Annotated in this window: 52 protein-coding genes (1 of these 52 only partly in view); 20 read left to right on the top strand and 32 right to left on the bottom strand. The window is 69.3% G+C overall.

Annotated features, from left to right (window positions below; translation table 11 throughout):
• The 3 genes in view from AOZ53_RS12545 to AOZ53_RS12535 are tightly spaced (at most 2 nt apart) and all read left to right on the top strand, a layout consistent with a single transcriptional unit that may run on beyond the window.
• Window positions 1-93: the 3' end of a TonB-dependent siderophore receptor gene (locus tag AOZ53_RS12545; protein ID WP_054488013.1), read on the top strand. Its footprint begins 2,313 nt before the window's first position; 93 of the gene's 2,406 nt are visible here — the last part of the coding sequence; its start codon lies off the left edge, out of view; the stop codon is at window positions 91-93.
• A 2-nt stretch (window positions 94-95) separates the two neighbouring features.
• Window positions 96-1,232: a YncE family protein gene (locus tag AOZ53_RS12540; RefSeq protein WP_054430538.1), complete on the top strand. Its 1,137-nt coding sequence runs from the start codon at window positions 96-98 to the stop codon at window positions 1,230-1,232.
• Window positions 1,229-1,900, top strand: coding sequence for a PepSY-associated TM helix domain-containing protein (locus tag AOZ53_RS12535; RefSeq protein ID WP_054488011.1), 672 nt, complete (start codon window positions 1,229-1,231; stop codon window positions 1,898-1,900). Before AOZ53_RS12540 ends, AOZ53_RS12535 begins: the two co-directional genes overlap by 4 nt.
• Window positions 1,901-1,907: 7 nt before the next feature.
• Here the strand turns inward: AOZ53_RS12535 and AOZ53_RS12530 are convergent, their stop codons facing one another.
• The 20 genes from AOZ53_RS12530 to pcp form a co-directional block, all read right to left on the bottom strand.
• A complete protein-coding gene (locus AOZ53_RS12530; protein WP_054430540.1) occupies window positions 1,908-3,047 on the bottom strand; it encodes a hypothetical protein in 1,140 nt (379 codons plus the stop codon).
• A gap of 116 nt (window positions 3,048-3,163) precedes the next feature.
• On the bottom strand, window positions 3,164-4,588 hold the full coding sequence (locus tag AOZ53_RS12525; protein WP_156333377.1) for a hypothetical protein: 1,425 nt from the start codon (window positions 4,586-4,588) through the stop codon (window positions 3,164-3,166).
• Window positions 4,589-4,615: 27 nt separating this feature from the next.
• The gene (locus tag AOZ53_RS12520) at window positions 4,616-5,764 is read right to left on the bottom strand and encodes an RNA-binding protein (protein WP_231690609.1); all 1,149 of its coding nucleotides are present in this window, start codon (window positions 5,762-5,764) and stop codon (window positions 4,616-4,618) included.
• A gap of 150 nt (window positions 5,765-5,914) precedes the next feature.
• Complete coding sequence (locus tag AOZ53_RS12515) at window positions 5,915-7,138, bottom strand: YeeE/YedE family protein (protein WP_369816815.1); 1,224 nt, start codon at window positions 7,136-7,138, stop codon at window positions 5,915-5,917.
• Between the two features lie 93 nt (window positions 7,139-7,231).
• The gene (locus AOZ53_RS12510; protein WP_197286478.1) at window positions 7,232-8,161 is read right to left on the bottom strand and encodes a sulfurtransferase; all 930 of its coding nucleotides are present in this window, start codon (window positions 8,159-8,161) and stop codon (window positions 7,232-7,234) included.
• 245 nt (window positions 8,162-8,406) lie between these two features.
• Window positions 8,407-10,614, bottom strand: a complete 2,208-nt coding sequence (locus tag AOZ53_RS12505; RefSeq protein ID WP_054430543.1) for a rhodanese-like domain-containing protein — start codon at window positions 10,612-10,614, stop codon at window positions 8,407-8,409.
• Window positions 10,615-10,763: 149 nt separating this feature from the next.
• Window positions 10,764-11,693, bottom strand: a complete 930-nt coding sequence (locus AOZ53_RS12500; protein WP_054430544.1) for a CysB family HTH-type transcriptional regulator — start codon at window positions 11,691-11,693, stop codon at window positions 10,764-10,766.
• A gap of 40 nt (window positions 11,694-11,733) precedes the next feature.
• Window positions 11,734-12,081: a VOC family protein gene (locus AOZ53_RS12495; RefSeq protein WP_054430684.1), complete on the bottom strand. Its 348-nt coding sequence runs from the start codon at window positions 12,079-12,081 to the stop codon at window positions 11,734-11,736.
• A gap of 122 nt (window positions 12,082-12,203) precedes the next feature.
• Window positions 12,204-13,409, bottom strand: a complete 1,206-nt coding sequence (gene metC / locus AOZ53_RS12490) for a cystathionine beta-lyase (protein WP_054430545.1) — start codon at window positions 13,407-13,409, stop codon at window positions 12,204-12,206.
• Window positions 13,406-14,032, bottom strand: a complete 627-nt coding sequence (locus AOZ53_RS12485; RefSeq protein ID WP_054430546.1) for a cysteine dioxygenase family protein — start codon at window positions 14,030-14,032, stop codon at window positions 13,406-13,408. The genes metC and AOZ53_RS12485 overlap by 4 nt, the downstream gene beginning before the upstream one ends.
• 26 nt (window positions 14,033-14,058) lie before the next feature.
• Window positions 14,059-14,910, bottom strand: coding sequence for an amino acid ABC transporter ATP-binding protein (locus AOZ53_RS12480; protein ID WP_054430547.1), 852 nt, complete (start codon window positions 14,908-14,910; stop codon window positions 14,059-14,061).
• Complete coding sequence (locus AOZ53_RS12475; RefSeq protein ID WP_054488007.1) at window positions 14,897-15,715, bottom strand: amino acid ABC transporter permease; 819 nt, start codon at window positions 15,713-15,715, stop codon at window positions 14,897-14,899. The genes AOZ53_RS12480 and AOZ53_RS12475 overlap by 14 nt, the downstream gene beginning before the upstream one ends.
• Window positions 15,705-16,442, bottom strand: a complete 738-nt coding sequence (locus AOZ53_RS12470; RefSeq protein WP_054430549.1) for an amino acid ABC transporter permease — start codon at window positions 16,440-16,442, stop codon at window positions 15,705-15,707. Before AOZ53_RS12470 ends, AOZ53_RS12475 begins: the two co-directional genes overlap by 11 nt.
• Entirely contained in the window at window positions 16,439-17,683 is a 1,245-nt protein-coding gene (locus AOZ53_RS12465) for an aminotransferase class I/II-fold pyridoxal phosphate-dependent enzyme (protein WP_054488005.1), read from the bottom strand. Before AOZ53_RS12465 ends, AOZ53_RS12470 begins: the two co-directional genes overlap by 4 nt.
• Window positions 17,680-19,101, bottom strand: coding sequence for an FAD-binding oxidoreductase (locus AOZ53_RS12460; RefSeq protein ID WP_054488002.1), 1,422 nt, complete (start codon window positions 19,099-19,101; stop codon window positions 17,680-17,682). Before AOZ53_RS12460 ends, AOZ53_RS12465 begins: the two co-directional genes overlap by 4 nt.
• Window positions 19,098-19,958 carry a transporter substrate-binding domain-containing protein gene (locus tag AOZ53_RS12455; RefSeq protein WP_054488000.1) on the bottom strand — a complete coding sequence of 287 codons (861 nt, stop codon included), beginning with the start codon at window positions 19,956-19,958 and terminating at the stop codon, window positions 19,098-19,100. The genes AOZ53_RS12460 and AOZ53_RS12455 overlap by 4 nt, the downstream gene beginning before the upstream one ends.
• A gap of 31 nt (window positions 19,959-19,989) precedes the next feature.
• Entirely contained in the window at window positions 19,990-20,829 is an 840-nt protein-coding gene (locus tag AOZ53_RS12450; RefSeq protein WP_054430553.1) for a transporter substrate-binding domain-containing protein, read from the bottom strand.
• Between the two features lie 105 nt (window positions 20,830-20,934).
• Complete coding sequence (locus tag AOZ53_RS12445) at window positions 20,935-21,960, bottom strand: Bug family tripartite tricarboxylate transporter substrate binding protein (RefSeq protein WP_082385616.1); 1,026 nt, start codon at window positions 21,958-21,960, stop codon at window positions 20,935-20,937.
• 156 nt (window positions 21,961-22,116) lie between these two features.
• A complete protein-coding gene (locus AOZ53_RS12440; RefSeq protein ID WP_054487998.1) occupies window positions 22,117-23,004 on the bottom strand; it encodes an alpha/beta fold hydrolase in 888 nt (295 codons plus the stop codon).
• Window positions 23,005-23,017: 13 nt separating this feature from the next.
• Window positions 23,018-23,665 (bottom strand): pyroglutamyl-peptidase I, encoded by a 648-nt coding sequence (gene pcp / locus AOZ53_RS12435; RefSeq protein ID WP_054430555.1) that lies wholly within the window; start codon window positions 23,663-23,665, stop codon window positions 23,018-23,020.
• A 93-nt stretch (window positions 23,666-23,758) separates the two neighbouring features.
• On the opposite strand from pcp, the gene AOZ53_RS12430 reads away from it, so the two are divergent.
• Window positions 23,759-24,685 carry a LysR family transcriptional regulator gene (locus AOZ53_RS12430; RefSeq protein ID WP_054487996.1) on the top strand — a complete coding sequence of 309 codons (927 nt, stop codon included), beginning with the start codon at window positions 23,759-23,761 and terminating at the stop codon, window positions 24,683-24,685.
• Window positions 24,686-24,769: 84 nt separating this feature from the next.
• Here the strand turns inward: AOZ53_RS12430 and AOZ53_RS12425 are convergent, their stop codons facing one another.
• Window positions 24,770-25,603: a DUF4189 domain-containing protein gene (locus AOZ53_RS12425; protein WP_054430557.1), complete on the bottom strand. Its 834-nt coding sequence runs from the start codon at window positions 25,601-25,603 to the stop codon at window positions 24,770-24,772.
• 304 nt (window positions 25,604-25,907) lie between these two features.
• Here AOZ53_RS12425 and AOZ53_RS12420 point away from each other — a divergent pair, with 304 nt between their 5' ends.
• Window positions 25,908-26,474 (top strand): hypothetical protein, encoded by a 567-nt coding sequence (locus AOZ53_RS12420; RefSeq protein WP_054430558.1) that lies wholly within the window; start codon window positions 25,908-25,910, stop codon window positions 26,472-26,474.
• A 247-nt stretch (window positions 26,475-26,721) separates the two neighbouring features.
• On the top strand, window positions 26,722-28,263 hold the full coding sequence (locus AOZ53_RS12415) for a hypothetical protein (protein ID WP_054430559.1): 1,542 nt from the start codon (window positions 26,722-26,724) through the stop codon (window positions 28,261-28,263).
• Window positions 28,264-28,347: 84 nt separating this feature from the next.
• Here AOZ53_RS12415 and AOZ53_RS12410 read toward each other — a convergent pair whose 3' ends face one another.
• A complete protein-coding gene (locus AOZ53_RS12410) occupies window positions 28,348-28,746 on the bottom strand; it encodes a RidA family protein (protein ID WP_054430560.1) in 399 nt (132 codons plus the stop codon).
• A 137-nt stretch (window positions 28,747-28,883) separates the two neighbouring features.
• Between AOZ53_RS12410 and AOZ53_RS12405 the strand changes: the two genes are divergently transcribed.
• The gene (locus tag AOZ53_RS12405) at window positions 28,884-29,843 is read left to right on the top strand and encodes a LysR family transcriptional regulator (protein WP_054475085.1); all 960 of its coding nucleotides are present in this window, start codon (window positions 28,884-28,886) and stop codon (window positions 29,841-29,843) included.
• Between the two features lie 57 nt (window positions 29,844-29,900).
• Window positions 29,901-30,476: a hypothetical protein gene (locus AOZ53_RS12400; protein ID WP_054487994.1), complete on the top strand. Its 576-nt coding sequence runs from the start codon at window positions 29,901-29,903 to the stop codon at window positions 30,474-30,476.
• A 26-nt stretch (window positions 30,477-30,502) separates the two neighbouring features.
• On the opposite strand, the gene AOZ53_RS12395 is transcribed toward AOZ53_RS12400, so the two are convergent.
• Together AOZ53_RS12395 and AOZ53_RS12390 are read right to left on the bottom strand one after the other, a co-directional pair.
• Window positions 30,503-31,111 carry a class I SAM-dependent DNA methyltransferase gene (locus AOZ53_RS12395; RefSeq protein WP_231690296.1) on the bottom strand — a complete coding sequence of 203 codons (609 nt, stop codon included), beginning with the start codon at window positions 31,109-31,111 and terminating at the stop codon, window positions 30,503-30,505.
• Window positions 31,112-31,115: 4 nt separating this feature from the next.
• Complete coding sequence (locus tag AOZ53_RS12390; protein WP_082385614.1) at window positions 31,116-31,817, bottom strand: TetR/AcrR family transcriptional regulator; 702 nt, start codon at window positions 31,815-31,817, stop codon at window positions 31,116-31,118.
• A 210-nt stretch (window positions 31,818-32,027) separates the two neighbouring features.
• Here AOZ53_RS12390 and AOZ53_RS12385 point away from each other — a divergent pair, with 210 nt between their 5' ends.
• The 6 genes from AOZ53_RS12385 (at window position 32,028) to AOZ53_RS12360 (ending at window position 41,981) form a co-directional block, all read left to right on the top strand.
• Window positions 32,028-34,178 carry a TonB-dependent siderophore receptor gene (locus AOZ53_RS12385; protein ID WP_054487992.1) on the top strand — a complete coding sequence of 717 codons (2,151 nt, stop codon included), beginning with the start codon at window positions 32,028-32,030 and terminating at the stop codon, window positions 34,176-34,178.
• A gap of 10 nt (window positions 34,179-34,188) precedes the next feature.
• Window positions 34,189-35,304 (top strand): ABC transporter substrate-binding protein, encoded by a 1,116-nt coding sequence (locus AOZ53_RS12380; protein ID WP_054487990.1) that lies wholly within the window; start codon window positions 34,189-34,191, stop codon window positions 35,302-35,304.
• Window positions 35,305-35,307: 3 nt separating this feature from the next.
• Window positions 35,308-36,426 (top strand): siderophore-interacting protein, encoded by a 1,119-nt coding sequence (locus tag AOZ53_RS12375; protein WP_054487989.1) that lies wholly within the window; start codon window positions 35,308-35,310, stop codon window positions 36,424-36,426.
• A 235-nt stretch (window positions 36,427-36,661) separates the two neighbouring features.
• A complete protein-coding gene (locus AOZ53_RS12370) occupies window positions 36,662-37,843 on the top strand; it encodes a hypothetical protein (RefSeq protein WP_054487987.1) in 1,182 nt (393 codons plus the stop codon).
• Window positions 37,844-38,026: 183 nt separating this feature from the next.
• Entirely contained in the window at window positions 38,027-38,695 is a 669-nt protein-coding gene (locus tag AOZ53_RS12365; protein ID WP_054487985.1) for a class I SAM-dependent methyltransferase, read from the top strand.
• A 148-nt stretch (window positions 38,696-38,843) separates the two neighbouring features.
• Window positions 38,844-41,981, top strand: a complete 3,138-nt coding sequence (locus AOZ53_RS12360; RefSeq protein WP_054487983.1) for a CheR family methyltransferase — start codon at window positions 38,844-38,846, stop codon at window positions 41,979-41,981.
• A gap of 82 nt (window positions 41,982-42,063) precedes the next feature.
• Here the strand turns inward: AOZ53_RS12360 and AOZ53_RS12355 are convergent, their stop codons facing one another.
• On the bottom strand, window positions 42,064-42,948 hold the full coding sequence (locus AOZ53_RS12355) for a LysR family transcriptional regulator (protein WP_054475069.1): 885 nt from the start codon (window positions 42,946-42,948) through the stop codon (window positions 42,064-42,066).
• A gap of 107 nt (window positions 42,949-43,055) precedes the next feature.
• Between AOZ53_RS12355 and AOZ53_RS12350 the strand changes: the two genes are divergently transcribed.
• Window positions 43,056-44,180: a muconate/chloromuconate family cycloisomerase gene (locus AOZ53_RS12350; RefSeq protein ID WP_054430570.1), complete on the top strand. Its 1,125-nt coding sequence runs from the start codon at window positions 43,056-43,058 to the stop codon at window positions 44,178-44,180.
• Between the two features lie 82 nt (window positions 44,181-44,262).
• A complete protein-coding gene (locus AOZ53_RS12345; protein WP_054430571.1) occupies window positions 44,263-45,249 on the top strand; it encodes a tripartite tricarboxylate transporter substrate binding protein in 987 nt (328 codons plus the stop codon).
• A gap of 1 nt (window position 45,250) precedes the next feature.
• Here AOZ53_RS12345 and AOZ53_RS12340 read toward each other — a convergent pair whose 3' ends face one another.
• Complete coding sequence (locus AOZ53_RS12340; protein ID WP_231689829.1) at window positions 45,251-45,973, bottom strand: GntR family transcriptional regulator; 723 nt, start codon at window positions 45,971-45,973, stop codon at window positions 45,251-45,253.
• 278 nt (window positions 45,974-46,251) lie between these two features.
• Between AOZ53_RS12340 and AOZ53_RS12335 the strand changes: the two genes are divergently transcribed.
• Entirely contained in the window at window positions 46,252-47,154 is a 903-nt protein-coding gene (locus AOZ53_RS12335) for a dihydrodipicolinate synthase family protein (RefSeq protein WP_054487981.1), read from the top strand.
• A 13-nt stretch (window positions 47,155-47,167) separates the two neighbouring features.
• On the top strand, window positions 47,168-48,142 hold the full coding sequence (locus AOZ53_RS12330; protein WP_054487979.1) for a tripartite tricarboxylate transporter substrate binding protein: 975 nt from the start codon (window positions 47,168-47,170) through the stop codon (window positions 48,140-48,142).
• 101 nt (window positions 48,143-48,243) lie between these two features.
• On the opposite strand, the gene AOZ53_RS12325 is transcribed toward AOZ53_RS12330, so the two are convergent.
• The 3 genes from AOZ53_RS12325 to araD form a co-directional block, all read right to left on the bottom strand.
• The gene (locus AOZ53_RS12325; RefSeq protein ID WP_054430573.1) at window positions 48,244-49,233 is read right to left on the bottom strand and encodes a Bug family tripartite tricarboxylate transporter substrate binding protein; all 990 of its coding nucleotides are present in this window, start codon (window positions 49,231-49,233) and stop codon (window positions 48,244-48,246) included.
• A gap of 64 nt (window positions 49,234-49,297) precedes the next feature.
• On the bottom strand, window positions 49,298-50,008 hold the full coding sequence (locus tag AOZ53_RS12320; RefSeq protein ID WP_054487977.1) for a ribonuclease activity regulator RraA: 711 nt from the start codon (window positions 50,006-50,008) through the stop codon (window positions 49,298-49,300).
• Between the two features lie 47 nt (window positions 50,009-50,055).
• Entirely contained in the window at window positions 50,056-51,786 is a 1,731-nt protein-coding gene (gene araD, locus AOZ53_RS12315; protein WP_054475066.1) for an L-arabinonate dehydratase, read from the bottom strand.
• 157 nt (window positions 51,787-51,943) lie between these two features.
• On the opposite strand from araD, the gene AOZ53_RS12310 reads away from it, so the two are divergent.
• A complete protein-coding gene (locus AOZ53_RS12310; protein ID WP_054430576.1) occupies window positions 51,944-52,633 on the top strand; it encodes a GntR family transcriptional regulator in 690 nt (229 codons plus the stop codon).
• An 11-nt stretch (window positions 52,634-52,644) separates the two neighbouring features.
• On the opposite strand, the gene AOZ53_RS12305 is transcribed toward AOZ53_RS12310, so the two are convergent.
• Both AOZ53_RS12305 and AOZ53_RS12300 read right to left on the bottom strand, forming a co-directional pair.
• Window positions 52,645-53,100, bottom strand: a complete 456-nt coding sequence (locus AOZ53_RS12305) for a GNAT family N-acetyltransferase (RefSeq protein WP_054487975.1) — start codon at window positions 53,098-53,100, stop codon at window positions 52,645-52,647.
• 3 nt (window positions 53,101-53,103) lie between these two features.
• On the bottom strand, window positions 53,104-54,480 hold the full coding sequence (locus AOZ53_RS12300) for a beta propeller repeat protein (protein ID WP_054430578.1): 1,377 nt from the start codon (window positions 54,478-54,480) through the stop codon (window positions 53,104-53,106).
• A 173-nt stretch (window positions 54,481-54,653) separates the two neighbouring features.
• Here AOZ53_RS12300 and AOZ53_RS12295 point away from each other — a divergent pair, with 173 nt between their 5' ends.
• Window positions 54,654-55,229, top strand: a complete 576-nt coding sequence (locus AOZ53_RS12295) for a surface-adhesin E family protein (RefSeq protein WP_054487973.1) — start codon at window positions 54,654-54,656, stop codon at window positions 55,227-55,229.
• 13 nt (window positions 55,230-55,242) lie between these two features.
• Here the strand turns inward: AOZ53_RS12295 and AOZ53_RS12290 are convergent.
• Window positions 55,243-56,043, bottom strand: an 801-nt coding sequence (locus AOZ53_RS12290; protein WP_369816811.1) for an ABC transporter permease, incomplete at its 5' end; no start/stop codon positions are given.

The following is a 56,043-nucleotide window of genomic DNA, read 5'->3' as shown; positions in this document are numbered from 1 at the left end:
GACCGCACCTACTACACCTCCAGCGCCAACCAGTACTTCATCTCCATGGGTGACGCGCGCCAGTTCGTGCTGTCGACGCGGATGGAATTCTGAGCATGCAACCGCCTATCACCGCCTCCGCGCCGGCCGCGTTCCCGCGCCGAGCCGCGCCGCGCCTGCGCGCCGCCTTGTCCGCCGCCTGCGCCGCCGCGGCCCTGATCGCCCAGGCCCCGGCCGGCGCCGAAACGGCCGCCGCCCGCGACCCCATCGTGGCCGAGCGCAGCGCCACCGCGCTGCCCGGCAGCGGCCACAGTTGGGGCTTCGCGGCCCTGGCGCGCGACGGCGCCGAACTGCTGCTGGCGCGCCGCGAGAACGGCCTGACCGTCTACGACACCGCCCGCCGCCAGGCGCTGGCCCGGATACCCGGCACCGAAGGCGCCAACGCCGTCGCCGCCGTGCCGTCGGCCGACCGGCTCTACGTGGCCGGCATGGACGGCAGCGTGATCGTGGTGCGGGCCTCCGACCGGCAAGTGCTCAAGCGCGTGCCGCTCGACATCGGCAACCTCAACAACGTGCTGTACGACCCCGACAGCGGCCAGGTGCTGGTGACCAGCGGCCGCCGCGGCGCCGTGTCGCGCGTCTACCGCCTCGATCCGGCCTGCGACTGCGTGCGCGCCAGCCTCGACCTGCCGGCCGCCAAGCTCGACGCGCCCGCGCTGCTCGGGCCCGGTGTGGTGGCATTGCCGCTGCGCGACGAGGGCCGCATTGCCGTCATCGACCTGCGCCGCATGACGCTGACGCGCCTGTGGCAGCCGCCGCAATGCCCGCGCCCCAGCGCCCTGGCCGCCGATCCCGCCGGCAAGCGGCTGTTCGTCGCCTGCCGCGGCGCCGATCCGCGCCTGCTGAGCCTGGACGCGGACAGCGGCGCGGTACTGGCCAGCGCCGCCGCCGGCCGCGACATCAACGCCCTGGCCTATGACGCCCGCCGCGGCTGGCTGCTGGCGCCCAGCGGCGCCGATGCCCGCCTGTCGATCCATGACGCGAGCCGTACCGGCCACCTGCGCCGGCTGGCCTCCATCGGCACCCGGCCCTGGGCCCACAACATGGCCTACGACGCCGACCACGGCATCGCCTACCTGCCCAGCATGGACGACACCGAGGTCTATCCGGCGGACGGCGGCGAGTCGCAACGGCATTTCACCGCCGACAGTTTCACCGTCACCGCGTTGCGCCTGCGCGAGGCGCGGCCATGAGCCTCACCTCCGCCAACTCCGCCATCGCCCGGCCGCCGCGTCCGCCGGCGCGGCGCGGTCAATACCTGAAGGCGCTGCGCAAGGCCCACGGTTGGCTCGGTTTGTGGGGCGCGCTGCTGGGCCTGCTGTTCGGCGCCAGCGGCATCCTGCAGAACCATCGCGCCGTGCTCAAGATCGACATGCCCGGCCCGGCGGTCGAGACCCTGCAATTGCAGGCGCCCGCCGGCCTGCCGCGCACCGACGCGGCGGTCGGCCAATGGCTGCAGCAGGCCTTGAAGCTGGACAAGCCGGTCGAACGCATCCGCAAGGAAGCGGCGCAGGACGTGCGCTGGGGCGATGTCACCGCGCGCCAGCCCGAGCGCTGGCAGGCGCTGTTCCGCGCGCCGGGCTATCAGGTGCAGGTGGAATTCTGGCCGCAAAGCGGCGCCGCCAGCGCCCGCCGCAGCAGCGCCAGCTGGTGGGGCGTGATCCAGAACTTCCATCGCGCCAATGGCACCGGCGTGGCCTGGGTACTGCTGTCCGACACCATCGGCGGCGCGCTGATCGCGCTGTGCCTGACCGGCGTGCTGCTCTGGACCGAACTGGAGAAACGCAAGCTGATCGGACTGGCCATCGCGTTCGCGTCGGTGATCGCGTGCCTGGCGGCGGTGGCGCAATCGTGGGCCTGATGCGGCATCAGGCAGGTTGCGCCCCGGACGGCAACGGGCCGATCTCCAGCGGGCAATGATGCTTCAACGGAAAGCGCACGCGCCCGTCCACCACCAGGAAGTTCAGCTCGGCATCGCCGCGCGTGTGCAAGCGCCGCGCATCGAAGCGCAGGGCCGGAATGTAGGCGTCCTGATACCAGCGTCCATCCACCCGCACCCAGCGCACGTACTCCGGCGAACGCCCCAGCGTGCGCACGGTGACCAGCACTTCGGTCACCGGGCCGCGCACCGTGCGCTTGCAGGTTTGTAGCCGCGACCTTTGCTGCCACAGCCAGAGCTTGCGCAGCGGGCCGATACACGGCGGCGACAGACACGCCAGCATCACCGCCGCGAACAGCCACAGGAACGCCTGGTAGGCATCCAGCGACAGGATCCCGACGATTGCCCCCAACCCCACCGGCAGCATCATCAGGAACAGGAAGATCCCCACCATCCATGCCAGCGGCTTGAGCGCGCCGCGCCGCAGTTCGGCCCAGTCGTCCTCGCCCATGGGCTGGTCCGTGACCCGCACCGGCGGCAATTCCGGATAGTCCACCCGCGCGATCCTTTCCCCGCAGGAAAAACTGATCCGCGCCTGCGCATCGGGATACAAGGTATAGAGGTCCATCACCTCGTGCTGTACGATCGCGTCCGGATTGGGGGGATCGAGCAAGCCGGGCACCGGCTTGCCATCCAGCACGTAGTCGACGCGGGCGCCCTTCCACCGCAGTCCGCCCGAATTCCGGGTAGGCGCCACCGGGGCCGCCGACAACGGCACGCCATCGGCGCGCGGCCGCATGCCCGTCAGCGCGCCCTGCGCCACCTGGACGCGCCCGGCCCGCAAAACGCGGCCGATGCCCACGAAGGCCTGCCCGTGGCGCCAGGCCGTGTGCAATGCCACCGGCAGGAACACCAGAATCGCGACCAGAAGGCCATAGGAAGCGGCAATGGCGCGCCCGGGCACCACGTAGTCGCTCAGCCATTGCGGCGGCGAATACCAGAGCCACAGCAGATACAGGAACATCAGGACGATGAGAAGGGCCAGCGCCATCAAGCCACGGTGGCTCTGGCGGCGGGCCTCGAGTTGGGCCCGCAAGGCGGCGTTCAATTCGACTTCGGAGAGGTGCATGGGGCGCTCGCAACGAATCGACAAGGAACCTGGGGCACAGTCGTCGGGACGGACGCCCGGACTGTGCTGTCGGCCGATGCTATCACGCGCGGGCGATGTTGTGACAAAAAACTACATCAATATAGATCGTGCCCAATCAGCGCATCGCCGGGTGGCGGATCGGAAAACAATCCCAAGACCGGCGCGTACACAAGTTCATCGACCTCCTGCCCAACGAGAGCATGGCGATGCATCAGGTTATCCATCAGTTCGAATGTGGCGTCATGGTCTGCGGCAAACTCGACGCCGGCCATTCGTTCCGGATCCAGCGCCGCGGACTTGGCTTGGAAATAAAACCGTATGCAATCGTCGAATTCAGGCCCTTTCCACGCATCGCACACCCACGGATTCGACTCTTCCGGCAACGGCACCCATGAAGGCTGGGGTTCGTCGCCGACCACTTTGATGGGGGGTGACGGGCGCCCCATCAGATCGCTGGGACCGGGTGGATCGACAACCTCGATGTAATAGGGAGGTTGAGATCCTGGCGGCGCGGATGCCACGGGTTTCTCTCCTGCGACAGGCTTATCCGGCCCCGCCGCGGGCGGAGCGGCGGGCGGCGCGCTCGGAGCGGGAGGCGGCGCGGGCGGCACGAACGGCAGGCTGGGAACAAGCGCCCAATCTCCGAAGCTGTCAGGCGGTATTCCGATCTCTCCCCCCGATATCAAGTTTCCATCGTGGTGCGGCGCGCTGGCGTCATTCCCCGGGGGCAAGCCGGCCGAGGGATGAGGGGCCGGCGTAAGCAGGGTTACCGGCGTCGAGGTTCCGATCTGTTCGAGCATCGAGCCGTCGTTCATCACGGTGATGATTCTCGTCGCTGCTTCAACGACCAGGCCATTGGCGATGGGCGTAAAGCTGTGGATCGCCTGGAATGCATCCTGGTAGCAAGCCCACGTGTTGCTGGCGCCGTCCATCTGCGTGCACGTCACTCCGAAGAGTCGGTAGGCGAGGCCCTCGTTCTTGGCATCGAAAGCCATGCCTGTGATCGTGCTGCCGAACTGATCGGTATAGGTCAGGCCATCGATCTGGTGGAAGAGCTTTTCAATAGATGCCATCCACTCCAACAAGCCATTCTTCAGCAGTTCGTAGCCCCACAGGGGTAGATCGACGCTGAACAATTTCTCTGCAAACGCGCACGCCATCAACTTGCTATAGGTCTGTTCGACTTTAGGCAGGCTTTTCTGGTCAAGCAGAGAAATACTTCTCAGCAGATCCATGTCAGCCTTCAACTTGAGCCCGGCTTCGTTCGGTTTCCCTTCCGCTCTGACATAGTCGATATCATGCACCTTGCAAATCAGATCTAGCTGACTTGCCTGCCCGGGCTGTCCATCAGCATCGGAAAACCTCAATACATCGCTGTCCAGCAATTCATCCAGACTCTTCGTCCCTCCACGTTCCCCGGCGGACCACTCGGGGCCGCACCATCGCCCATATACGGGAAGCCAGCTGACTGGATTGAAACTGGGGTCCTGCAGCCGGATGCTTCCATCTTCAGATGCCATTTGTGTCTCCTGCAAAGGTAAAGGCCGCTACGGCTCCAGGCCGTGCGTGGGATGATCTCGAACCGTGACGGGCATGATTTCGGCGTCTTCCCAGGCCGGCAGCGGAATCGGCGACCAGGTGCCGGTGGCGATGTTCAGCAGCGAGATTCCGGCGAGCCGGTCCGCGGGGTCGAAGGGCTGGTCCGAATGGAGCGCAACGACGTAACCGCCGTGGGGATCACAAACCAGTTCCCTGGGATGGAACGAGAGCGCCTGCTGCCAGCCGACACGCGCCCCTTGCGCCGAGACGCGGATAACGGCCAACCCGGATTCCGGTGTCTGGCCCCAGAGATACTGGTTGCCGGCGTCGTCCATTGACGCAATGCGCGCATTCCGGATTCCGGGGAAGACCTCGGGTGTTGGCACCTCCTGGACTCCACGTCGCATCCGGTAGATCTGGCTTCCCTGATACCGATTCATGTAGGTCGACAGGAAATCGCCGGGGCCGAAGGAATGGAACAGGATCTCGTCGTCCGAGAGGTATTGCGCCTGCCCTCCCGCGACGAAAGCGAACGTGCCGCCGAACGGCCTTTCCGCCGCGCTGCGCCGATCAAATTCCCACACGTCGAAATCCAGCAGGCGCAGGCGGCGGCCCGGCGGCAACAGGCGACCGCTGCGCCAGAAGGCGATTCTCGTCTCGTCCTGCGACATGAAGGGGGACAACTTGATGCCCCGCGCCAACGGCAGGATGTCGAAGGCACTGCCATCAGACCGCATCAAGGCGATCTGCGAATCGTCCACGGATCGGCGCGCATCCGCCTCGCTGTCGCCATAAACCGGTCGGCGCGACATCACGACGTAATGACCGTGCGGGGAGTAATGGGCATGGGTATACAGATACCCTTCCGGCAGCCCATAGCGGAACAACTTCCCGGAACTGCGCTGGTAGCGCATGACGTCGCACCGCTCGCCGCCTGGTCCGGAACACTCCACGAATAGCCAGTTATCGCCGTTGGGATGCACGCTCAGCGAACGGATTCTCCGGCCGCCGTTGGGCGGTGCGAACCCCGTCCGTATCGTTGGCATGGCCGGGACCGCCAGCGGGGCGACTTGAGAGGAGGATTCCACCGGAATCAGCACCCGCCACCACAGCGGCAGGACAGCGGCCAGGGCCAGCGCGGCCAGAATCACCCCCACTCCATATCTCCGACACCACGCCACCGCCGCCTCCACGCCGCCACCCGACAACCGGCCCGCGCATGGAGCCGTTATTGCCGATCCTCCGCAATAACGTATCGGCGAGAACGGTCGAGCGGAAGCGGTTGCCGGTGGAAAGCGGACGGATGCTCAGCGCGTCGGGCGCAGCTTCAGCGCCACCCAGATCCCCGCCACGCAGGCCGCGCCGAAGATCCAGCCCGAGGCCGCGCCCGCCATCACGCCAGACAGCAGAGTGCCGACGGTGCAGCCCAGCGCGCTCATGCCGCCCCACCCCATCAGGACGCCACCAGTGAAGTTGCGCAGGATCTCGCGCGCCGTCGGCCAACGCGGCCGGAACGCGCCGGCGGCCAGCGCGGCGGCCCAGGCGCCCGCCACCAGCGCCAGCACGAAGGCGCCGTTGTTGGACAGCAGCGCGTTCTTGACCGCGGTGGCGCAGCCGGCGAAGGTGTCCAGCCCCTCCAGCCGGGCGGGCAGCGCGCCGGCCGCGGACGCGGCGGTGCGGGCCACGCTGCCCAGTTCGGCGGTCACGCCCAGCGGCGCGATGCGCAAGTAGGCGATGACGCCGATGAAGGCCACCAGCAGGCCGCCGACCGCGGGCGGCCAGCGGTCCCGCAGCACGGCTTGCCATGGCGAGGGCGGCGGCGTGGCCGGGTCGTTCGCCGCGTCCTGGAAGGCATTCGCTGGCCGGATGGCGGCGCCGTCAGGCGCGCCATCGGCCTGGCGCGCGGCCGGAACGCGCCGGCCGAGCCGGCTCAGGCCCAGCGCCAGCAACGCCAGCAACGCGACTTGCAGCAGCACGGTGCCGCCGTAGCCGAGGTGGTGCGGCAGCCACACCACCGGCGCCTGCTGGATCATGGCCAGGTACAAGGTGTTCCAGGACGCGAAACCCAGCACGAAGCCGACGCCCGCGCCCAGCAAGGCGAATGGCGAGGCCAGCGCGCCTTCGCCGAGGCGGTACAAATGCGCGCTGATGCAGGAGCCCGAGATGCGCATGCCGACCCCGAACACGAACGCCCCGGCCACCAGGGCCAGGCTGACCGGCCCGATGTGGGCGCCGGGCGGCAGGCGATCGGCCCCGGGAATGGGCAGGAACGCGCCGAACACCGCGTGGTAGCCGAGCGTGCCGACCGCCAGCGCCACCAGCACGGCATAGGCGCCGGCGGGGTCGCGCCGTTCGATCGCGTCACGCGCGATGCAGTAGAAGCAGAATCGTGAACGTTGCAGCACGATGCCGAAGGCGGCGCCGAGCAGCAGCGACAAGGACAGGCCGCGGCCGCCCTCGGGCTGCGACGCCAGCCACCAGGCGGCCGCGCCGATGGCGGCCAGCAGCGCCACGGCCGCCGCATTGCCGATCGCCGCGGCGGCGGACGGGATCGCGGCGGCCGAGCCCGTGGCGACAGCCGCCGCCGGCCCGGCCGGCGGCGCGGAGTTTCCCAGGGCGCTCACTCAGGTCTTGCCCCACACGGTGCCCGACGGATTGCTGATCGGCGAACCGACGCTGTTGCCGTACTCGGTCCACGAACCGTCATAGTTGCGCACGTCGTAGCCCAGCAGCTTGCGCAGCGCGAACCACGAGTGGCTGGAGCGCTCGCCGATGCGGCAATAGGTGATGATGGGCTTGCTGCCGTCCACGCCCACCGCCTGGTAGATGGCGCGCAGTTCGTCAGCCGACTTGAAGGTGCCGTCCTCCGCCACCAGCTTGCTCCAGGTGACGTTGACCGCGCCCGGCACGTGGCCGGCGCGCACCGCCAGTTCCGGCACGCCGTTGGGCGCGAAGATCTTGCCGTTGTATTCATCGGCCGAACGGATGTCGACCAGCACGCCCTGCTTGTCCTTGCGCGCCACCGCCAGCACGTCCTGCAGGTGGGCGCGCAGCGCCGGGTTGGCGTCCTTGGGACGCGCGTTGCCGGCGGCCAGCACCTTGACGCTGTTGGACTGCGGGCGGCCCTCGGCTTCCCATTTCTTGCGGCCGCCGTCCAGGATCTTCACATTGTCGATGCCGTAAATGTCGAAGATCCACGCGCCCCAGGCGGCGAACCAGTTGTTGTTGTCGCCGTACAGCACCACGGTGCTGTCGGTGTTGACGCCGGCGCGCTCCAGCAGCGCCTGGAACTGCTTGGGCGGCGCGATGTCGCGGTTGACGGTGTCGACCAGGTCGGTGTGCCAGTTGACGTTGCTGGCGCCGGGAATGTGGCCGCGCTCGAACAGGCCGGGATTGACGCTCACCTCGATGACACGCACCTTGGGGTCGTTCAGGTTCTTCTCCAGCCACTCGGTGGTGACCAGGTACTTGGCGTGCTGCGCCGTGGCGGGAAAGGCCATCAGGCTGGCCAGCGCGGCGAACGCGCCCGCCAGCAGTTTCGATAGGGACATCATGATCTCCGGAAGCAGGCGCAATGCGGCCTGGGAATCCGGAGCATATTTGTTCAGCTTACAGTCAGGAACAATTTACTGGTCATATCCTGATTACCGGAATGCGCAGGTCGCGGTCGATCGCGACCCGCGCCCGCGAATCCCCGCGCGAGGCCAGCGCGGCGCCTGCCTTCACGACAGGCCGGCGCCGTGGCGCCGCGCGGCGGACGCCCTGGCTGGGCGCCCTCCGCGGCGCCCAGGCGCCCCGCCTACGCCGCCGCGATCAACCGGATATCCGCGCTGCCATCGCGCTCCAGCTGCGCCACCAGCCCCAGCTCCCAGTCGAGATAGTCGCGGAAGCCCTGGTCGCGCGCCGACAGGTCGTCGAACAGATACGGGCTGATGCTCTGGTCGTCGTCGCCCGTCAGCACGCCCTCGGCGCCTTGCGCCAGCGGCAGGCCCTGCGCCTGCCAGGCGCGCGTGCCGCCCAGCAGGTAACTCACCGGACGGCCGCTGCGCCAGGCCAGTTCGGCCGCCGCCACCGCGGCCAGCACGCCGTCGGGCGAGGTCAGCACGATGGGGCGTTGCGTGTCGGTCGGCAGAAACTCCTGCAGGCGATCCGGCGCGGCGTAGCGCGCGCCCGGTACGTGGCCGCGCTCGTAGGCCAGCCGCGACTCGATATCGAACAGTTCGGCGGCGCCGGCATCCAGCGCCGCCCGCAAGGCCTGGGCTCGCAGCGCGGGCGCGTCGGGCCGGTGGCGCAGCACGCGGCGCGGCTCGGCGCCGCGTTCCAGCGGCGCCAGCGCCGGCGGTTGGTACAGGTAGACCTCGACCGCGCCCAGCTGCGCCAGCCAGGCGCCAGTGGTCTGCGCGCGCACGCCGTCCCAGTCGACCAGCACCACCCGCGCGCGGCGCGTCGCCAGGTACTCGTCGGTCGCCTGCACCAGTTGGCCGCCCGGCGCCCAGCGCCAGCCCGGCAGGTGGCCGGTCTCGTATTCCTCGCGGGTGCGCACGTCGAACTTGTACAGCGTGCGCGTGCCCTGCTCGGCCTCGAACGCTCGCAAGGTCGCGGCGTCGATATGGCCGATGCCGGCGCGTTCGGCCACGCCGCGCGCCTGTACGCGCGCCGCGGCGGCGCTGTCGGCGGACGGTTCCGGCAAGGCCGCCTGGCGGCCATAGGCCAGCTCGCGGCCGGACAGCAGCCATTCCATGGTGCCGTTGCGCAGCGACGCCACGCGGTTCGGGATGCCGGCGTCGATCAGCGTCTGCGCGCCGACGATGCTGCGCGTGCGGCCGGCACAGTTCACCACCACGAAGGTCTTGGGATCCGGCGCCAGTTCGCGGATGCGGTACACCAGTTCGGCGCCCGGCAGGCTGTGCGAGAACGGCAGCGTGAAGTTGTGGAATTCCTCCGGCGTGCGGCTGTCGACCACCACGATGTCGTCGCCGCGCGCGACGCGCTCGTGCAGGTCGTCGACGTCGATCCAGGGCGTGTGCTTCTCGTGCTCGATGACTTCGCCGAAGGCCTTGCTGGGCACGTTGGTGCCGGAGAACAGCTCGCGCCCTTCCCGCTCCCAGCCGTCGGTGCCGCCGGCCAGCACCGAGATGTCGGTCCAGCCCAGGCGGGTCAGCTTGGCCGCGGCCTGGTGCGCCAGGGTCTCGTCGTCATCCACCAGCACGATGCGCGTGTCGCGGCGCGGCACCAGGCGGTCGGCCAGCACCTCCAGGCGCCACAGCGGCGCGGGCACCGCGTACAGCAGGTGGCGGCGGGCGTAGCGGCCGGCTTCGCGCACGTCGAGCACGGCGATCTCGGCCTCGCCGCGCAGCGCTTCCTGCAACCCGGCGGGCGACAGGCGCGCATGGTAGATCGCGGCCGGCGGCGAAAAGGTGCGGTAGGAACCGCCAGCGGTGCTCTCGAACACCACCCGGCCATGCAGACGGTCGAGCGCCAGGCCGTAGAAATGCAGGTGCGCGCCGGGCTTGCCGTCCACCAGCTCGATGGTGTGCACGTCGCTCGGTCCCAGCACGATCGAGTCGCCCGCGGCCACGTCGACGCGCCGCACGTGGGTCAGCACGTCGCGGCCCGGCTCGGCGCCGGCGCTACGCGCATAGACCTCGTTGCGCTCGTTGCCCGACACGCCGGCGATGATGGCCCAGGTGGTGTGGTCGTGCGGCGGCTGGGCCTTGCCCGCCTCGCCCAGCGACAGGTACAGCGCGTAGGCGCCGTCGGCGTCCTCGGCCAGGCGGTAGATCGCGGTGGGCCGGCCCGGCACCACTTCAAAGGCCTGCGGCGGAAACAGCTCGGCGCGGCGGCCCAGCGCTTCGAGCAGGCGGGCGACCGGCGCCAGTTGATCGGGCGTGGCGCGCGCGGGGTCCGGCACCAGGGCCTTGACCTGCGCGATGAAGTCGCGCACGGCCCGGGCGCGTTCGGTGTCGTGGCGGAAAGCGGCGGCGGCCGCGTCGGAATGGGTGCTCATGGGATCCGGAATTCCTGGGGTTGAAGAACCGGATCAGCCTACGTCCGCGGCCCGGCGCGGACAACGTAGAAATGCGTCTATGGATATGCGGCGACTGCGCGGCCCATGTCGGCCTCTGGCCGATCAGGCGGACCGCGCGCGCGCCGCGGTCAGGCCTCGCCCTTGAGCGCCTGGTCCACCACCGCGCGCGTCAGCGTCGGCACGAACATCTCGATGAAATGGAAGGCGTAGCCGCGCAGCCAGGCGCCGCGGCGGATGGCCAGCCGCGTCAGGTTGATCTCGAACAGATGGCGCGCGTCGATGGCGCACAGGCGCGTGTCGCGCTCGGCGTCCCAGGCCACGGCGGCCACGATGCCCACGCCCAGTTCCAGCTCGACGTAGGTCTTGATGACGTCCGCGTCCATCGCCGTCATGACGATGTCGGGCGTGATGCCGGCGCGCGCGAAGGCTTCGTCGATGTGGGCCCGGCCGGTGTAGCCGCGGCCATAGGTGATGATGGGATAGCGCGACAGTTGCGACAGGCTGATGCCGCCTTCCACCGCGCCCAGCGGATGCCCCTTGGGCACGATGATGCTGTGGCTCCAGCGGTAGCACGGCAGGTTCAGCAGGCCGGGATAGTCGGCCACCGCCTCGGTGGCGACGCCGATGTCGGCCTCGCCTTCGAGCAGCATTTCCGAGACCTGCCGCGGCGAGCCCTGGTGCAGGTGCAGCACCACCTCGGGATAGCGCTGGCGGAACTCCTTGATGACCGGCGGCAAGGCATAGCGCGCCTGCGAATGGGTCGCGGCGATCGACAGCACGCCCTTGCGGCTGTCGGCGTATTCGGCGCCGGCATGACGGATGTTGTCGGCGCATTGCAGGATCTGCTCGACCAGCGGCAGGATCTGCTCGCCCGGCGGCGTCAGGCCGATCAGGCGCTTGCCGGAGCGCACGAAGATGTCGACGCCGACCTCTTCCTCCAGCTCGCGGATCTGGCGGCTGACGCCGGGTTGCGAGGTGTGCAGGCTTTCCGACACGTCGGTCAGGTTGAAATCGCGGCGCACGGTTTCGCGCACGGAACGCAGTTGCTGGAAGTTCATGGAATCGCCGAGGCCTGTGTGAGGGAGCCGAGCACGAGGCCTAGCCGAGAAATGCCAGCTGGTTGCCGCTGGGGTCTTTGACGTACATGACGCGCGGCAAGGCGTCGGGCAGCGAACAGACCGGGTGAAAGCCCGCATCGCGCAGGCGCAGCAGGATGTCGTCGTAGGCGCCGGTGCGGATGGCCAGGTAGTCGGCCCTGACCTCGCGGCTGACCTCGGCCACCGGCGACAGCGACAGGGTCGCGTCGCCCAGCGCGAACAGCAGGCGCCCGTCCGGGACTGGCATTTCATCCAGCCCGAGGGTGCCGCGGTAGAACTCGCGCACGGCGTCCAGCTGCCGCGCCGCGAAGGAAAGCTGTACCGATCCGATCGAAGAAATAGAAGACATGCCCTGCCGCCAACCTTGGAACAAGGCAAATTCTAGACCCCGGGGGTACAACCGGACAAAGAGGTTGTAATTGCTTCTACATAATCAGAATCCCTAAGGAAACGCAGTCATTTGCATATGCGTCAGGCGCTGCGGCGCAGGCCGTCGCGGACCACGCCGAAGGCCCGATCGAGGTCTTCCACCAGGTCCAGCGGATGCTCCAGGCCGATGTGCAGGCGCACCACTTCATGGCCGCCCTGCCACACGCTGTGTTCGGCCAGCCGTTCCGGCGCCGCTTCCAGCGCCAGGCTCTCGTAGCCGCCCCAGGACGCGCCGATGGAGAAATAGCGCAACGCGTCGATGAAGCGCGCCGCGGCGCCCGGCTGGTCCGCCCGCAGCGCGAACGACACCAGGCCGCTGGCGCCGCTGAAATCACGCCGCCACAGCGCATGGCCGGGATCCTGCGGCAAGGCCGGGTAATAGACCCGCTCGACGTCCGCGTGGCGCGACAGGTATTCCGCCACGCTCAGCGCGTTCTGGTGGTGGCGCGCCAGCCGCACGTCCAGCGTGCGCAGGCCGCGCAGCGTCAGGTAGGCATCGTCCGCGCCCACCGCCAGGCCGAGCGCGTCGTAGGTGGCGCCGACCTGCCGCGCCAGCTCGGGGCTGTCGACCGTGACCACGCCCATCATCACGTCCGAATGACCGGCCAGGTACTTGGTGGCGGCCTGGATCGAGATGTTGGCGCCCAGCGCCAGCGGCTGGTAGTAGAGGCCGCCGCTCCAGGTGTTGTCGGTGGCCACCACCACGCCGCGGCTGCGCGCCTGGGCCGCCAGCGCCGGCAGGTCCAGCACCTCGAACAGCAGCGAACTGGGAGACTCCAGATACAGCAGCCGCGTGTTGGGGCGGAAGCGTTCGGCCAGATCGTCGCGGCCGGGCGAGAAGTATTCAACCTCGATGCCGTAGCGCTGCAGCAGCGCCTTGTCGACGCGCCGCACCGGCGAATAGACGCTGTCCGACACCAGCGCATGCTCGCCCGGCGCCAGCGTGGCCAGCAGCACCAGCACGATGGCCGACAGGCCGGACGGCGCCAGGACGCTGCGATGGCCGCCCTCCAGCGAGGCTACCGCCGCTTCCAGCGCCTGGTGCGTGTCCAGGCCATGGCGGCCGTAGGTGGCGACGCGTTCGCCAGCGGCGCGCTGCGCGTTCAGCGCCGCGTGCGTGGCGGTGTCGGCAAAGCGCACGGTGCTGGTGCGCACCACCGGCACATTGACCGGACCGGCGCCCTGCTTCAGGTCGGGACTGCCGGCATGCACCAGCCGGGTCTGCACGTGGGCGTGATCGAGGCTCATGCGCGCTGCTCCTGGCCCGGCTTCATCTGGGTGGCGTTGTAGTTGACGATCTCGCCGGTGGCCAGGTCGATGCCGATGCGGCCCGACAGCGTCTCCAGCGGCTGGCCGTACAGGTGGAAATGCAGGGTCGGCTCATCGCCGGTGACGTGGATGCTGTGGATGTCGTCCGGCAGGAACGACACCGACTGCCCCGGCTGCACCACCACTTCGCGCACCTGTTCCAGCGTGGCGCGGCCGGCCTGCGAGCCGTCGTCGCTGCGGCGGTAGACGCGATTCAGTTCCTGGCCCGACAGGGCCACGATCACCGCCCAGGTGGTGTGGTTGTGCGGCAAGGTGGTCTTGCCCGGGTTGATCGAGTTCAGGTAGAGCGCCGGTTCGCCGGCGGCGTCGTCGGGATTGAGGCGGTAGCGGGTCGAGGCGCCCACGCCCTGCCCCGGCGCCGGCGGCGCGAATTCGGCCGCGGGAAACAGCGCGCGCTGTTGCGCCAGTTGTTCCAGGCGCGTGGTGATCCGCGCCAGCAGGTCGCGCGACAGCGGCGCGGCGGCCAGCAGGCCGCGGATGTCGGCCAGGGCGTCCTGCACCTGCTGGCGGCGTTCGAGGGAAACGGAAGATTCGGTGGTCATGTCGGCTCCGGGTTGCGCAAAGCGCGTCACACTGCGAGGCGCAGCGGGTCAAAGGTCAGGTAGGCGTCGATCGGATCGGCCTGGGCGCGCCGCACCGGCGGCTCGGCCGAGGCGCGTTGCAGGAAGGCGCGGGTGCGTTCGCTGTCGGGCCGGCCAAAGATGCGGGCCGGCGGGCCGTGCTCGACGATGCGGCCGGCCTCGGTGAAGTACACCGTGTCGCTCACCTCCTGGGCGAAGCGCATTTCGTGCGTCACCAGCACGCAGGTCAGGCCGTCCTGCACCAGGTCGCGGATCACGGTCAGCACTTCGCCCACCATTTCCGGATCCAGCGCCGAGGTCACTTCGTCGAACAGGATCAGTTCGGGCCGCAGGGCCAGCGCGCGGGCAATGGCCACGCGTTGCTGCTGGCCGCCCGACAGCTCGCCCGGGTAGGCGTTTTCCTTGTGGTCCATGCGCACCTTGGCCAGCAGCTCGCGCGCCAGCGCCTGGGCCTGGGCCCGCGGCTGGCCGTTGACCTTGATGGGCGAAATCACCAGGTTCTCCAGCACGCTCAGGTGCGGGAACAGGTTGTATTGCTGGAACACGAAGCCCACCCGCTTGCGCAGGGCGATCAGCTCGGACTCGGTCTTGAGCCCGTCGACCCGCACGCCGCCGACCTCGATCTCGCCGCGCTGCGGCCGCAGCAGGCCGGTGATGCAGCGCAGGATGGTCGACTTGCCCGAGCCCGACGGGCCGATGATGGACACCGCGTTGCCGGGCCGGACCTCGACGTCGATGCCCTTGAGCACCTCGGTCTGGCCGAATGCCAGGTGCACGTCCCGCAGGCTCACCAGCGGGGTGTCGGTCGCGGCGTGGCCGCCGCTGTCAGTAATGCGCATAACGTCGTTCCAGATGGCGCGTCCAGCGCGCGATGGGATAGCAATAGGCGAAGAACAGCGCCAATAGCGTGAAATAGACCAGGATGGTGAAGTCGCTGCGCGCCACCGTGTTGCTGGCCACCGTGGCGGTGTCGACCAGGTCGTGCACGCCGACCAGCGAGGCCAGCGAGGTGCTCATGGTGATGCTGGCGTACAGGTTCATCCACGACGGCAGCATGCGCCGCACGCACTGCGGCAGCACGATCATGCGGAAGATCTGCGAGCGCCGGAACGCCAGCGACTGCGCCGCTTCCCATTGCGCCTCGGGGATCGACTGGATCGCCCCGCGGAAGATCTCGGCGACGTTGGCGCTGGCCGGCAGGCCCAGCCCGATCACCACCTTGATCCAGTCGGGAAACGGCAGGTTCCAGCCGCCCAGGTTCAGTTCGAACGGAAACACGTAGGTCGTGAAGTACACCAGCACCAGGATCGGCGCGTTGCGGAACGCCAGCACGTAGATCCGCGTCAAGCGCCGCAACAGGGGCGACGGCGACAGCGACAGCGCGCCCACCACCAGCCCGACGGCCGTGCCCAGCGCCATGGCCAGCACGCTGATCTGCACGTTCATGCCCAGGCCGCGCAGCAACGCCGGCGACCAGTGCCACAGGTGCCGCACCGCGGCCGGCGCGCTGTCGGTCAGGGCCCACGCGACGCCCAGCGCGACCAGCGCCAGCAGCAGCAGCACCCACGGATCGCGCAGCAGCGCCCGCCAGCCGCCGCCCGCGCGATGCGCGGCAGCGCCATTCAATACCAGTTCATTGGCCATAGCCGGGCATCCTCAAGCGCGCTTCCAGCCAGCGTCCGCCCACGCTCACCAGCCAGGTCAGCAGGCCGAAATACAGCAGGATCAGCAGCAACAGTTCCAGCACGTTGTCGCGGTGCGACCAGATCATGATGGACTCGTAGGTCACATCCCCCACCGCGATGGCCGAGGCGATCGCGGTCATCTTCACCAGATCCACCAGGTTGTTGACCAGCGCCGGCAGCGCGAAGCGCAGCGCCAGCGGCAGTTGCACCTGCGTCAGGATCTGGCGGCGCGAGAAGGCCAGCGAGCGCGCGGCTTCCAGCGTCACCGCCGGCACCGCCTCGATGCCGGCGCGCAGCGCCTCGGCGTGGAACACGCCCTTGTGCAGCGCCACCACGATCACCACCCACATGAACGGCGTGATCGGGCTGCCGCCGCCCAGCTTCTGCGTGATCAGCATGTTCAGCACCAGGAAGGCGCAATACAGCTGCACCAGCGTCGGCGTGTTGCGGGTCAGTTCGACGAAGGCCTGCAGCGGCCGCGCCAGCCAGCCGCGACCGCTGGTGAGCCCGGCCGCGATCAGCACGCCGAACAGCAGGCTGACGGGGATGGTCCAGGCGCACAGTTGCAGCGTCACCAGCAGGCCGTGGCCGAAGGCGGACAGCTCGCCCGGATCCAGCACGAAGCCGTAATTCAGGCCCAGGGGCTTGAAGAAATGGACCCAGGCCTGCAATGCCTGTTCGATCATGCGGCCGCCTCCAGCGCCGCCGGCCGCAGCGCCGCCACGGCGCGGCCGATGCGCGTCACGGCTTCGGCCAGCTTGGCGTCCGACGCGGCGAACGACAGCCGCAGGTACGGCGACAGGCCGTAGGCCGCGCCGCGCACCACCGCCACCCCTTCGGCTTCGAGCAGCCAGTCGACCACGTCGCCATCATCGGCGATGACGCCGCCGTCGGGTCGGACCTGGCCGATCAGGCCGTCCACCCCGATCCAGGCAAAGAACGAGCCGCGCGGCGCCGCCACGCTCAGGCCCGGCACCGCGCCCAGGCCGTCGACGATCAGCCGCGCCCGGCGCGCATAGGCCAGCCGCGCGTTCTCGACGAAGTCGTCGGCCACGCCCTGCAGCGCCACCAGCGCGGCGGCCTGGCCCAGCGAACTGGGGCCCGACGACACCTGCGACTGCACCGCCTCCAGCACGCCGATCAGCGCCGCCGGGCCCACGCCCCAGCCGATGCGCCAGCCGGTCATGGCATAGGCCTTGGACACGCCGTTGACCGCCAGCGTGCGTCCGGCCAGGTCCGGCGCGACGCGCAGCAGGTGCGCGGGCGGCTCGTCGAACCAGATCTGCTCGTACATCTCGTCCCACAGCACCAGCACCGACGGGTGCTCGCGCAGCACCGCCGCCAGCGCCGCCAGCTCGGCCTCGCTGTAGACCGCGCCCGACGGATTGCCGGGGGAATTCAGGATCAGCCACTTGGTGCGCGGCGTCAGCGCCTGGCGCAAGCCCTGCGGCGTGAGCTTGAAGCCATCGGCCTCGGCCGTCGGCGCCAGCACCGGCGTGCCGCCGTTGACCCGCACCGAGTCGAGGAAGGTGGGCCAGTACGGCGTCGGCACGATCACCTCGTCGCCCTCGTCCAGCGTGGCGGCCAGGGCCAGGTAGATCACCTGCTTGCCGCCGTTGGAGATGATGACGTGGGCCGCCTCGGTGGGCAGGCCGTGGCGCTGGCGATAGCCATCGGCCACGGCGCGCCGCAGCGCGGCGGTGCCGGCGGTCGGCGTGTACTTGGTCTGGCCTTGCGCCAGCGCCAGCGCGGCGGCGTCCTTGATGGCCTGGGGCGTGTCGAAGTCGGGCTCGCCCGAGGTCAACACCACGATCGAGCGGCCCTCGGCCGCCAGCCGCGCGGCGCGCGCGCCGGCCGCGGCGATGGGCGACAGTTCGACGCCGCGGGCGCGGCGCGAGAACACGCCGGGAAACAGGGATTCAGTCATGACAGGACCTTTCCGGGATTCATCAGGTTCAGGGGATCGAGCGCCTGCTTGACGCGGCGCATCAGCGCCAGTTCCAGCGGGCTCTTGAAATGGGGCAAGGCGTCGCGCTTGACCTGGCCGATGCCGTGCTCGGCGCTGATCGAGCCGCCCTGCGCATGGGCCTGGGCGTGCACCAGGTCATGGATGCGGGCCTCGTTGGCGAACAGGCGCGCCACCGGGCCGGCGGGGTCGTGCGACACGTTGTAATGCAGGTTGCCGTCGCCCAGATGGCCGAACGCCATCGGCCGCAGGCCCGGGTCGAGCGCGCGCAGCGCCTGCGCGGCGCCCTGCAGGAAGGCCGGAATCCGCGAGACCGGCACCGAAATATCGTGCTTGACGTTGCCGCCGTCGCGCGCTTGCGCCAGGCCGATGGCCTCGTCGCGCAGCCGCCAGAACGCCGCGGCCTGCTGCAGGCTATGGGCGATGGCCGCGTCCTCCAGCAAGCCCTCGCCCAGCGCCGCCTCGGCCAGGCGCTGCAAGGCGTCCGCCGCGCCGGCCTCGTTGGCGGAGACCTCCAGCAAGGCGTACCAGGGTTGCGCCAGCGCCGGCAGCGGCTGCGGCTGGTCCGGCACGTGACGCGCCACCAGTTCCAGCACCGGCCGGCCGATCAGTTCGAACGCCGTCAGCTGCGCGCCCAGGCGTCGCCGCGCCAGCGACAGGAACGCCAGCGCCGCCTCGATCGACGGCAGCCCTGCCAGGGCGCTGCCCTGCTCGGCCGGCTTGGGATACAGCTTGAGCGTGGCCGCGGTGATCACGCCGAGCGTGCCCTCGCTGCCGATGTACAGGTCGCGCAGCGAATAGCCGGTGTTGTCCTTGCGCAGGCCGCGCAGGCCGTTCCAGACTTCGCCTTCGGCCGTCACCACCTCCAGCCCCAGCGTCAGCTCGCGCGCATTGCCGTAGCGCAGCACCTGCGTGCCGCCGGCGTTGGTGGCGAGATTGCCGCCAATGGTGCAGCTGCCTTCGGACCCCAGGCTCAGCGGGAACAGGCGGCCGGCCTGGCTGGCGGCCTCCTGCACCTGCGCCAGCACACAGCCGGCCTGCACCGTGATGGTGTCGTTGTCGGTATCGATGCCCAGCACCCGGTTCAGGCGGCCCAGCGACAGCACCACGGCCTGGCCGCTGGCGTCCGGCGTGGCGCCGCCCATCAGGCCGGTATTGCCGCCCTGCGGCACCACCGGCACCCGCGCGGCGCGGCACAGGCGCAATACCGCCGCCACGCCCTCGGCGTCGGCCGGACGCGCCACCGCCAACGCCTGTCCGTGCAGCACGCGGCGCTGGTCGGTCAGGAACGGCGCCGCGTCCGCGCCGGTCGCGACCCAGTCCGCGCCCAGCCGCGCGCGCAGCGCGGCCAGCAGCGTGTCCTCGGCGGCCGTCGTCATGGCTTGGCCTGGGCCTCGGGCGGCGCGCTATCGAACTTGCCCGCCTGCGCGTCGGCGTTGGCCTGCCGCAGGTAATCGGCCGGCACGCCGAACCTGTCGGCCTCCTTCACCAACAGGCCGGACTTGTGCCAGTCGCGGATCACGCCATCGACGAAGGCGCGCGTATCGGCCTCGTTGCGACGGGTCCAGATCACCGTGGGCGACGGGATCAACTGGTCCGGGGTGGCCAGCTCGAAGCCTTCCCATTCCTTGCCATTGGGCCCGTGCAGCGTCTCGTACAGCGCCGGCTGGATGTGCACCGAGGCGTCGCAACTGCCGCCCTTGAGCGCCAGCAGCGATTCCGGGATATTGCGCAGGCCCTTGACCACCGCGCCGTAGGTGTCCTGCAGCGGCTTGGCGAAATTGCTGCCTTGCGACACGCAGGCCACCCTGCCCTTCAGGTCCTCCCAGCGCTTGATGCCGCTGCGCTTGGACACCATGGCCGCGCCGCCGACCAGGTTGTAGGGCGTCGGCGCGTAGCTCAGGATCTCGCTGCGTTCCTGGGTCCACTGGATGTTGGCGATCAGCAGATCGACCTTGCCGGCCTGCAGGAACTGCACGCGGGTCGCGGCCGTCACCGGCACCGTCTCCAGCGTCACGCCCAGGCGCCGGGCGATATCGCCGCCCAGCTCGGTCTGGAAGCCGCCCACTTTGCCGGTGGCCGGATCGAGCAGGCCGAACGGCGGGCTGGCGCCGTCCACGCCCACCACCAGCTTGCCGCGCTGCTTGACGCGGTCCAGGGTGGCGTCGGCGTGCGCCGCCGTCGCCAGGGCCGCCAGCGCCAGCGCGGCGGCCCACTTGATTGCTTGTCTATTCATCGGTCTTTTCCAACACGGGCGGGCGCGAGGCTCAGCTGCCCTGCTTGTACTTGTCGTGCAGTTCCTGCAGCAGCGGCTGCGGCGGCTGGATGTCCAGGCGCTTCTCGGTGGCGATCAGCCAGCCGCTGCGGTGCCAGCCCTGGATCACCTTGTCGACGGCGGCGATGGTGTCGGCCTCGCCCTTGCGGGTCCAGACCACCGAATTGGCCGGCAGCACTTCCGTGGCGATGGGCGCGTGATAGTCGGCCCATTCGGGATTGGTGCGCAGCAGCGGATGGATCAGGGTCGAATCGTGCACCGCGGCCACGCACTGGCCGCCGCGCAGCGCCAGCAGCGAGTCCGAAGAACTCTTGTAGCCCTTGACCACCGCGCCGTAGTCGGCCTGCAGGGGCCGCGCGAAGCTGCTGCCCTGCGACACGCAGACCGGCTTGCCGCGCAGGTCTTCCCACTTGGCGATGCCGCTGTCCTTGCGGGTGGCGGCCGCGCCGCCCACGCGGAAGAACGGTGTCGGCGCGTAGCCGAGGATCTCGGCGCGTTCGGGGTTCAGCTCCATTGACGCGATCAGCAGGTCGACCTTGCCCGAGATCAGGAACTGCGTGCGGGTGGCGGTCTGCACCTGCACCAGCTCGGCCTTCACGCCCAGGCCCTTGGCCAGTTCACGCGCCAGGTCGGGATTCCAGCCGACCAGCTGCTGCGTGGCGGGGTCGATCGAGCCGAACACGCCGCCGTTGGCCAGCACGCCGATGGTGACGGTGCCGCGTTCCTTGATCTTGTCCAGCGTGGCATCGGCATGGGCGCCGGCGGCGCCGGCCGCCAGGGCCAGCGCGACGGCCGCCTGCAGGATACGGCCGGAGATATTGCGAGTCTTCATGTTGTTGTGTCGTAGGCATTGAACGGAGTTCTATGCTGCGGTCCGCCGCCGCACAACACAAAGAAGACTTTCAGATATGAATATGAAACCGCTGTTGCGGCGCGCCTACTGGAGCTTGACGTCGGCGGTGGCGATCACGCGCCGATAGGTCGCGATGTCATCGCGCACGGTCTGGTCCACCGCCTCGGGCGTGCTGGCGGCGATGGCGAACCCCAGGTTCTCCAGCAGCGTGGCGGTCTCCGGTTCGCGCAGCACGGCCACCACATCGCGATGGATGCGCTCGACCAACGCCGCCGGAGTCGAGGCCGGCACCACGAAGCCCTGCCAGGTCTCGACCGCGTAATCGGCCAGGCCCGCCTCCTGCATGGTCGGCACCTCCGGCAGCGCCTTGGAGCGGTACGGCGTGGTCACCGCCAGCGCCACCAGCTTGCCCGAGCGCACGTTCTCGGTGGCCGCGGCCAGCGTGATCAGCATGGCATCCACGTGGCCGCCCAGTACGTCGAGCGTGGCCGGCCCGCCGCCCGGATAGGGAATCTGGTTGGTCTTGGCGCCGATGCGTTCGTTGAGCAGTTCCACCGCCAGGTGCTGCAGGCTGCCGTTGCCGCCAGGCAGCGCCAGCGAGATCTCGCCGGGCCGGCTGCGCACCAGCGCCACGAATTCCTGGAAGGTCTTCACGCCCAGTCCCGGACGCACCACCAGCAGCTGCGGATTCACCACCGCCTTGGTCACGCCGCGCAGGTCGCGCAACGGGTCGTACAGCGGCTTGCCGGGTTGCAGCGCGTTCAGCGACAAGGCATCGCCGCCCAGCAGCAGCGTGTAGCCGTCGCCGCGCGCATGCGCCACCGCGGCATTGCCGATGGCGCTGCTGGCGCCCGGCTGGTTCTCCACCACCACGCTCTGCCCCCACTTCTCGCTCAGTTTCTGCGCCACGGTGCGCGCCAGCTTGTCGGCGCTGCCGCCGGCCGCGATCGGCACGATCAGCTTGACCGGCCGGCTCGGATAGCGCGTGGCGTCGTCCGTGGCGGCCGGCGCGGCGCCGGTCATGTTGCTCAACAGGCCCGCGCCCACCACCACGCCACCGGCCAGGCCGAGCGCGGCCTTCAAGAGGGACCTGCGTCGATTGCCCATCATCCTGCTCCCTGCGGAAATTCCAAGCAGGCCAGGATAGGAGCGCGCCGTGCGCCGGACAAATACCGATACGCAATGTGGAAATGCTGGGGCAGCCCTATGCTGGGGCAGCCCTATGCTGCGGCAGCCGTATGCTGGGGCAGCCGTACGCTGCGGCGGTTACGCCAGGAACGCCAGCATGCGCCGCGCCAGTTCGCGCGGCTGCTCTTCCGGCAGATAGTGGCCGCAATCGGCCAGCACCCCGCCGCGCAAGTCGCGCGCCAGCGGCCCCAGCGCCTGGTGCAGGTCGGGCGCGCTGCCGTGCTCGCCGCCCAGCGCCAGCACCGGCAGCGTCAACGGCGTCTCGCGCAGCGCCCGGTTCTGCTCGGCCGACTGGTGCGCCGCGCGGTAATAGCCGAGCATGCCGCGCAAGCCGCCCAGCGTCTGGTAGACCCGCTCGTACTCATCCAGGTCGGCGCGGCTGAACACGCCCGGCTTGTTGGCGGTCTTGCGGCTGAAGAACCACTCGATCAGCACCCGCTCGCGGCCCTGCAGCAGCGCTTCGGGCAGGTCCGGCACGGTATTGAAGAGGAAATGCCAGCGCTTCCAGTTGTCCGGTCCCAGCTCGAAGCTGGCGGGCAGCGTCACGCCAGGGATATTGGCGTCCAGCAGCACCAGCCGCTCGACCTCGTCGGCGTGGCGCGCCGCGTAGGGATAGGCGATCCAGGCGCCGATGTCGTGCCCGGCCAGCGCGTAGCGCGTCAGCCCCAGCGTGTGGAACAGCGCCCGCAGGCGCTCGCCCGCCGTGCGGGTGTCGTAGCCGTCCAGCGGCTTGTCCGAGTCGCCCTGCCCGGGCAGGTCCACCGCATAGAGGCGGAAATGCGGCGCCAGCAGCGGCATGACCCGGCGCCACGCGTACCAGCTCTGCGGAAACCCCGCCAGCAGGATCAGCGCCGGCCCGGCGCCGCCTTCCACCACGTGATAGCCCAGGCCGTCCACCCGCGCCTGCCGGTGGCGGAACGGCACGCCGTCCAGCGCGAAGGCGTCGGCGTCCTTGAAAGTATCCATCGTCCGTCTCCGTTCAATGCAGCGCGCCGCCGCCTTCCTTGACGTCCGCCGTGACCGCCAGCGAGGTCGCCACCATCACCTTCACGCCCTCGATCAGCGTCTCCAGCGCCAGGCTGGGCTGGCCGGGGTGATGGGCCGCCATCTCCGGCAGGTACGGCACGTGCACGAAGCCGCCGCGCAACGCCGGGCGCTCGGTGGCGATGTAGTGCGACAGGCCGTAGAAGATGGTGTTGCAGTTGTAGGTGCCCGCCGTCGACGACACCGACGCCGGCACGCCCGCGCGCCGCAGGTCGCGCACGATGGCCTTGATCGGCAGGGTCGAGAAATAGGCCGCCGGGCCGCCCGCCACCACCGGTTCGTCGATCGGCTGGCGACCTTCGTTGTCGGGGATGCGCGCGTCCACCACGTTGATCGCGACGCGCTCGATCGACACGTCGCCGCGGCCGCCGGCCTGGCCCAGGCAGATCACCAGGTCCGGTTGCGTGTCCTCAATGGCCTGGCGCAGCACGCCCACCACCTTGCCGATCACGCACGGCAGCTGGCGCGCCACCAGGGTGGCGCCGGCCACTTGCGCGCCATCCAGCCGCCGCGCGGCTTCCCAAGAAGGGTTGAGGGTTTCGCCATCGAACGGTTCGATGCCGGTAATCAATACGGTCGTCATTGCGCAGTCCTTCGATTCAATTGCTGCCAGCCATGGTAGGACCGCGCCATGGAATTGTTGAAATCCATAATCGCTATTCGTATTATTGATGGCATGAATCTTTCAGCCGTCGACCTGAACCTGCTGGTCGCCTTCGAGGCGCTCTACGACACCCGCAACGTGACCCTGGCCGGCCAGCGCATCAACCGCGCCCAGCCCTCGGTCAGCAGCGCGCTGGGCCGCCTGCGCCTGCTGTTCCAGGACGAGCTGTTCCTGCGCACCGCCAACGGCATGCAGCCCACGCCCAAGGCCGCCGCGCTGATGCCGGCCGTGAGCGCGGCGCTGGACCAGATCCGCCAGGCGCTGACGCAAGGCGCCGGCTTCGATCCCCAGGCCGCCGCCGGCCGCCGCTTCACCGTGGCGGCCAGCGACTACGCCGACGTGGTGATCGTGCCGCACATCGTCGCGGCGCTGCGGCGCGACGCCCCCGGCATCGACCTGCGCATCGCGCGGCTCGACCGCGCCGCCCTTTACGAGCAGCTGGACAACGGCAGCGTCGACCTGGCCATCGGCGGCCACCTGGCGCCGCCCAAGCGCATGCTGCGCGAACGCCTGTACCAGGAGCATTTCGTCTGCATCGCCGACAGGCATCATCCGGCGCTGCGCGGCCGCAAGCTCGACCTGGCGCGCTACGTGGCGCTGCCGCACGCCCTGTTCACGCCCAGCGACGACGGCTCGGCCCGCGGCGTGGTGGACGCCAGCCTGGCGCGGCTGGGCCAACGGCGCCGGGTGGCCTGCACCTTCGCCCACATCGTCGCGCTGCCGCACGCCGTGCAGGGCACCGACCTGGTCGCCACGCTGGCGCGGCGCGCCGCGTTGCGGCTGGCCGGCCCCGGCCTGACGCTGCGGCCGCTGCCGCCGGAGGTCGACCCCGGCCCCTTCGATATCGACATGGTGTGCAGCCGGCGCGCGCCCGGCGACGCGGCGCTGGCATGGCTGCAGCAGGTGGTCCGCGACGCCGCCGCGCGGCTGGCCGATTGACCGGGCGCCCATGAAAAAAGCCGGCCCCCCTGTACGGGCGCCGGCTTGCCGTGCCGGGCGGCGCGCGGCCGCCTCATGGCGATCTCAATTGGCCTTTTCGTCCTCGCCGGCATAGCCGCTGATGTAGGGACGGCCCGAGCAGCGCACCATCGCCACGCAATTGGGCAGGCCGCTCTTGGCGCTGCAGGTGTTGCGCGCCGCATCGCGCGCCGCCTTCGGGTCGGGATCGAGCGCGGTGTAGCTGGTGCCGCGCCCCTTCACGCCCTTGGCCCAGGCCAGGCCGACGCAGCTGTCGCGGTAGGTCAGGACCTTGGTGCAGCCGATGCAGTCCTCCCATTCCAGCAGCTTGTTGATGGCGTCCTTCTCGTTGGGGTAGCCATCCGAATAGGTCAGGTCGCCCGTGTTCATCTCGGCGACGGCGCCCCAGTACTCGCGATCGTTGAGCTTGGCGGACAGGGCCTCCAGCTCGGCCGGCGTGGCCTTCCTGGCCGCCTCCACGTCCTGCGCGCTGTAGCCCGGCCCCACGCACAGCGGCATCGTGGTCAGCCAGCATTTGCCGTCGGGGCTGCCGGCGGTGCAGCGGCGGACCGCCTTCTTGGCCGCCATTTCCGGCGACACGCTGTTGCCGGGGAACAGGTCGTTCGAGGTATTGCGGGCGTAGGTCATGCAGCTGTCCGAAAACCAGCTCAGCGATTTGCAGTCCTTGCCGCCGCCCTTGCGGCAGGCCGCCAGCGCCGCCGATTCGGCCGCCTTTTCCGAATCCTCGGGCAGCGCCCAATAGATCTTGGCGTGTTTGCCATCCGTCGCGATGCCGCCGTACAGCTTGTCGGCATGCGCCTGTGGCGCGAACAGGCCCGCCATCAACGCCAGCGCGCCGAGCGCCGCGCGGATAATCGGAGAAAATCGGGCAAATATCATCGTTCGGGTTCCGGATCGGGTGGATTCAGCGGCCACGATCTTAGCAAGCGGTTTACCCGCTCCGTCCCCTCTGCCAAGGCGGCGCGGGCATATTGAGTAACAAATTTCACCATTGGCGCAAGGAAGCTGGCCCCGTTTTCCGGTAAAAATGGCGGACATTTCGTAAGCAGGCTGTCAGTCTGCAATCACTCTCCCGTCACAAGCCCTGCCGACCCGGCCTGTCACGAAGAGACACAAAACGCCTGGCGCCCGGCCGCGATCACCGCCGCCGCGTCCGGCCGCCACGGAGCACCGACCGCACGCCATGACGTTCCCCCTGCCCCTTTCCGCCCGCCGCCCGCCGCTGCGCCTGGCCGCCAGCCTGATCGCCGCCGCCAGCCTGGCCGGCTGCGCGCCGATGCCCAGCGGCGGCAGTTCGTCGCTGCCGTCGCTGAGCCGGGTCTTCTCGGAAGGCCTGTCGTTCTCCCCCAGCGTCAACGTCGCCCGCAACATGCAGGGCCGCTCGATCAACGACGCCATCGCGGCGCTGGGCGAGCCTTCCAAGAAGCGCGCGATCGGCAACACCATGGAACTGGAGTGGTCCGACTACCAGTCCGCGCCCTACCAGGAATGGGTCACGACCGGCACCAGCCAGCAGGTGGTCGGCATGATCCCGGCCACCAACACGACCGCGGCAACGCCGGTGTTTCAGCAAAGCAGCAGCGGTTACTACCAGGGCCGCACCCGCATTTATGAATGCAAGGTGCTGATGCGCATGAAGGACAGCGTCATCGTCGATTCCACCGTCGACGGCAACGTCTGCCCGGAATTCATCGCCGCGCTGCGTAAATGGGCCGGTGAAAATGAAGCGAAGAATTATGTCGTGAAATAAGGCGCGAGGCGGCGCGAGAGATGCGCCGCCCGCACGGGCCGATAATCGCGGCGCGCGGTATTTATTTTGTCGACATTATTTTGGAAATCACTTCCAAAGCTGTCATTTAACTGAATATAAATAACCTCAAAAACGCAAAAATAAATAACGTCGGCCGATTAATTTTCCGCCGCGCCTGCCGTTAGTCATGGTGATACTCCCCGGCAAGCCTCATGGGCAGCTGTTGCCCGCCAGGAATACCACTGACATGACCACGATCTCCAGCTACACCCCGCCGCTCGTCATCGCCCCGCAGGCGCCGGCGACCGGGGTGTCCCGCGTCACCACCGTCAACCGCAGTCCCGACATCCCCGCGTCCACCTCGGTGACGCTGGGCCAGCCGGCCAACGTGCTGACCTATTCGCCCGAATCCGTCGCCGCTGGCCAGGTGCAGGAACCCGACGCCCTGTCCTCGCTGATGTCCGACAACGTCCGCGCCTCGTCGCTGACCGGCCAGTTCAAGGGCCTGGCCGCGGCCCTGCTTGGCCGCATGCAGAACGATGGCGGCAATTACTCGCTGTCGATCCCGTCGGCCCGCGCCGCCGCGCCGGTGGACGGCGTCGCCGCGCCCAAGGGTCCGGCCGTGGCCGACAATTCGGTCGCGTTGCGCATCACCACCGCCAGCGGCGCCAAGGTCACGGTAACGCTCGAAAGCAATGAAAAGGGCCTGGGCGTGCAGATCGACGTGGGCGACGCCAAGCTCACCGAAGAAGAACGCACCGCCATCGCCGGCCTGTCCAAGTCGTTCCAGGACGCCGTCGACGGCCTGACCTCGGTGCCGCCCAAGCTGGCGCTGGGCGCGCTGGCCAAGTTCAACACCAGCGTGCTGTCGTCGGTGTCTCTGGAAGCCACGGTCGGCGCCGAGGGCCCCGATCGCGTCAGCTTCAATTTCCAGGCCGATGCGGGCCAACGCTCGCTGACGGTCAAGACCGTGGCCGGCTCGGCCCAGATCAACGTCGACGCCAGCAAGCCCAGCCAGTTCGGCAGCAGCCAGCAGCAGACGACCGCCATCAACAATTACCTGACCAAGTTCGACAGCGCCCAGACGCGCGGCGAAGGCGATGCCACGCTGATGGCCCTGTTCAAGTCCGGTTTCGCGGACCTGCACAAGAGCTACGGCGACTGGGCGCCGGAAGCCAAGACCACGACGCGCCTGGGCATGCCGGCCGAAGTGCATCGCACCATGCTGTCCGGCCTGGCCGACTTCTCCGCCTCGATCAATCAGGCGCCGGTCGCGTCCAATCCGCTGCAGGCGCGTGAGCTCGACACCTTCTCGTACGAGACCTCGCAGAACACCAGCTCCAGCGGCCGCCCGCAACTCGACCTGGCGATCACGCAACAGCAGCAGTCGTCGCTGAACGCCAGCTTCCACCGCGCGCTCACGCCCGATCAGAAGCTGAACCTGACCACGGATCCCGAGTCGCAGAACTACGCGTTCTACCAGATCCGCGACGACTACAGCAACCGCACCGACATCGCCTACGAAGACGGCGAACTGGCCAAGGCCTCGTTCACCGAGTCCAGCACGATGTCCACCCTGGTGACCAAGTTCATCAAGGGCAAGCTGGTCGACCAGAGCAGCATCACGCCCACGACCCAGACCCGCACCCAGGACCTGATGGGCCTGCTGCGCGCGGCCGATCTGACCAGCCACCGCGAAGACACCCGCACCCCGCGCGATCAGGTCGAGGCCGCCCTGATCCGCAAGCAGGAAGACCTGGCGCAAGCCGTGGCCCGCCTGCGCGGCTGATACGACGAGGCACGCAAAACGGGGCAGGCCCGGCGATCCCGCCGGCCTGCCCCGTCGCTTTTCTTGCCCCGCCGCCAGGGGCGGCTAGGCGTCCTGCGGCAGTTTCGCGATCACCTTGATCTCGAAATCGAAGCCGTACAGCCAGGTCACGCCCACCGCCGTCAGCGTCGGATGCGGCGCCTGGCCCCAGTATTCCGGCACCACCTGCCAGATGGTCTCGAAGCGGGACGCCGGATCCACCATGAACACCGTCACGTCGATCACATCCTCGAAGCTGGCGCCGGCCGCCTTCAGGATCGCGTTCAGATTGTCGAACGCCTGCCGCACCTGCGCCTGCAGGTCGGGTTCGGGCGAGCCGTCCTCGCGGCTGCCCACCTGGCCCGACACGAACAGAAAGCCATTGGACCGCACCGCGGGCGAATAGCGGTTGCGTTCATACAGCGCCTGGCGCCCGGCCGGAAAAACCACATCACGCGTTGCCATACTCATTCTCCTGTCTCGGGCCTCGGCCCGTATTGATGATGCAGGCACTGTACGGACGGCGCCGCCGCCGATAAATGGGCAAGCTTGTCCATCACTGTTTGTAAAATGCAAACAATCCCCTGATCCCTGGAGTGGCGATGGACCGTTTCGACGCAATGCAGGCCTTCGCCCGCGTGGTGGAAACCGGCAGCTTCACCAAAGCGGCCGACACGCTGCACATGAGCAAGACCAGCGTCACCCAGCTGGTGCAGCAGCTCGAGGCGCGGTTGCGCGTGCGGCTGCTCAACCGCACCACCCGCAAGGTCAACGTCACCGCCGACGGCGCGGTCTACTACGAGCGCGTGCTGCGGCTGCTGGCCGACATGGACGACGCCGAAACCAGCCTGTCCGTCGCCGCGGCCGTGCCGCGCGGCCGCCTGCGGGTCGACGTGCCCAGCCCGCTGGCGCGCATGATCCTGGTGCCCGCCCTGCCCGCCTTCCACGCGCGCTACCCGGACATCCAGCTGGATATGGGCGTGAGCGACCGCATCGTCGACGTGATCGGCGAGAACGTCGACTGCGTGGTGCGCGGCGGCGAGCTGACCGACCAATCACTGATGGCGCGACGCGTCGGCGACCTGCAATTGCGCGTCTATGCCGCGCCCGCCTACCTGCAGCGGGCCGGCGCGCCCGATCATCCGCGCGACCTCGAGGACAGCCATCACCGCATCGTCGGCTTCCTCTGGTCGCGCAGCGGCAAGCCCCTGCCCTACGCCATGCGGCGCGGCGACGAGCGCGTCCACGCGCACGGCCGCTACGTGGTCGCGGTGGATGACGGCAACGCCTATCTGGCGGCGGGCCTGGCGGGCATGGGCGTGCTGTGGCTGCCCGACTACATGGCGCGCGAGCATGCCGCGCGCGGCGAACTCACGCCGCTGTTCGAGGACTGGCAACTGGACCCGATGCCGCTCTACATCGCCTTCCCGCCCAACCGCCACGTCAGCGCCAAGCTGCGGGTGTTCATCGACTGGGTGGCGGAACTGATGGCGCTGCATGCGCCGCCCGAATTCACTCGCATACACCCGCCACCTACAATACGGCAATCGAAGAGGCCTTGAGCCTGAACCAAGGATGTGCATGACTACCGCAACCCCCCGCGCTACGAGGCCACACCGATGAGCGAATGGAGCGAGATCAAGGCGCGCTTCAAGCGCCCGCTAAGTGCGCTGTTCCTCTGCCTGATGCTACTGATTTTGTCCCGCGATCTCTTCGACGCCGCGAACAAGGCGTACCTGCCGCCCGATCCCGCCACGCTGCACGCCATCGCCGTGCGCGTGGACAAGTTGGCCGTATGCCCCTACTCGCGGACCGCCGGCTCCCGGCAGAACAGCGGCTACAGGCCTCTTTGCTATTTCTCGAACGACTATCCCGACGTGGCGTTCGAGGCGGGCGCCGTTGTGACCGGCCTCGTCCTGCCACGGACCCTGGAACTGCTGACCGACCGCGAGCCGGACGACCTGAAGAACGTCTACGAGGGCCAGATGTTCAGCGTGCACGTGCCCATCAGGGTTTATGGGCTGCGCCAGATGGACGGCAAGGTGTTGTGGGATCCGGTGGCCACCTACGATAGAGCCTGGTCCACCAAGCAGCGCAAGAAGGCGTATGCCTGGCTCGTGGTGCTGATCGCACTGGGCTGCGCCGCCTACGCCTTCCTCAGGATCCGGGCGATCCTGCGCGATCCGCATCTATGACCTGACGGCCCGTCGCCCCGCCTGGCTCAGGTCCGCCTGGCCAGCCACACCGTCGCGTTGCCGCAAGCGGCGTCCCATTCGACGTGGCGCAATACCTCGAAGCCGTTGGCGGCGAGCAGCTCGCGGTATTCGGCGCTCTCCAGGCTGCCGTGATAAAGCGGCTGGCCGTCGAGCTGGCCGATGGCCTCGCCCAGCGTCGTGCCGCTGGTGAACATCAGCGCCGCGCCCGGCGCGGCCAGGCGCCGGAACTGCGCGAACATGGGCCGCTGGTCCTCGGGCGACAGATGGAAGAAGCTGTGCCACGCGATCAGGCCGTCGAACGGCCCGGCGCAAGGCAGCTGGCGCATGTCGGCGGCGATCCACGCCTGCTCGGGAAAGCGCGCCGCGGCGCGCGCCAGCAATGCGGTCGAACTATCGACGCCGGTAATCCGGCAGCCGTGTTCGATCAGGTGGCCGGCGATCGGCACGCCGGTGCCGCAGCCGATGTCCAGCACCCGCGGCGCGGCCGCCGGCAACGCCGCCAGGAAGTCGGCCAGCCAGGCGCGCTCGATCAACGCGGCGCCGCGGTCGCGCTCGAACGCTGCCGCATGCGCCTGGTACAGCGCCATCACGTTGCGGGACAAGGGATTGGACACGGCCTCAACCCGGCGCGGCGCCGCGCATGAACAGGTCCCATGCGCGGTCGAAGTAATCCTGCTGCGCCGCCGGATCGGCAAAGCGCGTCTCGCCCAGCATGGTGGCGACCAGCGGCTTGATCGAGGTGGCGTACAGCAGTTGCTCGGCGATGAACGCGGCGTCGCCGCCGCCCAGCGTCCCGGCCGCCTGCGCCTCGGTCACCATATCGGCCAGGCGCCGCAGGAAGGGATCGTCGGCGCCGGGGGTGGGCTGCACGCCCTTGGCCGGCAAGGCCTCGCCCAGCGCCACGCGGTTCAGCGCCACCAGTTGCGGACGCAGGTTGATGTCCAGCAAGGCGCGCGCGTAGCGGCGCAGGCGCTGCTCGGGCGCGCCCGCTTCGGCCATACAGGCGTTCAGTTCCTCGACGATCGCGCCGCGGAACGTGTCCATCAACGCGCCGAACAGCGCGGCCTTGGAGGCGTAGCGGCGATACAGCGTGTCCTTGCCCGCCTTGCAGATCTCGGCCACCTGCTCCATCGACGTCGCGGCATAGCCCTGTGCGGCGAACAACTCGGCCGCGACCGCGAGGATGCGGCGCTCCAGCTGCGCCGCCGCTTCCCGGGTCGGCCGCCCGCCCGGCGCCTTGCGCGCCCTCTCGCCGGCGGGCGACGTCGCGGCGACGCGGCGGGCGGGGGTGGCGGTCTTGCTGGGCGGGGTCGTGGGCATCCAATCGGTCCGTGGCTGGCAGTCTTGAAGGCCCCTATTGTCCCGCAGCGCGCGCCGCACGGCAAATAACCAAACGCAAAAGTCCCGTTATCACCTAGGCAGAAAGCACGTCAAGGGTTTTATTTTTTCCAAATTAACTGGACGTTACCGTCCCGTTTATGTGATGATGATTGCAATTGAGATTTCTTTTCATTTGCAACAGGTGTTGAAATGGCGATTGATGTCCGGGAAGCCGTGATCCTCGGGGCGGTTTCTGGTTTGCTGGCGGCCGGCGCGGCCCAGGCGCAGCAGGAAGCGGTGCAACTCAGTCCGGTGGTGGTCAAGGGCGAATCCGCCGACCCGGCCGACAGCAGCGACCGCATCCTGCTCCCGACCACCACCTCGGCCACCAAGACCGGCACCCCGGTGCTCGAAACGGCCCAGTCGATCTCCACCATCACCCGCAAGCAGCTGGACGACCAGGCGCCGCAGACCGTCAGCGAAGCCCTGCGCTACACCGCCGGCGTGCTGTCCGACCGCGACACCAACTCGCGCTACGACTCGGTCTTCCTGCGCGGCTTCGGCGCCTTCGGCACCGCCACCAGCTACGTCAATTTCCTCGACGGCCTCAAGCTGCCGCGCGGCCAGGCCTTCGCGCAGGCGGCCATCGACCCGTACCTGCTGGACCGCATCGACGTGCTCAAGGGGCCGTCGGCGCTGCTGTACGGGCAGGTCAGCCCGGGCGGCCTGGTGAACCAGGTGAGTCGCCGGCCGTCCGACCAGGCCGCGCACGAGATCCTGCTCGAAGGCGGCAACGAGGGCCGCGCCCGCGCCGGCTTCAGCAGCCAGGGCGCCGTGAATGAGGCCGGCACGCTGCAATACAGCCTGAGCGCGGTTGGCCGCTACGCCGACAGCCGCTATGACGGCGTGCACGAAAGCCGCTACGCGGTGGCCCCGTCGCTGACCTGGCGGCCCAACGCCGACACCACCTTCACGCTGTCCGCGTACTACCAGAAGGACCCGGACGGCGGCTACTTCAACTCGGTCTATCCCAAGTTCCTGGCGCCGTCCCGGTACAAGGACGACCTCGGCCGCCGCTTCAACGTCGGCGACCCCAAGTTCGATTCGTTCGAGCGCGAACAGCACGGCATCGGCTACCAGCTGGAACACCGCGTCAGCCCGGCGCTGACGCTGCGCTCGCGCCTGCGCTATTCGGACGTCGACGTCGACTTCCGCTCGCTGCAGATGGCCGCGCCGCTGGCCGCCGACGGCACCATCGCGCGCCAGGCGCTGCGCTCGATCGAGGACGTCAAGGGCGTCGCGCTCGACAACCAGGCGCAGATCGACTTCGCCACCGGCACGGTGCAGCACACCGTGCTGACCGGCATCGACTACCAGCACACCCGCAGCAACTGGCAGTACAACTGGGGCCCCGCGCCGTCCATCAACGTCGCCAATCCGCAGTACGGCCAGCCGATCGGCCCGCTGACGACCATCATCGACAGCGGCCAGACGCTGCGCCAGACCGGCGCCTACGTGCAGGATCAGTTCCGCTTCGGCGGCTTCCGCGCGCTGCTGGGCGTGCGCCACGACTGGACCGAGCAGGATTCCGACAACCGCCTGGCCAAGAGCGCCACCAACCAGTCCAGCGAAGCCACCAGCTACCGCGCCGGCCTGCTGTACCTGTTCGACAACGGCCTCGCGCCCTACGTCAGCTACGCCACCTCGTTCGAGCCCAACGTCGGCGTCAACGCCAGCGGCGCGCCGTTCGTGCCGAGCAAGGCCAGCCAGTATGAAGTCGGGTTGAAGTACCAGCCGACCGGCGTGGACGCGCTGTTCACGGTGTCGGCGTTCGACATCCGCCAGCGCGACGCGCTGGTGCCGGACACCTTCGGCTTCAACGCGCAGGAAGGCCGCATCCGCTCGCGCGGCCTGGAGTTCGAGGCGCGCGGACAGGTCACGAACAACCTGGAGCTGATCGCCGCGCTGACGCTGCTGGACACCAAGGTGACGCAGGCCGCGGTCGAGGCCAACAACGACAAGCGGCCGCAGGCGGTGCCCACGTACTACGGTTCGGTGTGGGCCAACTACCGCTTCGGCGCCGGCGCGCTGGAAGGCTTCAAGGTCGGCGCCGGCGTGCGCACGGTGGGTTCGAGCTACGCCGACAACGCCAACAAGGTGAAAGCCGACGGCTACACCCTGATCGACGCCGCGCTGCGCTACGATTTCGGCGCCGCCAGCCCCAGCCTGAAGGGCCTGGAAGGCCGCCTGAACATCAACAACCTGTTCGACAAGACCTACTACTCCAGCTGCAGCTCCGACTATTTCTGCCAGTACGGCAATGGCCGCCAGATCATCGCCGGCCTGAGCTACCGCTGGTAAGGAGCCGACGATGCATCGACGCCGCTTCTGCGCGGGACTCGCGCTGGCCGGACTGGGCGGCGCCCTGCCCGCCCTCGCCAGCCCGCCGCGCACGCTGACCGACATGGCGGGCCGCGCCTTGCGGCTGCCCGCCGCGCCGCGCCGCATCGTGCTGCTGGAGGCGCGCGACATTCTCACCATGGCGCTGCTGCATCCCGATCCGGCGTCACTAGTGGTGGGCTGGGCCGCCGCCGACCGCATCGACAGCGAGGCGCTGCAGGCGCGCTTCGAGCGCAAGCGGCCGATCGCGGTCATCGGCAAGCAGGCGCCCACCACGATCTCGCTGGAAGGCATCGTCAACCTGGCGCCCGATCTGGTGGTGACCAGCTCGTTCATGACGCCCGAGGATGGCGCCGGCGGCCTGTTGCAGCGCCTGACGGCCCTGGGCATCCCGGTGGCCTACAGCGATGTCGCCAGCAACGCCGCGGCGTCCGCCACGGCCGGCCCGATCGACACGCTGCACCGCAATCTGCGCATGTGGGGCGACATCCTCGATGCCGGCGACCGGGCCGCGGCCTATTCGGCGTTCGCCGACGAGCGCCTGGCCGAAGTCGCGCGGCGGCTCGCGGGCGCCAGGCCGGTCACCACCTATCTGGAAGTGCAATCCACGCCCGACGACTGCTGCTGGGCCGCCGGCAAGCAGGTCTGGGGCGAGCTGCTGGCGCTGGCCGGCGGCCAGAGCCTGCCTGGCGTGACAGCGCCCTGGTACCAGAAGCTGCAGCTCGAATACCTGCTGGCCACGCCGCATGACGTCTACATCGCCTCGGGCGGCGGCTGGGTCTCGGGCGGGCGGCCGGCCATCGGCCCCGGCATCGACCCGGCCCAGGGCCGCGCCGGCCTGCGGCGGCTGGTGGCCCGCACCGGCTTTGCCGCGCTGCCCAGCGTGCGCCAGGGGCGCGTGCATGGCATCTGGACCGGCCTCATCACGGTCGCGCCGTTCAACCCGCTTTTCGTCGAGGCCGCCGCCAAGTGGCTGCACCCCGACCGCTTTGCCGATTTCGACCCCGCCGAGACCCTGGCGACGATCAATCGCCGCTTTTTGCAGGAGCCGATCGACGGCCCGCTGTGGGTCTCCCTCCAGGAGTAAACCTTGTCCAACCCCTCCGCGCCGTCCTGTACGGCGTCGGCCGTCATCGCCTTTCCCAGGCTGGCCGACTATCTCGAACCGATCCTGGCCGCCATCGCCACGCACGACATGACCGTGCGCGCCGAATCCGACCACCACGCCGTCACCGCCGCGTTCGGCAGCGCCACGCTGCGGGTCCGCCCGGGCGCGCTGCATATCGAGATCGAAGCCGCCGACCCCGCCGCCCTGAACCGCATGAAGCACGCATTGGCCGGCCCGATCGGCTTCATCGCCGCGCAGGAGCGGCTCGACATCCAGTGGCGCGGCGACGCTGGCGGCCTGACGCCGCTGGACGACCTGCGCATCCTGCGCGTGGCCGCGGTGCGCGACCTGACGCCGCACCTGCGCCGCATCGTGCTGCGGGGCGTCGATCTGGCCCACCTGGACCGCGCCGACCAGCTGCATTGCCGCCTGATCTTCGCGCCCAAGGGCGAGGCCGACGTGGCCTGGCCGATGCTGGACGGCAACGGCCGCGTCACCTGGCCCGGCGGCAAGATGCCGACCCGCGTCTACACCATCCGCGCCATCGACCCGGCCGCCGGCGCGCTGACGATCGACTTCGCGCTGCACGCCGACGCCGGGCCCGCCACGCGCTGGGCGCAGGCGGCCGCGCCGGGCGACCGCGTCGGCGTCGTCGGCCCCGCGGCCGGCGGTCCCAAGCCCGCGGCCTTCCATGTGCTGGCGGGCGACGAAACCGGCCTGCCCGGCATCGCCCGCATCCTCGAATCGCTGCCCGCCGACGCACTGGGCCACGCCTTCATCGAGGTGCGCGACGCCAGCGAGGAACTGCCGCTGGCCAGGCCCGCCGGCATCACCTTGAAATGGTTGCACCGCGATGGCGCGCCGGCCGGCGCCACCACGCTGCTGCCGGATGCGGTCCGCGCCGTGTCGTGGCCGCCGGCGCTCGACGACGCGTTCTTCTGGGGCGGGTGCGAGCACAAGGCGTTCCGCGCCATCCACCGCTACCTGCGCCACGACCTCGGCTTGCCGGCCGACCGGCAGGTGCTGTATTCGTACTGGCACCGCACCCTGAGCGAAGAGCAGATCATCGAGATCGGCGCGCCGGCCTATCTGGCCGAATAGGCCCGGCCGGCATGACAGCAGGGTGACAGAACGGTGACCATTGCGGCCCGTTTTGTACAGCTATTATTAAGGAAGCGCCCCTACAATCCGGCGGGCCCCACAAGGGCTCGCCAGGGGTCGGCCGCAAGGCGTCAGAGGGGCTGAAATAGTTCTTCACCCCCTCTTGCAGCTTGACGGGAACTCACCCCGCCTCGCGCCTATCCATACCCTGTCCGCCGCTACCGATTCGCTTCCCATGCCGTCTTCCCAGCAGTCACCGAATCATCCCGATCAGGGCGGGATCCGCATCCTCGCCGCCGATGCCGGCCAGGCCGCCGCCGCGCTCGAGGCCACGCAGCAATACCTGTCCGACCTCGGCCTGCGCGCCGCCGCCCGCTGCGACCTGCGCAAGGCCGCCACGCCCGGCGTGCATGCCGCGCTCAATCGCGGTTTCGCCGCCAGCTACCTGCCCGATCACGACACCACCCGCGTGGCGCGGGCGCTGAGCCTGCGCACCGACGCCAACGAAGCCGACCTGGACCGCGAGATCGTGCTGGCGATGCTGGCCAGCCCGGTCGCCTTCGACTTCCCCAGCGTGGCGGAACTGGCCTCGGCCGTGCGCATCCGCCGCTACATCGTGCAGGCCGCCGGCAAGACCGCGCTGGCCTTCGACACCGAACACGCCGAGCGGCCCGAGGACTACTGGACCTACGACGAGGCGCGCGGCTTCACGGTGCTGCCGGGCCGCTCGCTGATCGATGGGCTGCGCAAGGCCACCCAGCCCGAGGCCTCGGGCCAGCTGTATTCGTTCTCGTGCTACCGCGCCACCGAATACGTCACCGTGCTCGGCATCGCGCAGGAACTGCAGACGGCCAACCCCGACCTCGGCCGCCGGCTGCAGCGCCAATGGGAAACGCGCGCGGTCATGTCCGGCAGCTTCCACGACACCTTCCTGCACGAATACGGCGCGCTCGACGCGCCCTTGCCGCAGCGCTTCTACGTGCCGGGCGACCGGCTCTGGTTCCGCAACCCCGACGCCGAATCGTCGGACGTCGAAGGCTACGAAGGGTCCTGGGTGTTCTACCTGGGCGGCGGCCTGTTCAACAATTTCTGGGAACGCGGCGTGCCGTACACGCTGACGTCCAAGTGCGTCGAGATCTACCATTGGCGCCACGGCCTGCGCACCGACGCCGCCGGCAAGCGCTACATCGACGAACAGATCGTCAAGGAACACGTGCACGCCACCCTGGCCGACCCCGAGGCCACCGCCGTCATCCTTGAACGCATGATGCGGATCCGCGACCCCCAGGGCGTGTACGCCGAAGGCGGCTGCATCGACGCCACCCGCGAGCGGGTGCGCTGGGTGCGCCCCGGCCATTGCGACATCGTGCTGCCAGACTTTCCCGGCGCGGCGCGGACGCTCTCCATCGCGGCCTGAATTCCCCAAGCCGCTCGGCTTGAATCTCCCTGCGGGCGGCGGTCCCTGAGTCACCCCAGGCCGGCCGCCACCAGGCCGGTCGCGGTCGTCGCCGCGCCACTTGACGCCGAGGCCATCATGCAACATCATATGTTTCATGATGACGGCACGCCGCCCCGGCCGCCGTCCAGCCCGGAGTCATCGATGTCCTTTACCAATACGCCCGGCGCCTCGGACGACTACGCCGAACGGGTCGCGCGCCACGTCCCCGGCCTGCGCGACCTGCACCGCATGATCGGCCTGCTGATGGCCGAGCTGACGCCGGACGACGGCCGCCTCCTGGTGCTCGGCGCCGGCGGCGGACTGGAGTTGAAGGCCCTGGCCGAGACGCGGCCAGGCTGGCGCCTGGACGGCGTCGATCCGTCGGCCGACATGCTGCGCCAGGCCACCGCCACATTGGGCGACCTGGCCCCGCGCGCCGCGCTGCACCAGGGCTATATCGACGACGCGCCCGAAGGCCCCTTCGACGGCGCCACCTGCCTGCTGACGCTGCATTTCCTGGCAGCGCCCGAACGCCTTCGGACCGTTCGCGAAATCAGCCGCCGGCTCAAGCCCGGCGCGCCCTTCATCGCGGTGCACCACAGTTTTCCACCCGAACGGCGCGATGCCTGGCTGGCCCGCAATGCCGCCTTCGTGACCGCCGCGGGCGTGCCCGCCGAACAGGCCCAAAACGGCATGCGGGCAATGCGCGACAAGTTGCCGGTGCTGGCGCCGCAGGCAGACGAAGCCATTCTGCGCGAGGCCGGCTTCACCGATATCGAGCGGTTCTACGCCGCGCTGACATTCCAGGGCTGGCTCTGCCGCAAAACGTGAGCCGCCCCCTTGGGTCCAGGGCCATGGACAGGAAACCGGGAACACAACGGCGCGGATTGGGGGAAGCACAAAAGGCGCACGCCCGTGTTACTGTCGGCAGGATGCTGCCACCTCTCTCATCCGCCCGGTACGGCCGGCGCGCACAACCATGACCCTCACACCGGAATTCCCCATCGTCGGGGTAGGCGCGTCCGCGGGCGGCGTCGAGGCGCTGGAAGGCTTTTTCCGCGGTATCCCGCCCGCGCCCGGCGTGGCGTTCGTGGTGGTCACGCATCTGAGCCCCTCGCGCGAAAGCCATCTGTCCGAGGTGGTCTCGCGCTACACCTCGCTGCCGGTGCTGACCGCCGTCGACAACCAGCAGATCGAGATCAACAGCGTCTACGTGCTGCCGCGCGATGCGCTCATGTCCGTGAGCCATCGCCGCCTGCGGGTGCTCAAGCGTCCCGCGGATCTGCCCGGACGCAGGCCCATCGACCTGTTCTTTTCCGCGCTGGCGCGTGATTGCGGCGATTTTGCCGCCGGCGTGATCCTGTCCGGCGGCAATTCCGACGGCACGCTGGGCATCAAGGCCATCAAGGAACACGGCGGCCTGACGTTGGCGCAGGCCGCCGACGGCTATGGACCGCGCAATCCGGAAATGCCGGACAGCGCCATCGCCAGCGGCCTGGTCGACTTCGCCTTGCCGGCCGAAGAGATGGGAAAACGCCTGGTGGAGTTCGCCCAGGGCCTGCCCACGCTGCCGGACGCGACGACCGAGACGCAGGCCAGCGGCGCGGTGCGGCTGGATGCGGCCGGACTCGAAATAAGCAATCTGCTGCGCGCGCGGGTCGGCCATGACTTCAGCGGCTACAAGAACAGGACCTTCATGCGCCGCGTGCAGCGGCGCATGCACGTGAACCAGATCGGCAGCCTCGAGGCCTATGTCGAGTTCCTGAAAGCCTCCCCGCAGGAGGCCAGCGCGCTGTTCCGGGACCTGCTGATCAGCGTGACCAATTTCTTTCGCGATGCCCAGGCGTTCGAGTCGCTGCAGCGCCTGATCATCCCGAAGCTGCTGGAAAACCGTGGCACGTCCGAATCGGTGCGCATCTGGGTGCCGGGCTGCGCCACCGGCGAAGAAGTCTATTCCCTGGCCATCCTGCTGCGTGAACACATGGACAGCATGGCGGCCACGCCGCAGATCCAGCTGTTCGCCACCGACATCGACGACCGCGCGCTGGCCGTGGCCCGGGCCGCGCGCTATCCCGGCCAGTTGCTCGACAGCATGCCGCAGGAGCGGCGCGACCGCCATTTCGTCGCCGACGGCGACGGCTACGTGGTCAACAAACAGGTGCGCGAACTGTGCATCTTCTCGCCGCACAACGTGCTGCGCGACCCGCCGTTCTCGCGCATCGACCTGATTTCCTGCCGCAACCTGCTGATCTACTTCGGCGGCGAGATCCAGAAGCAGGTCATTCCCACCTTCCATTATTCGCTGCGGCCCGGCGGCTACCTGTTCCTGGGCATGTCCGAGAACGTCAGCCAGTTCAGCGAACTGTTCAGTCCGGTCGAGAAACGGCACCGCATCTTCCAGCGCCGCGCCGACATCGCCCCGCCGCCCCGGCCCGCGCTGCCGCTGGCATCCCTGCAGTCCCGCGGCCAGCCCAGCGCGGGCCCTCCGCGCCCGCAACCGGGCGCCGCCGCGCTGCGCCAGGCGGTCGATGCCCAGGTGCTGGCGCAGCATGCGCCCGCCCACGTGCTGGTCAATCGGGACGGCGACATCGTCTATTACTCGGGCCGCACCGGCAAATACCTGGAGGCGGCCGCCGGCGCGCCCACACGCCAGATCCTGACGCTGGCGCGCAAGGGCCTGCGGCTGGATCTGCGCACCCTGCTGCACGCCGCGGTCGAGAACGGCATGCCGGCGGTGCGCCGCGACGTCGCGGTGGAGGACGACGAGGGCCGCGTGCAGCGCGTGTCGCTGACCGTCGAGCCGCTGGCCGCCCGCCACGACACGGAACCGCTGTACCTGGTGCTGTTCACCGACCAGGGGCCGGTCCTGACGCGCGAAGAAGCCCAGGTCCATGCGCATGCGTTGCGGCAAGGCGCCGCCCAGCACATGGAAACCGAGCTGCGCGACACGCGCGAGCGCCTGCAATCGATGATCGAGGAATATGAAACCGCCCTGGAAGAGCTGAAATCCTCGAACGAGGAACTGCTGTCCGTCAACGAGGAACTGCAATCGACCAACGAGGAACTGGAAGCCTCCAAGGAAGAACTGGTATCGCTCAATGAAGAGCTGCATACGGTCAATGGCGAATTGCATGGCAAGGTCGACGAGCTGGACCGCAGCAACAGCGACCTGCACAACCTGTTCGAAAGCACCGCCATCGCCACGCTGTTCCTGGACCACGATCTGATCATCCGCAGCTTCACCCCCGCGGTCGGCGACGTGTTCAACATCCTGCCCAGCGACTGCGGCCGGCCGATCACCGATCTGGCCAGCCGTTTCGACCTGCCCTCGTTCGCCAGTGACATCCAGCACGTCTACGACCGCTATCAGCCGATCGAACGGCGCATCGCCGGAACGCTGGACGGCAAGCACTATCTGTTGCGGCTGGTGCCCTACCGCGGCAGCGACAGCCGGGTGGACGGCGTGGTCGTGACCTTCATCGACATCACCCAGATCACCCGCGTCGAACGGCGCCATCGCATCCTGATCTCCGAATTGCAGCACCGCACCCGCAACCTGCTGGCGCTGGTCAAGAACGTGGCCCGGCGCACGCTGGGCGAAGGTGAACCCTTCAAGCGCTTCGACACCCGGCTCGCCGCCCTGGATCGCGTTCAGGGCCTGCTGGGAGAAACCGGCGGCGAGCGCATCGAATTCCACGACATGATGCGCCGCGAACTGGAGGCCGTCGGCAACGGCCACCAGATTTCGCTTGCCGGTCCGCCCGTGCCGCTACGCGCGGACCGCATCCAGACGCTGGCGCTGGCCATCCATGAACTGGCCACCAACGCGGTCAAGTATGGCGCCCTGAACTACGACACCGGGCGCCTGGACATCCAATGGCGCCTGGCCCGCCAGGACAACCGGGAAGTGCTGGTGCTCGACTGGGTCGAAACCGGCCTGCCGGTGGCGCCCGACGCCAGCCGCCGCGGTTATGGCCGCGAGTTGATAGAGCACGCGCTGGGGTTCACCCTGGCCGCCAAGACCACGCTGGCATTCCGGCAGGACGGCATTGCCTGCCACATCGAAGTGCCCCTGGAAAACGACACTGGCGCGGCCGAGCCGCCAGGTCCGGCCTGAAGCGGCAACGCCCGCCGAAATCCCTCAGCCCGGACAGCCCGATCGCCTTGCCGACCCGCCGCGACCGGCCCGCCTCGGCTGGTTACCCCTTCGCCAGCTGCGCCGCCAGGGCCAGCGCCTGCGCCAGGAACGGCGAGGCGTCGTCCTTGCGATAGCTGGCGATCACCGGCGACACGAAGGCCTCGGCGTCGATGCGCACGTGGGCCACGTCGCGCCGCTGCAGGCGCTGCACCGAGGCCGGCACCACCGTCACCCCCAGGCCGGCCGCCACCAGGCCGATCGCGGTCTGCAGCTCGTTGGCCTCCTGCGCCACCTGCGGCGCATGGCCGGCGGCGCGGAACAGGTCCAGCACATGGTCGGCGAAGTTGGGCCGCGGCCGCGCCGGATACAGCAGGAACGGCTCCTGCGCCAGCCGGTCGACCGAGACGCTGGCGCAACCGGCCAGCGGGTGGTGCAGCGGCACGGCCGCCATCAACGGCTCGGTCATCAGGATGCGGCGCTCGATCGCCGGATCGTCCAGCAGGATCCGGCCGATGCCCAGGTCGATGCGGCCGGCCTTGAGCGCCTCCAGCTGCGGCAAGGTGGTCATCTCGGCCAGGCCGACTTCCACCTGCGCGTCGGCGCCGCGCAATTGCCGGATCAGCTCGGGCACGAAGCCGTACAGCGTCGACGGCACGAAGCCGATGCCGAACCAGCGCCGCCGGGCCTGGCCCAGCCGGCGCGTGCCCTCCAGCACTTCGTCCAGCCGCGCGGTCAGCAGCCGCGACTGTTCCAGCAGGAAGCGCCCGGCTTCCGTCAGGCGCAGCGCGCGGGTGGTGCGTTCGAACAGCGCCACGCCCAGCTCCTCTTCCATCTGGCGGATCTGGCGGCTGAGCGGCGGCTGCGCCATGTGCAGCGCTTCGGCGGCGCGGGTGAAGCTGCCCTCGCGCGCCACCGCCTGGAAATACCGCAGGTGCCTGAGTTCCATGGTTTATACAAACCTTAAAGGTATAAATGGAGACCCATATAGTCTTGGACTTGGCGGTCTGACGCAAGCGATACTGCGCTTCACCTGAAGAACCTGCTTTGGAAAGTATGAATCCGGTAACGATAAACTCGGTCGAGGCGATCCTGGTGGATCTGCCGACCATCCGCGCCCACCAGCTCGCCATGGCCGTGATGCAGCGCCAGACGCTGGTGATCGTGCGCCTGCGCTGCAGCGACGGCATCGAGGGCATCGGCGAGGCCACCACCATCGGCGGCCTGTCGTACGGCGAGGAAAGCCCGGAAGGCATCAAGCTGGCCATCGACACCTACCTGGCGCCGGCGCTGGCCGGCCTGGACGCGGCCAACATCCACGCCGCCATGCGGCGCCTGGAAACCGTGGCGCGCGGCAACCGCTTCGCCAAGTCGGCGCTGGAAAGCGCGCTGCTCGATGCCCAGGGCAAGCGCCTGGGCGTGTCGGTCTCGACCCTGCTGGGCGGCGCCGTGCGCGCCAGCCTGCCGGTGCTGTGGACCCTGGCCAGCGGCGACACCGCGCGCGACATCGAGGAAGCCGAATCGCTGCTCGCCAGCCGCCGCCACAACACCTTCAAGCTCAAGGTCGGCCGCCGCGCCGTGGCCGACGACGTGGCCCACGTGTCGCGCATCAAGCAGGCGCTGGGCGACCGCGCCCGCGTCACGGTGGACGTGAACCAGGCCTGGAACGAGGCCGACGCGGCCGGCGCCATCGCGCGCCTGGAAGCGGCCGGCGTCGACCTGATCGAACAACCGATCCCGCGCGCCAACCTCGCCGGCATGGCGCGGCTGGCGGCGCGCTTCGTGGTGCCCATCATGGCCGACGAAGCCGTCAACGGTCCCGAGGACGCGCTGGCCATCGCGCGCCTGGGCGCGGCCGACGTGCTGGCGCTGAAGATCGCCAAGTCGGGCGGCATCCACGAAATGCTGCGCACCGCCGCGGTCGGCGACGCCGCCGGCATGTCGCTGTACGGCGGCACCATGCTGGAAGGCTCGGTCGGCTCGATCGCCTCGGCGCACGGCTTCGCCTGCCTGCCGCGGCTGTCGTGGGGCACCGAACTGTTCGGCCCGCTGCTGCTCAAGGACGACATCGTCGCCAACCCGCCGCGCTACGCCGATTTCGAGATGGAGATCCCCACCGGCCCGGGCCTGGGCCTGGAACTGGACGAAGACAAACTGGCTTTCTACCGCAGGGACCGCTGACGCGCCCTGCCCCACGGTTGTTCCCGCGCGCCGGCCACGCATCGGCGCGCGGAAAAATAATTCAAGCACACGGAGACACGACATGGCATTGCGCTACGCATTCAAACACCTCGCCCGGGCCTGCATGGGCCTGGCCCTGCTCGGCGCCGCCAGCGGCGCGATGGCCGACGGCTACCCCGACCGGCCGGTCAAGTGGATCGTGCCGTTCCCGCCGGGCGGCGCCATGGACAGCATCGCCCGCACCCTGGGCGAGTCGATGGGCAAGCAACTGAACACCTCGTTCATCGTCGAGAACCGCGCCGGCGCCGGCGGCAACATCGGCGCGGCCAGCGTGGCGCGTTCCAAGCCGGACGGCTACACCATCCTGATCGTGGCCAACGGCATGGCCGTGAACCCGGCGCTGTACGCCGACCTGAACTACGACCCGATCAAGGACTTCGCGCCGATCTCGCTGCTGGCGGTGGTGCCGAACGTGCTGGTCACCAACCCCGCGCGCAACGATGTGAAGAGCGTGGACGAAGTCATCGCCAAGGCCAAGGCGCAGCCCAACCACTACACCTACGCCTCGGCCGGCGTCGGCACCTCGATCCACCTGGCGGGCGAGCTGTTCGTGTCCATGGCCAAGATCGACATGCTGCACGTGCCCTACAAGGGCAGCGGCCCGGCCATCGCCGACCTGCTGGGCGGCCAGGTGGACTACATGTTCGACAGCGTAACGTCGGCCAAGCCGCATATCGAAGCCGGCAAGCTGCGCGCATTGGCGGTGACCACCGCGAAGCGCTCGGCCGCGCTGCCCAACGTGCCCACCGTGGCCGAAAGCGGCCTGCCCGGCTACGAGCTGATGCCGTGGTTCGCCGCCTTCGCGCCGGCCGGCACGCCGCCCGAGGTCGTGGCCAAGCTCAACGCCGCCATGCGCCAGGCCCTGAACGAGCCCAAGGTCAAGGCGACGCTGGACTCGATCGGCGCCGAATCCATCGGCGGCACGCCCGACGAACTGCGCGACTACCTGGCCAAGGAAACCGCGCAGTGGAAGGTCCTGGTGAAGGAACGCAATATCAAGATCAACTGAGTTACGCCGGCGTCGCGGTCGTATCCAGCAGGTGATCGACAATCGCCAGGATCTGCTCGGCGGCTTCGGCGATGTGGCGTTCCAGCGCCGCCTCGGCCTCGCCGGCGCGGCCCTGGCGACAGAACGCGATCAGGGCGCTGTGCTCGTCGTGGGCCTGCTGGCGGATCGGCGCGTTGACGATCTGGAAGCGGAAATAGCGTTCGGACTTTTCATGCAGCGCGCGCACCATGGCCAGCGCCGCCGGGCGCTGCGCGGCGCGGTACAGCAACTCGTGCAGTTGCCAGTTGAGCCGCCCCCACTGCTGCGGCTCGGCGCTGTCCATCAGCGCCACGATGCGCGCCGCCTCGTCCAGGTCCTCGGGCGCGTGCTGCGAGACCGCCAGGCGCAGCAGCCAGGGCTCCAGCCGCAGGCGGATATCGAAGAACTCCTGCACTTCGGCGCGCGACAGCATCGAGACGTACGCGCCGCGGTGCGCGATCATGTCCACCAGCCCTTCGGCGCTGAGCTGCCGGATCGCCTCGCGCACCGGCAGCCGGCTCACCCCCAGTTCCTCGGCCAGCAGTTCCTGGCGCAAGGCGGAACCGGGCGGAATCGCGCCGGACAGGATGCGGTCGCGCAAGGCGTCGACCACCAGGTCGACGGCGGTCTTGCGGATCAGCCGGCCGGCGGATCCGGCGGCGGAACGAGGCTGGGGAGCGCTGGCGGAAGAGGAATTCTGGGACACGTCACATCCGGTGGCGTTGCCGTCCGGCGGATGCCGGGGGGCGACGGAATCGCGGAAACCGTGCGCCACGCCCAGGAAAACCCCGAGAGACAGCCGGTATCCGCAGCCCGTTTAATGTGAGTATATTGGATCCATGATCCAGTTGATATCAGCGCCCTGACCCGGGCGATGGTTCGAGGCCGCGCGCCTCGTTTTTCTGGCCTTTTTATTTTGGATCCAATATCCAATCAATAGCCCGACAGTACAAACCGGGCGGATCACGCAACAGGAGCGGCAGCATGAGCATTCAATGGCAAGGCGTATTTCCTGCGGTCACCACCAAACTGAAGCCCGATTTCTCGCTCGACCCGGATGCCATCCGCCAGGGCCTGGAGCGCCTGATCGCCAACGGCGTGGGCGGCGTGGTGATGATGGGCATGGTGGGCGAGAACGCCCAGCTCGCCCCCGAAGAAAAACAGGCGGTGCTGCGCCTCGCGGTCGAGACCGTGCGCGGCCGCGTGCCGGTGGTGTCGGGCGTGGCCGAGACCGGCACCGCGCGCGCCGCCGCCTTCGCGCGCCAGGCGGCGGAGATCGGCGTCGACGGGCTGATGGTGTTTCCCGGCCTGACGTACAAGTCGGACGAGCGCGAGACGGTGGCGTTCTATCGCAGCGTGGCGCAGGCCAGCCCCCTGCCGATCCTGCTGTACAACAACCCGCGCGGCTACGGCGTCGACCTGACGCCCGACCTGGTGGCGCAACTGCTGGAAGAACCGACCATCGTCGCGATCAAGGAGGAGTCCTACGACACCACCCGCGTAACCGACCTGATCACGCGCTTCGGCGACCGCCTGGCGGTGGTCTGCGGCGTCGACGACCTGGTGCTGGAAAGCGCCGCGCTGGGCGTCACCGCCTGGGTCTCGGGCATGGCCAACGCCGTGCCCAAGGCCTCGGTGGACCTACTGCGGCTGGCGGCCGAGGGCGATTTCGTCCGAGCCCGCAAGCTGTATGCGGCGCTGACGCCGCTGTTCCATCTGGACACCGTGGTCAAGCTGGTGCAGCACATCAAGCTGGCCGAACACCTGATCACCGGCAGCGCCGAAACCGTCAAGCCGCCGCGCCTGGACCTGGCCGGCGCCGAACGCGAACGCACCCTCGCCATCACCCGCCAGACACTGGCGGATCTTTCAGCCCTGGGCTACTGATACCGGAGCCACCATGACCCGCACCCGCCTGCCCGCGCTGGCCTTCAGCGCCTTCTCCTTCCTAGCCTGCGTCGCGGCCGCCCCCGCCGCGATGGCGGCCGACTACCCCAGCCGCTCGATGGAGCTGGTGGTCGCCTACCAGCCCGGCGGCGGCAGCGACAACACCGCCCGCGCCATCGCCGAGGCGGTGCGGCCGCCCCTGCTGGCGCAACCGACCGTGGTCATCAACAAACCCGGCGCCAGCGGCTCGATCGGCTGGTCGTACGTGGCCAACGCCCAGCCCGACGGCTACAAGCTGGTGCTGATGACGCCGGAAATGCTGGTGGTGCCGCTGATGGGCATCGGCAAGACCACCGTCAAGGACTTCCAGCCCATCGCCCGCTTCACCGACGATCCGTCGTCGGTCACGGTGCGCGCCGACGCGCCGTGGAAGACGGTGGAGGAATTCCTCGACTACGCCCGGAAGAATCCGGAACGGGTGGCGGTGTCCAACGCCGGCATCGGCACCGTGCCGCACATGGCGGCCGCGGCGCTGGGCGAGCAGACCGGCGTGAAGTTCGTGCACGTCCCCTACCAGGGATCAGCCCCGGCCATCATGGGCCTGTTGTCCGGCGACGTGCAGGCCACCACGGTGGCCTATGCCGAGTTGCAGCAGCACGTGGACACCGGCAAGCTGCGCACCCTGGCCGTGATGGCGCCGAAGCGGCTCGACACCCTGCCGGACGTGCCGACCATGAAGGAACGCGGCGCTGACCTGCAGTTCAGCGTCTGGCGCGGCATCGGCCTGCCGAAGTCGGCCCCGGCCGACGCCATCGAAAAATGGCGCGCCGCCGCGCGCCAGGTGGCGCAGTCGCAGGACTTCCAGGCGCTGATGCGCAAGCAGAACCTGACGCCGTCATACGCCGACCAACCGCAATTCGCGGCCGACGTGGCGCGGCAGGAACAGGCCTTCAATGCGTTGGTGCCGAAGCTGAACCTGAAACCCTGACGCGGCGAATCCGGGCGCGGAAAACAAAAGCCCCGGCTCCAGGCCGGGGCGGGAATCAGGTCTTACATGATGGGGCGTAGGCTTGCGCCCATTGGCAGCCATCACTCCACCGTCGCCCCCGACTTCTTCACCACCTCCGCCCAGCGCGGAATCTCCGTGGCCATGAGGGCGCGCAGTTCGTCGGGCGTGCTGCCGACCAGTTCCATGCCCATGGTCTTGCCGAGCTTTTCCTGCACGTCGGGTTCCTTCAGGATCAGCGCGATCTCGGCGGCGAGCTTGTCGAGGATGGGCTTGGGCGTGCCCTTGGGCGCATACACCGCCTGCCACGAGGCCATCTGGAAGCCGGGCACCCCGGCCTCCTGCATGGTGGGCACGTCGGGGGCCAGCGAGATGCGGTCCTTGGTGGTGACGGCCAGCAGCTTGAGCTTGCCGGTCTGCAGCAGCGGCAAGGCGGCGGTCATCTGGTCGAACATGAACGTCACCGCGCCCGAGGACACGTCGACCATGGCGGGCGGCGTGCCCTTGTACGGCACGTGCGTCAGCGGCACGCCGATCATGCTGGCGAACAGTTCGCCGGCCAGGTGGGTGGAGGTGCCGGCGCCGGAAGACGCGAAGGTGCGCTTGGACGGATCCTTCTTGAGCAGCGCGATCAGGTCGGCCACCGAGTTCACGCCCAGGTTCGGATCGACCAGCAGCACGTTCGGCAGATAGGCGATCAGCGAGACCGGCTCGAAGTCCTTGACCGGGTCGTACTTCAGGTTCTTGTACAGGCTGGCGTTGATGGCGTGGGTGCTGATGGTGCCGCCGAACAGCGTGTAGCCGTCGGGCGCGGCCTTGGCCACGTAGGTGGCGCCGATGCCGCCGGCGGCGCCGGGCTTGTTCTCGACGATGACGTTCTGGTGCAGCCGGTCGCCCAGCTTCTGCGCCAGCACGCGGCCGACCACATCGGTGGAGCCGCCCACGGTGAACGGCACCACGTAGGAAATCGGCTTCTGCGCCGGCCATTCGGCGGCCGTGGCCGGCAGCGCCCACGCGCCCAGCAGCGGTCCTGCCAGCAGCGCGGCCAGCGCGCTGCGACGTTGCTTGTTCATGCTTGTCTCCTGCCCTCTGTGTTTTATAGGCATGGGTCGCCGGCCGGTCGGCCGGCGCCAAGGCTCAACGGCCCTGTTCTTTGCGCCAGGCGGCGAATTTGTCCTTGGTGCCCGGGTCGGTGGGCGGATACAGGCCCAGGATCGACGCGCCGGCCTGCACCTGGCTGGTGACGAAGTCCTCGAACGCGGTCATCTCCACCGCTTCGTCCGCGATCTCGTCGGCCAGGTGCGCGGGGATCACCACCACGCCCTCGCGGTCGCCCACCACGATGTCGCCGGGGAACACGGCCACGTCGCCGCAGCCGATGGGCGCGTTGATGTCCAGCGCCTGGTGCAGCGTCAGGTTGGTCGGCGCGGACGGACGGTTGTGGTACGCGGGATAGCCGAGCTCGGCTATCTCGGGCGAGTCGCGGAAACCGCCGTCGGTGACCACGCCGGCCACGCCGCGCTTCATCAGACGGGTCACCAGGATCGAACCGGCCGAGGCGGCGCGCGGGTCCTTGCGGCTGTCCATCACCAGCACCGCGCCGGGCGGGCAGGTCTCGACCGCGGCGCGCTGCGGGTGGGCGCGGTCCTCGAACACCTTGATGGTGTTCAGGTCCTCGCGCGCCGGGATGTAGCGCAGCGTGAAGGCCGGGCCGACCATGTTGGGCAGCGTCGCGTTCAGCGGCCGCACGTCCTGGATGAACTGATTGCGCAGGCCGCGCTTGAACAAGGCGGTGCACAGCGTGGCGGTGCTGATGCCGCCCAGCTTGGCGCGGGTGGCGGGATTCATGTCTGACACGGAAAACTCCAGGGAAAGCGATTCAGGGGATGGCGGGTTCAGAAGATTTCCGGTTCCGGCACGGGCGCGCCGAAGCTGGTCTCGAGGAAGTCGAAGTCGCAGCCCTCGTCGGCCTGCAGGATGTGTTGCGAGTACATCCAGCCGTAGCCGCGCTCGTAGCGCCTGGGCGGCGGCGTCCAGGCGGCGCGGCGCGCGGCCAGTTCCTCGTCGCTGACGTTCAGGTGGATGCTGCGGGCCGGCACGTCGACGGTGATCAGGTCGCCGGTCTTGACCAGCGCCAGCGGGCCGCCGATGTAGGCTTCGGGCGCGGCGTGCAGGATGCAGGCGCCGTAGCTGGTGCCGCTCATGCGGGCGTCGGACAGGCGCAGCATGTCGCGCACGCCCTGCTTGACCAGCTTGGTGGGGATCGGCAGCATGCCCCATTCCGGCATGCCGGGGCCGCCCTGCGGGCCGGCGTTGCGCAGGATCATGATGTGGTCGGCGGTGACGTCCAGGTTCTCGTCGTCGACCGCGGCCTTCATGCTGGGATAGTCGTCGAACACCAGCGCCGGGCCGGTGTGTTGCAGGTATTGCGGGGCGCAGGCGCTGGGCTTGATGACGCAGCCGTCCGGCGCGATGTTGCCGCGCAGGACCGCTAGCGCGCCCTCGTCGTAGATGGCGGTGTCGAGCTTGCGGATGACGTCGTCGTTGTAGACCTCGGCGCCGGCGATGTTCTCGCCCAGCGTCTTGCCGGTGACGGTCATGGCCGACAGGTCCAGGTGCCCTTCCAGGCGCGACATCAGCGCCGGCAGGCCGCCGGCGTAGAAGAAGTCTTCCATCAGGTACTTGTCGCCGCTGGGCCGGATGTTGGCGATGACCGGCACCTTGCGGCTGGCGGCGTCGAAGTCGTCCAGGCCCACCGGATGGCCGGCGCGGCGCGACATGGCCACCAGGTGGATGATGGCGTTGGTCGAGCAGCCCATGGCCATGGCCACGTTGATGGCGTTGTGGAACGAGGCCGGGCTCAGGATGCGCTGCGGCGTCAGGTCGTCCCAGACCATCTCGACCACGCGGCGGCCGCACTCGGCCGACATGCGCATGTGGTTGACGTCGGCCGCCGGGATCGACGAGGCGCCCGGCAGGGTCATGCCGATGGCCTCGGCGATGGCGGTCATGGTGCTGGCCGTGCCCATGGTCATGCAGGTGCCGTAGCTGCGGGCGATGCCGCCTTCGACCTCGGTCCATTGTTCCTGCGTGATCTTGCCGGCGCGGCGCTCGTCCCACAGCTTCCAGGCGTCGGAGCCGGAACCGAGGATCTTGCCCTTCCAGTTGCCGCGCAGCATCGGGCCGGCGGGCACGTAGACACAGGGCAGCCCGGCGCTGATGGCGCCCATCAGCAGGCCCGGCGTGGTCTTGTCGCAGCCACCCAGCAGCACCGCGCCGTCCACCGGGTGGCTGCGCAGCAGTTCCTCGGCCTCCATCGCCAGCATGTTCCGGTACAGCATGGTGGTGGGCTTGACGAACGATTCGGACACCGAGATCGCCGGCAGTTCCACCGGAAAGCCGCCAGCCTGGAACACGCCGCGCTTGACGTCCTCGACGCGCTGCTTGAAGTGGCTGTGACAGGGGTTCAGGTCGGACCAGGTGTTGATGATGGCGATGATCGGGCGGCCGACCCAGTCGTCGGGGCCGTAGCCCATCTGCATCATGCGGGAACGATGACCGAAGGAACGCAGGTCGTCCTTGGCCATCCAGGCGGCGCTGCGCAGGCTTTCGTAGGTGCGTTTCATAGGGGAAGCGGGGTCCAGGAAGGCGGTGGAATGAAACTGACGAAATCATTGACCGGACCATTTAAACACTAATACATTAGTGCGTCAGCTAGGTGAAAACCCGCTACACTCCGCTTCCACCACCGACCGTTCCGACCCTTTACCGAACTTCGCTCCGATGCCCAGCCACAAGCTCAGACTGGATCGCTCGCGGCACGCCGCGCCGCAGGTTTTCGAACATCTGCGCGAACAGATCATGTCCCTCGAACTGGCGCCCGGCGCGCCGCTGTCGCGCGTGACGCTGGCCGAGGCCTACGGCCTGAGCCAGACGCCGATCCGCGACGCGCTCATGAAGCTGGCCGAGGAAGCCCTGGTCGAGATCTATCCGCAGCACACCACGGTGGTCAGCCGCATCGACATCGCCGCCGCGCGCCAGGCGCACTTCCTGCGGCGGTCGATCGAGCTGGAAATCGTGCACGTGCTGGCGCAGCAACCCGATCCCCTGCTGGTCCAGCGGCTGCAGGCCAGCATCGACCGCCAGCGTGTCTGCCACGCCGCCGGCCAGTACCAGGAATTCATGGCGGCCGACCAGGCCTTCCACCGCGACATGCACGCGGCCGCGGGCGTCACGGCGCTGTGGGACATGGAGCAGCGCTACAGCGGCCACGTCGACCGCCTGCGCCGCCTGCACCTGCCGGAAGCCGGCAAGGCCGAACGCATCATGGACGACCACCAGCGGGTGCTGGACGCCATCGCGGCGGGCGATGCGCCGCGCGCGCAGCAGGCGTTGCGCGAGCACCTGTCGGGCACGCTCAGCCAGGTGGCCGAGATCTGCAAGCGCTATCCGGACTACGTGCAGGCCGACTGAGGCCGGGAGGCTCAGGCCTCGGCGCGCGGGGGACGGTCGCCGCGCGATTCCAGCAGCAGGTAGTCGCCGTCCTCGCCCGCGCCGGCGCCGATTTCCACGAAACCGCAGGCCTGGTAGAAGGCCAGCGCCGCGGCGTTGCGCCGCAGGCACTTGAGCCGGTAGCGCGTCACCGGCCAGCCGGGCAAGGCGCGCAGCAACGCCCGCGCCACGCCCTGCCGCTGCCATGCGCGGCCCACATACAGGTGGTGGATGAAGTCGTCAGGCTCCCACAGCGACACGAAGCCGGCCAGGGCGTCGTCCGCGGCCAGCGCGACCCAGAGCCGTTCGCCCTCGGTCTGCGCGTCCAGGTCGACCGCGCGCAGGCTGGCCGGCGCCAGCCAGGGATAGGCCTCGCGGCGCGTCGCCAGGAACAGCGCGCGCAACCCCGGCAGATCGGCGGCCCGCGCCTCGCGCACGGTCGGCGTCATGCCTCACTCCAGCGCATAGCGCACGATGATGGTCTTGCCGCCGCGATCGACGTGCACCAGCACGCCCTCGCCCGCCGCGTCCAGGCCGAGCAGGCCGCGCTCCTGGTCGGGCGAGAGCTGGAACGGCCGCCAGGTCCTGCCCTGGTCGCGCGTGTGGAAGTAGGTGCGGGTGTAATCCTTGAACGAGAACAGGTGGTCGGCATAGGTCTGCACCACCCAGCCGTTGCGGCCGAACCAGGCCTGCCCGATCCAGGTGCGCTGGCCGCGCACGGCCGGCATGGCGGCCAGCTCATGCCAGTTGCTGTCGGCCGGATCGAGCCGATAGATGCGGTTGTCGTCGGTGGCGTATTCAGGCTGCCCCACCCGCGGCTGCGAGCGCGGATCCTGCGGCGGCACCGGCGGCACGTCGTGGGTGATGCGGAACGCGGGCGAAGCGCCGTCCTGGAACCGCACCTCGAAACGCCGGGTCTCGATGCGGCGCGCCACGCCGACCGTGACGCGGTCGCGCCAGCTCCAGCCGACGGCGCGGTCGGCGGCCAGCGGATAGAGCGACCAGCCGTACACCAGCTGATCGGTGGCGGCTCGGCCCGGGCCCAGGTGTTCCAGGAACGCCCGGCCATAGCTGTCGGCGTCGGGCCAGACCTGCTCGCGCAAGGACAGCGCCGACCAGTGGCGCGCGCCGTCCTCGCTGACCAGCAGGCGTTCGTCGCCGGCGCCATTGCTGCCGTCGGTCAGCGCCATGGCCCGCTCATCGGTCAGGAACACGGTGAACCGCCGTGGCGCGCCCAGCTGCAAGTCAGGCGCGTAGCGCCAATTGGCGCCCTGGTCGTCGGAACGCCAGACGTCCCACCCGCTGGAAGCGTCGCCGTCATGGCCGCGGCGCTGGCTGCCGCCCACCAGGTAGATGGTCTGCCCCTGCGGCCCGCCGAGGAGCGTGACGCCGGTGTCGCCGCCGATCGAGCCGAGCAGCGCGTAGCGGCCATTGTCACGGCCGCCATAGACCAGGTTGCGCACATCACGCGCCGAGGCGGCCGCCTGCAGCATGCCCTGCGTCGGATCGGCCGACGCGGCCTCGGCGCGCGCGGCCCCGTCCGCCTGGCAGCAGTCCGCCGCGGACGGCAGCAGCGCGTCCAGCACCGGCGCCTTGGCCAGGCCGGCGATATCCTTGTCGCCCGCGATCAGCTGCCCGACCAGGAACTGATGCTCGCCATAGCGGTACAGCCGCGTGCGCGAGTAGCCGGCCAGCGGCGGGCCATCGAGCTCGCCGATGACTTCGCTGCGCGCCAGCGGCTCGCCTTCCGGCATGAGCTGGTAGAACCCGTAAGCCAGCACCCCGGTCACGGCGATGGCCGCCGCGCCGGCGAGCACTCTGATATTCATCGTCGTCGCCTCTCCTCCGACCCCGGCCGGCGCCCCGTGGCACGGCGTCGGCATCGCTTGTCGAACGGACGAGACTATACCCCCGCGCCGCGCTTGCCGCCGGGTTCCGGCCGTCATGATTTCTTTCTCTATACTGGGGTGACTCCACACCGATGTCCCACAGGGAAGGCCCCATGACAGCAAGGCAAGCGCAACTCACCCTCGTCCTGGCGGTATTGGGGGGGCCTGCCTGGGCCCAGGCGGGCAGCGCGGAGCCGGCCACGCCGGCCGATACCTGCGCGGTGGTGACGGTCCGCCAAGGCGATCCGGTCCCGCCCGACGCCTGCGCCGTCAGCATCGCGCCGGCCACGCCGGATACCGGCGGCATCGTCTTCGGCGGCGCGCCGGCCTGGCAGCCGCTGGCGCCGCAGTCGATGCCCGGGGTGTTCTACGACCGCGACTCGATCGTGCAGCTGACCGAGCGGCCGCTGGTGATGCTGGCGACGGTGGCGTGGTTCTATGCGCAGCCGCGGGTCTCCGAGGCCAATGGCCAGCCCTACGGCTCGGTGACGCAGCCCGTGACCATCAATTGCAGCAACAACACCTACACCATCACCGAAACCCAGCACTACGCCGGCCCCAACGCCACCGGGGAACTGGTGGAATCGCTGCCGGTGGCCGGCATTTCCAACGCGCCGGTGGCGCGCGACCCGGTGCAGCGGCAGCTGCGCGGCGTGATCTGCCCGGCCGGCAAGTCCTCGCGCAAATAGCGGCGGCGCCGGCCTACCCGCGCCAGTAGCGGTACAGGCCCCGGGCGGCGGCATCCAGCAGGAAGCCCAGCGCGCCGATCAGCAGCACCATGGCCATCAGCTCGGAATAGGCCAGGCGGTCGCGGGTGTCGAGGATGAAATAGCCCATGCCGGCCGAGACGCCCAGCATCTCGCACGGCACCAGCACGATCCAGAGAATGCCGATCGCCAGCCGCACGCCCGTCAGGATGTGGCCCAGCACGCCCGGCAGGATCACGTGGCGCAGGGTCTCCCAGCGGGTCGCGGCCACGCTTTGCGCCAGCAGCAGCCAGCGCGCGTCCAGCTGCTGCACGCCGGCAGCCGTGTTCAGCACGATCGGCCAGACGGCGGCGAAGGCCAGCAGGAAATACACCGGGTCGTCGCCCACCCCGAACACCATCACCGCGATGGGCATCCACGACAGCGGCGAGATCATGCGCAGGAACTGCATCGCGGGCGACAGCGCCGCCTCCAGGCGGCGGTAGCTGCCGATGGCCAGGCCCAGCGGCACGCCGATCGCCAGCGCCAGCCCCAGGCCCACCGCCACGCGGCGCAGGCTCACCAGCACGTGCAGCGGCAGGTCCGAGCCGGTCAGCAGGGCCCACAGGCTGGCGAAGGTGGCGCCGGGCGCGAAACGCCGCGCCATGCCGCCGGCGGGCGCCAGCACGTCGGTGCCCAGCCACCACAGCGCCAGCAGCGCCGCCAGTCCGGCCAGGCCAAGCGCGCAGCGCGCGGCCAGCCCCTGGCGCGGCGATCCGGCGCGCGCCGGGCCGGCCGCGGGCGTCGCGGCGCGTGC

Source organism: Achromobacter sp. 2789STDY5608621 (genome assembly GCF_001299375.1).
Taxonomy (GTDB): Bacteria; Pseudomonadota; Gammaproteobacteria; order Burkholderiales; family Burkholderiaceae_B; genus Achromobacter; species Achromobacter insuavis.
This window is presented reverse-complemented; position numbering and strand designations above follow the sequence as displayed.

What these genes read in the sequence shown, in the direction of transcription:
- AOZ53_RS12540 (WP_054430538.1), top strand. Translation starts at nt 96, where the DNA reads ATGCAACCGCCTATCACCGCCTCCGCGCCGGCCGCGTTCCCGCGCCGA.
- AOZ53_RS12535 (WP_054488011.1), top strand. Translation starts at nt 1,229, where the DNA reads ATGAGCCTCACCTCCGCCAACTCCGCCATCGCCCGGCCGCCGCGTCCG.
- AOZ53_RS12530 (WP_054430540.1), bottom strand. Translation starts at nt 3,047, where the DNA reads ATGCACCTCTCCGAAGTCGAATTGAACGCCGCCTTGCGGGCCCAACTC.
- AOZ53_RS12525 (WP_156333377.1), bottom strand. Translation starts at nt 4,588, where the DNA reads ATGGCATCTGAAGATGGAAGCATCCGGCTGCAGGACCCCAGTTTCAAT.
- AOZ53_RS12510 (WP_197286478.1), bottom strand. Translation starts at nt 8,161, where the DNA reads ATGATGTCCCTATCGAAACTGCTGGCGGGCGCGTTCGCCGCGCTGGCC.
- AOZ53_RS12505 (WP_054430543.1), bottom strand. Translation starts at nt 10,614, where the DNA reads ATGAGCACCCATTCCGACGCGGCCGCCGCCGCTTTCCGCCACGACACC.
- AOZ53_RS12500 (WP_054430544.1), bottom strand. Translation starts at nt 11,693, where the DNA reads ATGAACTTCCAGCAACTGCGTTCCGTGCGCGAAACCGTGCGCCGCGAT.
- AOZ53_RS12495 (WP_054430684.1), bottom strand. Translation starts at nt 12,081, where the DNA reads ATGTCTTCTATTTCTTCGATCGGATCGGTACAGCTTTCCTTCGCGGCG.
- metC (WP_054430545.1), bottom strand. Translation starts at nt 13,409, where the DNA reads ATGAGCCTCGATCACGCCCACGTGCAGACCCGGCTGGTGCATGCCGGC.
- AOZ53_RS12485 (WP_054430546.1), bottom strand. Translation starts at nt 14,032, where the DNA reads ATGACCACCGAATCTTCCGTTTCCCTCGAACGCCGCCAGCAGGTGCAG.
- AOZ53_RS12480 (WP_054430547.1), bottom strand. Translation starts at nt 14,910, where the DNA reads ATGCGCATTACTGACAGCGGCGGCCACGCCGCGACCGACACCCCGCTG.
- AOZ53_RS12475 (WP_054488007.1), bottom strand. Translation starts at nt 15,715, where the DNA reads ATGGCCAATGAACTGGTATTGAATGGCGCTGCCGCGCATCGCGCGGGC.
- AOZ53_RS12470 (WP_054430549.1), bottom strand. Translation starts at nt 16,442, where the DNA reads ATGATCGAACAGGCATTGCAGGCCTGGGTCCATTTCTTCAAGCCCCTG.
- AOZ53_RS12465 (WP_054488005.1), bottom strand. Translation starts at nt 17,683, where the DNA reads ATGACTGAATCCCTGTTTCCCGGCGTGTTCTCGCGCCGCGCCCGCGGC.
- AOZ53_RS12460 (WP_054488002.1), bottom strand. Translation starts at nt 19,101, where the DNA reads ATGACGACGGCCGCCGAGGACACGCTGCTGGCCGCGCTGCGCGCGCGG.
- AOZ53_RS12455 (WP_054488000.1), bottom strand. Translation starts at nt 19,958, where the DNA reads ATGAATAGACAAGCAATCAAGTGGGCCGCCGCGCTGGCGCTGGCGGCC.
- AOZ53_RS12450 (WP_054430553.1), bottom strand. Translation starts at nt 20,829, where the DNA reads ATGAAGACTCGCAATATCTCCGGCCGTATCCTGCAGGCGGCCGTCGCG.
- AOZ53_RS12445 (WP_082385616.1), bottom strand. Translation starts at nt 21,960, where the DNA reads ATGATGGGCAATCGACGCAGGTCCCTCTTGAAGGCCGCGCTCGGCCTG.
- AOZ53_RS12440 (WP_054487998.1), bottom strand. Translation starts at nt 23,004, where the DNA reads ATGGATACTTTCAAGGACGCCGACGCCTTCGCGCTGGACGGCGTGCCG.
- pcp (WP_054430555.1), bottom strand. Translation starts at nt 23,665, where the DNA reads ATGACGACCGTATTGATTACCGGCATCGAACCGTTCGATGGCGAAACC.
- AOZ53_RS12430 (WP_054487996.1), top strand. Translation starts at nt 23,759, where the DNA reads ATGAATCTTTCAGCCGTCGACCTGAACCTGCTGGTCGCCTTCGAGGCG.
- AOZ53_RS12425 (WP_054430557.1), bottom strand. Translation starts at nt 25,603, where the DNA reads ATGATATTTGCCCGATTTTCTCCGATTATCCGCGCGGCGCTCGGCGCG.
- AOZ53_RS12420 (WP_054430558.1), top strand. Translation starts at nt 25,908, where the DNA reads ATGACGTTCCCCCTGCCCCTTTCCGCCCGCCGCCCGCCGCTGCGCCTG.
- AOZ53_RS12415 (WP_054430559.1), top strand. Translation starts at nt 26,722, where the DNA reads ATGACCACGATCTCCAGCTACACCCCGCCGCTCGTCATCGCCCCGCAG.
- AOZ53_RS12410 (WP_054430560.1), bottom strand. Translation starts at nt 28,746, where the DNA reads ATGGCAACGCGTGATGTGGTTTTTCCGGCCGGGCGCCAGGCGCTGTAT.
- AOZ53_RS12405 (WP_054475085.1), top strand. Translation starts at nt 28,884, where the DNA reads ATGGACCGTTTCGACGCAATGCAGGCCTTCGCCCGCGTGGTGGAAACC.
- AOZ53_RS12400 (WP_054487994.1), top strand. Translation starts at nt 29,901, where the DNA reads ATGAGCGAATGGAGCGAGATCAAGGCGCGCTTCAAGCGCCCGCTAAGT.
- AOZ53_RS12390 (WP_082385614.1), bottom strand. Translation starts at nt 31,817, where the DNA reads ATGCCCACGACCCCGCCCAGCAAGACCGCCACCCCCGCCCGCCGCGTC.
- AOZ53_RS12385 (WP_054487992.1), top strand. Translation starts at nt 32,028, where the DNA reads ATGGCGATTGATGTCCGGGAAGCCGTGATCCTCGGGGCGGTTTCTGGT.
- AOZ53_RS12380 (WP_054487990.1), top strand. Translation starts at nt 34,189, where the DNA reads ATGCATCGACGCCGCTTCTGCGCGGGACTCGCGCTGGCCGGACTGGGC.
- AOZ53_RS12370 (WP_054487987.1), top strand. Translation starts at nt 36,662, where the DNA reads ATGCCGTCTTCCCAGCAGTCACCGAATCATCCCGATCAGGGCGGGATC.
- AOZ53_RS12365 (WP_054487985.1), top strand. Translation starts at nt 38,027, where the DNA reads ATGTCCTTTACCAATACGCCCGGCGCCTCGGACGACTACGCCGAACGG.
- AOZ53_RS12360 (WP_054487983.1), top strand. Translation starts at nt 38,844, where the DNA reads ATGACCCTCACACCGGAATTCCCCATCGTCGGGGTAGGCGCGTCCGCG.
- AOZ53_RS12355 (WP_054475069.1), bottom strand. Translation starts at nt 42,948, where the DNA reads ATGGAACTCAGGCACCTGCGGTATTTCCAGGCGGTGGCGCGCGAGGGC.
- AOZ53_RS12350 (WP_054430570.1), top strand. Translation starts at nt 43,056, where the DNA reads ATGAATCCGGTAACGATAAACTCGGTCGAGGCGATCCTGGTGGATCTG.
- AOZ53_RS12345 (WP_054430571.1), top strand. Translation starts at nt 44,263, where the DNA reads ATGGCATTGCGCTACGCATTCAAACACCTCGCCCGGGCCTGCATGGGC.
- AOZ53_RS12335 (WP_054487981.1), top strand. Translation starts at nt 46,252, where the DNA reads ATGAGCATTCAATGGCAAGGCGTATTTCCTGCGGTCACCACCAAACTG.
- AOZ53_RS12330 (WP_054487979.1), top strand. Translation starts at nt 47,168, where the DNA reads ATGACCCGCACCCGCCTGCCCGCGCTGGCCTTCAGCGCCTTCTCCTTC.
- AOZ53_RS12325 (WP_054430573.1), bottom strand. Translation starts at nt 49,233, where the DNA reads ATGAACAAGCAACGTCGCAGCGCGCTGGCCGCGCTGCTGGCAGGACCG.
- AOZ53_RS12320 (WP_054487977.1), bottom strand. Translation starts at nt 50,008, where the DNA reads ATGAATCCCGCCACCCGCGCCAAGCTGGGCGGCATCAGCACCGCCACG.
- araD (WP_054475066.1), bottom strand. Translation starts at nt 51,786, where the DNA reads ATGAAACGCACCTACGAAAGCCTGCGCAGCGCCGCCTGGATGGCCAAG.
- AOZ53_RS12310 (WP_054430576.1), top strand. Translation starts at nt 51,944, where the DNA reads ATGCCCAGCCACAAGCTCAGACTGGATCGCTCGCGGCACGCCGCGCCG.
- AOZ53_RS12305 (WP_054487975.1), bottom strand. Translation starts at nt 53,100, where the DNA reads ATGACGCCGACCGTGCGCGAGGCGCGGGCCGCCGATCTGCCGGGGTTG.
- AOZ53_RS12300 (WP_054430578.1), bottom strand. Translation starts at nt 54,480, where the DNA reads ATGAATATCAGAGTGCTCGCCGGCGCGGCGGCCATCGCCGTGACCGGG.
- AOZ53_RS12295 (WP_054487973.1), top strand. Translation starts at nt 54,654, where the DNA reads ATGACAGCAAGGCAAGCGCAACTCACCCTCGTCCTGGCGGTATTGGGG.